General features: G+C 72.3%; 53 protein-coding genes (2 of these 53 only partly in view). 30 read left to right on the top strand and 23 right to left on the bottom strand.

Going from position 1 to position 54816, the window contains the following annotated elements; all coding sequences use genetic code 11:
- Nucleotides 1-902, top strand: the 3' portion of a protein-coding gene (locus ACGFZW_RS28715; protein ID WP_393896144.1) for a complex I subunit 5 family protein. It extends 904 nt beyond the left edge of the window; 902 of the gene's 1806 nt are visible here — the last part of the coding sequence; its start codon lies off the left edge, out of view; the stop codon is at nucleotides 900-902.
- Nucleotides 903-954: 52 nt separating this feature from the next.
- Here the strand turns inward: ACGFZW_RS28715 and ACGFZW_RS28710 are convergent, their stop codons facing one another.
- Nucleotides 955-1608 carry an endonuclease gene (locus tag ACGFZW_RS28710; protein WP_393896143.1) on the bottom strand — a complete coding sequence of 218 codons (654 nt, stop codon included), beginning with the start codon at nucleotides 1606-1608 and terminating at the stop codon, nucleotides 955-957.
- 249 nt (nucleotides 1609-1857) lie between these two features.
- Between ACGFZW_RS28710 and ACGFZW_RS28705 the strand changes: the two genes are divergently transcribed.
- On the top strand, nucleotides 1858-2958 hold the full coding sequence (locus ACGFZW_RS28705; protein WP_393896142.1) for a cation diffusion facilitator family transporter: 1101 nt from the start codon (nucleotides 1858-1860) through the stop codon (nucleotides 2956-2958).
- A 54-nt stretch (nucleotides 2959-3012) separates the two neighbouring features.
- On the opposite strand, the gene ligD is transcribed toward ACGFZW_RS28705, so the two are convergent.
- Nucleotides 3013-3939: a non-homologous end-joining DNA ligase gene (gene ligD, locus ACGFZW_RS28700; RefSeq protein ID WP_393896141.1), complete on the bottom strand. Its 927-nt coding sequence runs from the start codon at nucleotides 3937-3939 to the stop codon at nucleotides 3013-3015.
- A gap of 588 nt (nucleotides 3940-4527) precedes the next feature.
- On the opposite strand from ligD, the gene ACGFZW_RS28695 reads away from it, so the two are divergent.
- From ACGFZW_RS28695 to ACGFZW_RS28670, 6 genes are all read left to right on the top strand, one after another.
- Nucleotides 4528-5196, top strand: a complete 669-nt coding sequence (locus tag ACGFZW_RS28695) for a TetR/AcrR family transcriptional regulator (RefSeq protein ID WP_393896140.1) — start codon at nucleotides 4528-4530, stop codon at nucleotides 5194-5196.
- 395 nt (nucleotides 5197-5591) lie between these two features.
- Entirely contained in the window at nucleotides 5592-6968 is a 1377-nt protein-coding gene (locus ACGFZW_RS28690; protein ID WP_393896139.1) for an MFS transporter, read from the top strand.
- Nucleotides 6969-7051: 83 nt separating this feature from the next.
- Complete coding sequence (gene aroQ, locus ACGFZW_RS28685) at nucleotides 7052-7522, top strand: type II 3-dehydroquinate dehydratase (protein WP_393896138.1); 471 nt, start codon at nucleotides 7052-7054, stop codon at nucleotides 7520-7522.
- 2 nt (nucleotides 7523-7524) lie between these two features.
- Nucleotides 7525-8388 carry a shikimate dehydrogenase gene (locus tag ACGFZW_RS28680; protein WP_393896137.1) on the top strand — a complete coding sequence of 288 codons (864 nt, stop codon included), beginning with the start codon at nucleotides 7525-7527 and terminating at the stop codon, nucleotides 8386-8388.
- An 11-nt stretch (nucleotides 8389-8399) separates the two neighbouring features.
- Nucleotides 8400-10226, top strand: coding sequence for a bifunctional sugar phosphate isomerase/epimerase/4-hydroxyphenylpyruvate dioxygenase family protein (locus ACGFZW_RS28675; protein ID WP_393896136.1), 1827 nt, complete (start codon nucleotides 8400-8402; stop codon nucleotides 10224-10226).
- A 225-nt stretch (nucleotides 10227-10451) separates the two neighbouring features.
- Nucleotides 10452-11495 (top strand): Ku protein, encoded by a 1044-nt coding sequence (locus tag ACGFZW_RS28670; RefSeq protein WP_393896135.1) that lies wholly within the window; start codon nucleotides 10452-10454, stop codon nucleotides 11493-11495.
- Nucleotides 11496-11509: 14 nt separating this feature from the next.
- Here the strand turns inward: ACGFZW_RS28670 and ACGFZW_RS28665 are convergent, their stop codons facing one another.
- The gene (locus ACGFZW_RS28665; protein WP_393896134.1) at nucleotides 11510-12049 is read right to left on the bottom strand and encodes a DUF6328 family protein; all 540 of its coding nucleotides are present in this window, start codon (nucleotides 12047-12049) and stop codon (nucleotides 11510-11512) included.
- 219 nt (nucleotides 12050-12268) lie between these two features.
- On the opposite strand from ACGFZW_RS28665, the gene ACGFZW_RS28660 reads away from it, so the two are divergent.
- The 4 genes from ACGFZW_RS28660 to ACGFZW_RS28645 all read left to right on the top strand — a co-directional run bounded on the left by ACGFZW_RS28660 (nucleotide 12269) and on the right by ACGFZW_RS28645 (nucleotide 14921).
- Nucleotides 12269-12490, top strand: coding sequence for a DUF6458 family protein (locus ACGFZW_RS28660; RefSeq protein WP_393896133.1), 222 nt, complete (start codon nucleotides 12269-12271; stop codon nucleotides 12488-12490).
- Between the two features lie 318 nt (nucleotides 12491-12808).
- Nucleotides 12809-13801: a dihydroxyacetone kinase subunit DhaK gene (gene dhaK / locus ACGFZW_RS28655; RefSeq protein ID WP_393896132.1), complete on the top strand. Its 993-nt coding sequence runs from the start codon at nucleotides 12809-12811 to the stop codon at nucleotides 13799-13801.
- Between the two features lie 86 nt (nucleotides 13802-13887).
- Nucleotides 13888-14496, top strand: coding sequence for a dihydroxyacetone kinase subunit DhaL (gene dhaL / locus ACGFZW_RS28650; protein ID WP_393896131.1), 609 nt, complete (start codon nucleotides 13888-13890; stop codon nucleotides 14494-14496).
- A complete protein-coding gene (locus ACGFZW_RS28645; RefSeq protein WP_393896130.1) occupies nucleotides 14493-14921 on the top strand; it encodes a PTS-dependent dihydroxyacetone kinase phosphotransferase subunit DhaM in 429 nt (142 codons plus the stop codon). Before dhaL ends, ACGFZW_RS28645 begins: the two co-directional genes overlap by 4 nt.
- Before the next feature lie 109 nt (nucleotides 14922-15030).
- On the opposite strand, the gene ACGFZW_RS28640 is transcribed toward ACGFZW_RS28645, so the two are convergent.
- Nucleotides 15031-15852, bottom strand: coding sequence for an SAM-dependent methyltransferase (locus ACGFZW_RS28640; RefSeq protein WP_393896129.1), 822 nt, complete (start codon nucleotides 15850-15852; stop codon nucleotides 15031-15033).
- A 638-nt stretch (nucleotides 15853-16490) separates the two neighbouring features.
- Here ACGFZW_RS28640 and ACGFZW_RS28635 point away from each other — a divergent pair.
- The 3 genes from ACGFZW_RS28635 (at nucleotide 16491) to ACGFZW_RS28625 (ending at nucleotide 19364) form a co-directional block, all read left to right on the top strand.
- Complete coding sequence (locus ACGFZW_RS28635) at nucleotides 16491-17096, top strand: RNA polymerase sigma factor (RefSeq protein WP_393896128.1); 606 nt, start codon at nucleotides 16491-16493, stop codon at nucleotides 17094-17096.
- 2 nt (nucleotides 17097-17098) lie between these two features.
- Nucleotides 17099-17857, top strand: a complete 759-nt coding sequence (locus ACGFZW_RS28630; RefSeq protein WP_393896127.1) for a hypothetical protein — start codon at nucleotides 17099-17101, stop codon at nucleotides 17855-17857.
- Between the two features lie 319 nt (nucleotides 17858-18176).
- Complete coding sequence (locus tag ACGFZW_RS28625; RefSeq protein WP_393896126.1) at nucleotides 18177-19364, top strand: exo-alpha-sialidase; 1188 nt, start codon at nucleotides 18177-18179, stop codon at nucleotides 19362-19364.
- Nucleotides 19365-19425: 61 nt separating this feature from the next.
- On the opposite strand, the gene ACGFZW_RS28620 is transcribed toward ACGFZW_RS28625, so the two are convergent.
- The gene (locus tag ACGFZW_RS28620) at nucleotides 19426-19833 is read right to left on the bottom strand and encodes an STAS domain-containing protein (protein WP_393896125.1); all 408 of its coding nucleotides are present in this window, start codon (nucleotides 19831-19833) and stop codon (nucleotides 19426-19428) included.
- Nucleotides 19834-20222: 389 nt separating this feature from the next.
- On the opposite strand from ACGFZW_RS28620, the gene ACGFZW_RS28615 reads away from it, so the two are divergent.
- The 5 genes from ACGFZW_RS28615 to ACGFZW_RS28595 all read left to right on the top strand — a co-directional run bounded on the left by ACGFZW_RS28615 (nucleotide 20223) and on the right by ACGFZW_RS28595 (nucleotide 25418).
- On the top strand, nucleotides 20223-20984 hold the full coding sequence (locus ACGFZW_RS28615) for a DeoR/GlpR family DNA-binding transcription regulator (protein ID WP_393896124.1): 762 nt from the start codon (nucleotides 20223-20225) through the stop codon (nucleotides 20982-20984).
- Between the two features lie 223 nt (nucleotides 20985-21207).
- Nucleotides 21208-22587 carry an ABC transporter substrate-binding protein gene (locus ACGFZW_RS28610; protein ID WP_393896123.1) on the top strand — a complete coding sequence of 460 codons (1380 nt, stop codon included), beginning with the start codon at nucleotides 21208-21210 and terminating at the stop codon, nucleotides 22585-22587.
- On the top strand, nucleotides 22568-23548 hold the full coding sequence (locus ACGFZW_RS28605; RefSeq protein ID WP_393896122.1) for a carbohydrate ABC transporter permease: 981 nt from the start codon (nucleotides 22568-22570) through the stop codon (nucleotides 23546-23548). Before ACGFZW_RS28610 ends, ACGFZW_RS28605 begins: the two co-directional genes overlap by 20 nt.
- Complete coding sequence (locus ACGFZW_RS28600; protein ID WP_393896121.1) at nucleotides 23545-24429, top strand: carbohydrate ABC transporter permease; 885 nt, start codon at nucleotides 23545-23547, stop codon at nucleotides 24427-24429. Before ACGFZW_RS28605 ends, ACGFZW_RS28600 begins: the two co-directional genes overlap by 4 nt.
- The gene (locus tag ACGFZW_RS28595) at nucleotides 24426-25418 is read left to right on the top strand and encodes a zinc-dependent alcohol dehydrogenase family protein (RefSeq protein WP_393896120.1); all 993 of its coding nucleotides are present in this window, start codon (nucleotides 24426-24428) and stop codon (nucleotides 25416-25418) included. Before ACGFZW_RS28600 ends, ACGFZW_RS28595 begins: the two co-directional genes overlap by 4 nt.
- A 69-nt stretch (nucleotides 25419-25487) precedes the next feature.
- Here ACGFZW_RS28595 and ACGFZW_RS28590 read toward each other — a convergent pair whose 3' ends face one another.
- The 3 genes from ACGFZW_RS28590 to ACGFZW_RS28580 all read right to left on the bottom strand — a co-directional run bounded on the left by ACGFZW_RS28590 (nucleotide 25488) and on the right by ACGFZW_RS28580 (nucleotide 28526).
- Complete coding sequence (locus ACGFZW_RS28590) at nucleotides 25488-25958, bottom strand: NUDIX domain-containing protein (RefSeq protein ID WP_393896119.1); 471 nt, start codon at nucleotides 25956-25958, stop codon at nucleotides 25488-25490.
- Nucleotides 25959-26020: 62 nt separating this feature from the next.
- A complete protein-coding gene (locus ACGFZW_RS28585) occupies nucleotides 26021-27568 on the bottom strand; it encodes an ATP-dependent DNA ligase (protein ID WP_393896118.1) in 1548 nt (515 codons plus the stop codon).
- A gap of 130 nt (nucleotides 27569-27698) precedes the next feature.
- Complete coding sequence (locus ACGFZW_RS28580) at nucleotides 27699-28526, bottom strand: MBL fold metallo-hydrolase (protein WP_393896117.1); 828 nt, start codon at nucleotides 28524-28526, stop codon at nucleotides 27699-27701.
- 409 nt (nucleotides 28527-28935) lie between these two features.
- Between ACGFZW_RS28580 and ACGFZW_RS28575 the strand changes: the two genes are divergently transcribed.
- Together ACGFZW_RS28575 and ACGFZW_RS28570 are read left to right on the top strand one after the other, a co-directional pair.
- A complete protein-coding gene (locus ACGFZW_RS28575) occupies nucleotides 28936-29139 on the top strand; it encodes a cold-shock protein (RefSeq protein ID WP_393896116.1) in 204 nt (67 codons plus the stop codon).
- A gap of 358 nt (nucleotides 29140-29497) precedes the next feature.
- The gene (locus tag ACGFZW_RS28570; RefSeq protein ID WP_393896115.1) at nucleotides 29498-31030 is read left to right on the top strand and encodes a DEAD/DEAH box helicase; all 1533 of its coding nucleotides are present in this window, start codon (nucleotides 29498-29500) and stop codon (nucleotides 31028-31030) included.
- A gap of 77 nt (nucleotides 31031-31107) precedes the next feature.
- Here the strand turns inward: ACGFZW_RS28570 and ACGFZW_RS28565 are convergent, their stop codons facing one another.
- A complete protein-coding gene (locus ACGFZW_RS28565) occupies nucleotides 31108-32769 on the bottom strand; it encodes an amidohydrolase (RefSeq protein ID WP_393896114.1) in 1662 nt (553 codons plus the stop codon).
- A gap of 83 nt (nucleotides 32770-32852) precedes the next feature.
- Entirely contained in the window at nucleotides 32853-34352 is a 1500-nt protein-coding gene (locus tag ACGFZW_RS28560; protein WP_393896113.1) for a purine-cytosine permease family protein, read from the bottom strand.
- A gap of 159 nt (nucleotides 34353-34511) precedes the next feature.
- Here ACGFZW_RS28560 and ACGFZW_RS28555 point away from each other — a divergent pair, with 159 nt between their 5' ends.
- Nucleotides 34512-35120 (top strand): TetR/AcrR family transcriptional regulator, encoded by a 609-nt coding sequence (locus ACGFZW_RS28555; RefSeq protein ID WP_393896112.1) that lies wholly within the window; start codon nucleotides 34512-34514, stop codon nucleotides 35118-35120.
- A gap of 60 nt (nucleotides 35121-35180) precedes the next feature.
- On the opposite strand, the gene ACGFZW_RS28550 is transcribed toward ACGFZW_RS28555, so the two are convergent.
- Together ACGFZW_RS28550 and ACGFZW_RS28545 are read right to left on the bottom strand one after the other, a co-directional pair.
- Nucleotides 35181-36221 (bottom strand): hypothetical protein, encoded by a 1041-nt coding sequence (locus ACGFZW_RS28550; protein ID WP_393896111.1) that lies wholly within the window; start codon nucleotides 36219-36221, stop codon nucleotides 35181-35183.
- A gap of 234 nt (nucleotides 36222-36455) precedes the next feature.
- Nucleotides 36456-37289, bottom strand: a complete 834-nt coding sequence (locus ACGFZW_RS28545; RefSeq protein ID WP_393896110.1) for an alpha/beta fold hydrolase — start codon at nucleotides 37287-37289, stop codon at nucleotides 36456-36458.
- Between the two features lie 65 nt (nucleotides 37290-37354).
- On the opposite strand from ACGFZW_RS28545, the gene ACGFZW_RS28540 reads away from it, so the two are divergent.
- Nucleotides 37355-37954, top strand: a complete 600-nt coding sequence (locus ACGFZW_RS28540; protein WP_393896109.1) for a CGNR zinc finger domain-containing protein — start codon at nucleotides 37355-37357, stop codon at nucleotides 37952-37954.
- Nucleotides 37955-37996: 42 nt separating this feature from the next.
- On the opposite strand, the gene ACGFZW_RS28535 is transcribed toward ACGFZW_RS28540, so the two are convergent.
- Nucleotides 37997-38218 carry a hypothetical protein gene (locus ACGFZW_RS28535; protein ID WP_393896108.1) on the bottom strand — a complete coding sequence of 74 codons (222 nt, stop codon included), beginning with the start codon at nucleotides 38216-38218 and terminating at the stop codon, nucleotides 37997-37999.
- 474 nt (nucleotides 38219-38692) lie between these two features.
- Between ACGFZW_RS28535 and mihF the strand changes: the two genes are divergently transcribed.
- Entirely contained in the window at nucleotides 38693-39052 is a 360-nt protein-coding gene (gene mihF, locus ACGFZW_RS28530) for an integration host factor, actinobacterial type (protein WP_393896107.1), read from the top strand.
- Nucleotides 39053-39246: 194 nt separating this feature from the next.
- Here the strand turns inward: mihF and ACGFZW_RS28525 are convergent, their stop codons facing one another.
- The 3 genes from ACGFZW_RS28525 to dgoD form a co-directional block, all read right to left on the bottom strand.
- Nucleotides 39247-39684, bottom strand: a complete 438-nt coding sequence (locus ACGFZW_RS28525; protein ID WP_393896106.1) for a hypothetical protein — start codon at nucleotides 39682-39684, stop codon at nucleotides 39247-39249.
- Nucleotides 39685-40050: 366 nt separating this feature from the next.
- Nucleotides 40051-41295, bottom strand: coding sequence for a cytochrome P450 (locus ACGFZW_RS28520; RefSeq protein WP_393896105.1), 1245 nt, complete (start codon nucleotides 41293-41295; stop codon nucleotides 40051-40053).
- A gap of 505 nt (nucleotides 41296-41800) precedes the next feature.
- Nucleotides 41801-42946: a galactonate dehydratase gene (gene dgoD, locus ACGFZW_RS28515; RefSeq protein ID WP_393896104.1), complete on the bottom strand. Its 1146-nt coding sequence runs from the start codon at nucleotides 42944-42946 to the stop codon at nucleotides 41801-41803.
- 270 nt (nucleotides 42947-43216) lie between these two features.
- Between dgoD and ACGFZW_RS28510 the strand changes: the two genes are divergently transcribed.
- The gene (locus ACGFZW_RS28510) at nucleotides 43217-44593 is read left to right on the top strand and encodes an MFS transporter (protein WP_393896103.1); all 1377 of its coding nucleotides are present in this window, start codon (nucleotides 43217-43219) and stop codon (nucleotides 44591-44593) included.
- 223 nt (nucleotides 44594-44816) lie between these two features.
- Here the strand turns inward: ACGFZW_RS28510 and ACGFZW_RS28505 are convergent, their stop codons facing one another.
- The 3 genes from ACGFZW_RS28505 to ACGFZW_RS28495 form a co-directional block, all read right to left on the bottom strand.
- Complete coding sequence (locus ACGFZW_RS28505) at nucleotides 44817-45011, bottom strand: CsbD family protein (RefSeq protein ID WP_393896102.1); 195 nt, start codon at nucleotides 45009-45011, stop codon at nucleotides 44817-44819.
- 129 nt (nucleotides 45012-45140) lie between these two features.
- Nucleotides 45141-47321, bottom strand: a complete 2181-nt coding sequence (locus ACGFZW_RS28500) for a helix-turn-helix domain-containing protein (RefSeq protein WP_393896101.1) — start codon at nucleotides 47319-47321, stop codon at nucleotides 45141-45143.
- Nucleotides 47322-47453: 132 nt separating this feature from the next.
- Nucleotides 47454-48248, bottom strand: a complete 795-nt coding sequence (locus tag ACGFZW_RS28495; RefSeq protein ID WP_393896100.1) for a 3-hydroxybutyrate dehydrogenase — start codon at nucleotides 48246-48248, stop codon at nucleotides 47454-47456.
- A 271-nt stretch (nucleotides 48249-48519) separates the two neighbouring features.
- On the opposite strand from ACGFZW_RS28495, the gene ACGFZW_RS28490 reads away from it, so the two are divergent.
- Complete coding sequence (locus ACGFZW_RS28490; RefSeq protein WP_393896099.1) at nucleotides 48520-49119, top strand: hypothetical protein; 600 nt, start codon at nucleotides 48520-48522, stop codon at nucleotides 49117-49119.
- Nucleotides 49120-49133: 14 nt separating this feature from the next.
- Here the strand turns inward: ACGFZW_RS28490 and ACGFZW_RS28485 are convergent, their stop codons facing one another.
- From ACGFZW_RS28485 to ACGFZW_RS28475, 3 genes are all read right to left on the bottom strand, one after another.
- Nucleotides 49134-49619: an NUDIX domain-containing protein gene (locus tag ACGFZW_RS28485; protein ID WP_393896098.1), complete on the bottom strand. Its 486-nt coding sequence runs from the start codon at nucleotides 49617-49619 to the stop codon at nucleotides 49134-49136.
- A 70-nt stretch (nucleotides 49620-49689) separates the two neighbouring features.
- Entirely contained in the window at nucleotides 49690-50307 is a 618-nt protein-coding gene (locus ACGFZW_RS28480) for a hypothetical protein (RefSeq protein ID WP_393896097.1), read from the bottom strand.
- Between the two features lie 94 nt (nucleotides 50308-50401).
- Nucleotides 50402-51217: a glutamate racemase gene (locus ACGFZW_RS28475; protein ID WP_393896096.1), complete on the bottom strand. Its 816-nt coding sequence runs from the start codon at nucleotides 51215-51217 to the stop codon at nucleotides 50402-50404.
- Between the two features lie 193 nt (nucleotides 51218-51410).
- Between ACGFZW_RS28475 and ACGFZW_RS28470 the strand changes: the two genes are divergently transcribed.
- Nucleotides 51411-52562 (top strand): glycosyltransferase, encoded by a 1152-nt coding sequence (locus ACGFZW_RS28470; protein WP_393896241.1) that lies wholly within the window; start codon nucleotides 51411-51413, stop codon nucleotides 52560-52562.
- A gap of 58 nt (nucleotides 52563-52620) precedes the next feature.
- Here the strand turns inward: ACGFZW_RS28470 and ACGFZW_RS28465 are convergent, their stop codons facing one another.
- Nucleotides 52621-54027, bottom strand: a complete 1407-nt coding sequence (locus tag ACGFZW_RS28465; RefSeq protein WP_393896095.1) for a TerD family protein — start codon at nucleotides 54025-54027, stop codon at nucleotides 52621-52623.
- Between the two features lie 247 nt (nucleotides 54028-54274).
- Here ACGFZW_RS28465 and ACGFZW_RS28460 point away from each other — a divergent pair, with 247 nt between their 5' ends.
- Entirely contained in the window at nucleotides 54275-54739 is a 465-nt protein-coding gene (locus tag ACGFZW_RS28460) for a DUF6643 family protein (RefSeq protein ID WP_393896094.1), read from the top strand.
- 47 nt (nucleotides 54740-54786) lie between these two features.
- Nucleotides 54787-54816: the 5' portion of an MOSC domain-containing protein gene (locus tag ACGFZW_RS28455; protein WP_393896093.1), read on the top strand. It continues 795 nt past the right edge of the window; only the first 30 of its 825 coding nucleotides appear in the window; its start codon is at nucleotides 54787-54789; the stop codon falls past the right edge of the window.

The raw sequence follows: 54816 nt of genomic DNA, 5'->3' as shown, positions 1-54816 counted from the left end.
CGCTCGGCGCGGTGATGTGCTGGCTGCAGCGCCACCTCAAACGCCTGCTGGCCTACTCCACCGTCGCGCACACCGGACTGTTCCTCGTCGGGCTCGCGGTCCTCACACCGGAGGGTCTCGGCGGTGTCGCCCTGTACGTACTGGCCCACGCGGGCGTGAAGGCCGCGCTCTTCGCCTGCGTCGGCCTTCTCCTGGACCGGCTGGCGAGCGTCGACGAGCACCAGCTGCACGGCCGGGGCCGCGGATTCCCCGGCGTGGGTGTGCTGTTCGTGCTCGGTGGGCTGGCGCTCGCCGGGCTCCCGCCGTTCGGCACCGCGTTGGGCAAGGCCGTCACCGAGGAGGCGGCGGGCGGCTGGGCGACCGCGCTGTTCGTGCTGGTCTCGGCGGCCACCGGCGGGGCCGTACTGCGCGCCGCGGCACGCGTGTTCCTCGGGCTCGGCCCGCGTCCGGCCGACGCCGCCGAGGAGACGACCGGCACGGCGGAGGAGCCGGAGACCCGCGGCGGACGGCTCTCCCGGATCCCGGACACCATGCTCGCGGTGCCCGCGGTGCTGTTGGCCGGGGCGCTGGCGGTCGGCGTGGTGCCCGCCCTGCTGCCGGCCGTGGGCCGGGCCGCGGACGCGTTCACCGACCACGCCGGCTACGCGGCGTCCGTTCTGCGAGGCGGTGCTGCGGCGCCGGTGGCCACCCCTGCGCCGCACTGGTCGGCGGCGGGGGTCCTGTGGGGGCTGCTGTCCGCCGTCCTGGCCGTGGCGCTCGCCGCGGCGGCGGTGCGAAGGCCGGTACGCCCCGAGCCGGCCGGGTGGACGGGACCGCTGCGACGGCTGCACTCCGGTCATGTGGGCGACTATGTCGCCTGGTTCCTGGCGGGCATCACCTTGGTCGCGGCTCTGGTGGTGTGACGGGCGCGGCCGTGAACGGAGCCCGCGGCCCGAGAGCCCCGCGGGTGTGCCGTCACTCGTCCGACAGCACGTCGTCGACGACCGACCGGTCCAGCGCCGCACGCACCAGCGCAGAGGCGAATGCCGCGGCGTCCTCGTCGGCGACCAGGCGGGACAGCTTCCTGCCGTCCGCCGGGAGGCCCAGCCGCTCCGCTCCCTGCACGGCCTTCGCGTCGAGGTACGGGGTGAGTTCGGGCCAGACCTGCTGCACCTCGCGCAGGAAGATGTCCGCACCCGCGGGGCCGACGCCCGGCACCTCCTGGAGCGCCTGGCGCAGCGCGTCGAGGTCCCCGTCGGCCGCGTCCCGCATGCGCCGCAGGTCACCGCCGTAGCGGTCCTGCAGAAGAGTGGCCCCGTCGCCGAGCTGGGTGGAGGTGCGCTCGTCGTAGCGCCGGTAGCCGCCCTCGCCCAGCGCGTCGACGCGCTGTTGCCACGTCGCCTCGGCCATCCGGCGCGGGGTGCGCATGCCCGCGTCGAACAGGGCACGTGCCGCGGCGACCGCCACCGAGGCGCGGATGCGCGCGCTGAGGAGCGTGGCCAGGACGAGAACCTGATAAAGCGGCTGAGGGGTGTTCCGCACGCGGATACCGGCTTCCTCGGCATAGGTCCGGCCGTGCCGGTCCAGAAGGGCCCGGGCGATTGTCTGCTGCCCGCCTCGCCGGGTCACCGCGCGCCACCGCGCAGCGGGGCGGGGCGGATATGCCCGCAGCCCTTCTCGCCGATCGCCGGAATACCGACCACGGTGACCCTCCATTGTCGTGGCGTGCGCGGAACCATTCCCTCCCAGAGTCCCCGGTTCGCGGACACGGAAACGGGTACTGCTCCTTGCGGCGCACAGGCGGCGCACGGAATGCGGCCGCCGCACGATCCGCAGCGCCCGCGCCGCCCGTACGACCGACCTCCGGGGAGGAACCGCTTGTCCCAGCAGGCCGATACCACCGCCCGCTCCGGCGCCGCATCAGGCGGAGCACAAGGCGAAACGCCCGCGTCCGAGGACTCCAGGACCGCGGTCACCGTCCTCGTCGCGCTGGGCGCCAACCTGGTCATCGCGGTCGCGAAGGCGCTCGGTGGATTCTTCGCCGGCTCCCCCGCGCTGCTTTCCGAGGCCGCGCACTCCGTCGCCGACTCGCTGAACGAGGTTTTTCTGCTCGCCTCGCTCAAGCGAAGCAAACGTGCCCCCGACGCCCGGCATCCGTTCGGCTACGGAAAGGAGCGCTATTTCTGGTCCCTGCTCGCCGCCGTCGGAATTTTCGTCATGGGCGGGTGTTTCTCCTTCTTCCAGGGCATTGAGGCCATTCGCTCGGGCAGTTCGGAAAGCCGGAGCGGGTATATCGCGGGTCTGATCGTGCTCGGCGTCGCGCTGATCGCCGAGGGCTCCTCGCTCGTCCGTGCGCTGGTGCAGGTCCACGGCCAGGCGCGGAGGACCGGCCGGGGCCTGCTCGCCACGATCCGCACGGGCGAGGACCCCGCGCTGCGGACGGTGCTCGCCGAGGACTCCACCGCCTGCTTCGGGGTACTGGTCGCCATGGCCGGCATGGGACTGCACATGGCCACCGGCGAAGTGCGGTACGAGGCATGGGCCTCGCTGATCATCGGCGCGCTGCTGGTGTACGTGGCCTTCCAGCTCGCCAGGGAGTCGCGCGGGCAGCTCATCGGGGAGGCCGCCGACCCGGCGCTGCGGAAGGCGATCCAGGAGTTCCTGGACGAACAGCCGGAGATCGACACGGTGACCATGCTGCTGACGATGCGGATGGGTACGCAGTCGACGCTGGTCGCGGCCCGTATCGATCTCGTCGGCGGGCGCGACAGCGAAGAGGTGGAGGAGGTCCTGGTGCGGGTGAAGCGGCAGTTGCACCAGCGGTGGCCGGTCGCCGACCAGATCTTCCTCGACATCACGGACGCCTCGCCCAGGGACCGTGCGCGGGCCCGGCTGGAGCGGAGGCGTCTGGAGGAGGCGGTGGCGTCCGACGGCGCGGTGGCCCCGGGGCAGGACGGCTCGGAGGACGCCCGACGCTGATCGGCACCGGTACCGGTGCCTCACCGGGGCGCGCGGCGGCCCGTGGCCTGCCCGTCACCGCAGGGCGTCCAGCCGCTTCGCGGCGGGCTTCAGGGAGCGGCCGCGGCTGGTCACGTCCGCCCAGGGATGCGACTGCGCCTGCCGCAACACGCCCTCGACGTCCCGCAACGACCAGCTCCGAGCGGTGAGTTCGGGGTCGTCTAGCTGTTTCCTGCTGATCGGCGTGGCGACCGGGGCGCCCGGCTTCGGCCGCACCGACCAGGGGGCGACGGCCGTCTGCGCGTAGGCGTTGCGCTGCACGTCGAGGTAGAGCCGTCCCTCGCGGGCCTGTTTGCGTACGGCGGTGGTGAGTCGGTCCGGGTATCGTCCGGCGAGCACGTCGGCTGTGTCCTGGGCGAAGGCCCGGACGGTGTCGAAGTCGCTCTTGCCGTCGAGCGGGACGGTGACGTGCAGCCCCTTCGAGCCGGTGGTCATCAAGACGGCCGGCAGCCGGAGTTCGTCGAGCAGCTCCATCAGACGGCGGGCCGCCTCGCGGACGGCTTCGAAGTCGGGGCCCGGCGGGTCGAGGTCGAACACCAGCCGGTCGGGGTGGTCGGGCCGCTCCGCGCGGGAGAGCCAGCGGTGGAGCGTCAGACACGCCTGGTCGGCGAGGAAGAGGAGGGTCGCCTTGTCGTCGCAGACGGTGTGCGTGACCGTGCCGCCCTCCTTCGTGACGGTCTCGCGCCGGATCCAGTCGGGGTAGTGGTCGGGGGTCTCCTTCTGCATGAAGTGCGGACCGTCCAGGCCACCGGGGAGCCGCTCCAGCATCAGGGGGCGCCCCCGCAGGTGCGGCACCATGAACTCCGCCACCTGCTCGTGGTAGCCGACGACGTCGGACTTGGTCAGACCGTCGTCGGGGAAGAGCACCTTGTCCGGGCGGTGGATCTCCACGGTGCGGCGCCCCGCCCGCACCTTTTCGGGGCCTGTGTCCGTATCGCTCATGCGAGCCGGAGTACCCGCTCGGACGGCGCGTACTCCCGGCGGGCGGGTGGCCCGCCGGCTGTCGCACCCGGGCGGGCCGTTTCACACCACCTCCGTACGCGGAAGGCATGGAGCCGCGGCGCCCGGGAACCCGAGGGGCGTAGGCGAAGAACGCCGGAGCGACGTGCGTCCGCGTCACGGGCCGCGGCCGCTGCCGAGTGGTGCCATCGGCGATTGGAGAGAACGCCATGACCGTGCCCCAGCCTCCCGGGCCGCCCGGGCCCACCCATCCGGATCCGGTGCCACCCACCCCGGGCCCGGGTCCCGGTCCGCCGGGCCCCCAGCCGGGCCCCGGTCCCGGCCCTGTGCCCGCCCCGGGGCCCGACCCGGTGCCCCCGCCGGCGCCGCACCCGGAGCCGGACCCCATCCCCCCGCACCCGGCGCCACCGACACCCGGCCCCGAGCCCGGCCCTGCGCCCGACCCGGTCCCGCCGCCGCAGCCCGGCCCCGCCTAGGCCAGGTATACCGAGCGGGGCAGCCGAGGTCTCCGGGCCGACCGGGGGCCTCGGCCATTAGACTGACCGGCACTGATCCAGCCCGAGGAGCCGTATGAGTGCCGTTCGCCCGCCGTCCCGCCCCGCCGGACGGCAGCGTGACGCGGCGCGGACCCGGGCGGAGATCCTGGACGTCGCCACGGAGGAGTTCGCGCGCCTGGGCTACACCGGCGCCCGCATCGACGAGATCGCCGCGCGCATCCACACCACGAAGCGGATGATCTATTACTACTTCGGCGGCAAGGAGCAGCTCTTCAGTGAGGTGCTGGAGCGCGCCTATGCCGTGATCCGGGAGCAGGAGCAGCGGCTCGACGTCGGGCATCTCGACCCGGCGGCCGCGATTCGCCACCTCGCCGAGCTGACCTTCGACCACCATGAGGCGCACCCGGATTTCATCCGGCTGGTGACCATCGAGAACATCCACGAGGCGCAGCATCTGGCCGCCTCGCCGACGCTCGGCGAGGTCAGTTCCCCGGCGATCGAGGTGATCGGCCGCATCCTCGCTGAGGGCCGCGCGCAGGGCGTCTTCACCGCCGACGTGGACGCCGTCGACCTGCACGCGATGATCAGTTCGTTCTGCTTCTTCCGGGTCGCCAACCGGCACACCTTCGGCGCGCTCTTCGGTCGCGATCTGACCGCCAAGGACCGCCGGGACCACTACCGCACGATGCTCGGCGACATGGTGCTCGCCTATCTGACCGGAAGCGCTCCCGCCGAGGGCTGATGCGCCCGTACCACCTCTGGTCCACCGCTCCCCGGCAGCGCCGGGGCGCCCAGGTCGGCACGTCCCCGCTCGCCCGGAACGCCTGCCGTCCGCTCCCCGCGGGTCTCCCCTCACGCGCAGCCGGTCCGCCGCGCGGCGCCGCGGATCCCGGCGCAAAAGTTTCCGCCGGATGTCTTGACAGTGACGGCCGCCGAACAGCACGATCCCTGGAACGTAACTAACTACCTAGTACGTTAACTCGCCGTGACACCCAGCGGCCCGGAGCGCGCCCGACGTCGTCCCCGCACGGTCACCCCCGTCAGCGGCCGTCGCGACCCCTTGCCCGACCTTCCGCCCTCCCCCGCCACCCCGGCGGCTCTCCCCGGAGCCCCGGTGGCCCTCCCACAGGAGCACGCGTGTCCGCTCACCCCCTCGATGACCCGGCACCGTCCGCACCCCCGCACGGCAGGCCCCGCAAGGCCGCCATCGCCGCCTGGATCGGCAGCGCCCTGGAGTACTACGACTTCTTCATCTACGGCAGCGCCGCCGCCCTGGTCTTCCCGCACGTCTTCTTCAGCCCCGACGACCCGGCGACCGCGACCCTGATCTCGCTCGGCACCTTCGGTGTGGCCTACGCGGCCCGGCCGCTGGGCGCGCTGATCCTCGGGCACTACGGCGACCGGCTCGGCCGACGCAAGATCATGGTCTTCACGCTGATGCTGATGGGCTTTTCGACCTTCTTCGTCGGCTGTCTGCCCAGCTACGCCCAGGTCGGGACGGCCGCCCCGGTCCTGCTCGTCCTGATGCGCGTCCTGCAGGGCCTCTCGGCGGCCGGTGAGCAGGCGAGCGCGAACTCGATGACCCTGGAACACGCCCCGGAGAGCAGGCGGGGCTACTACACGAGCTTCACGCTGAACGGGACCCAGGCCGGCCAGATCCTCGCGACCCTGGCCTTCATCCCCGTCGCGGCGCTTCCCGAGGAGCAGCTCTACACCTGGGGCTGGCGCGTCCCGTTCCTGCTGAGCGCGATCGTCGCGGTCGTCGGCTACGTCATCCGCCGGAAGCTGGAGGAGACGCCGACCTTCCTGAAGGCGTCCGCGGATGCGGACGTGGCCAAGCTGCCGCTCGCCCATCTGCTGCGCCACCACTGGGCCGATGTCCTGCGCGTGGTCGCCGCTTCCCTCATCGCCACCGTCAGCACCATCTTCACCGTCTGGGCCCTGGCCTACGCCACCAGCGACAGCGCCGGTCTCGACAAGTCGGCCATGCTGTGGGTCGGGGCGCTCGCCAACGCCGTTGCCCTGCTGGCCATTCCGCTGTGGGCGCGGCTCTCGGACCGGATCGGCCGCAAGCCCGTCTTCCTGACCGGCGCCATCGGCTCGGCCGTGATGATCTTCGTCTACCTGTGGGCGATCTCCACCGGCAGCTACCCGCTCGTGTTCCTCTCCGGCATCCTCTTCTTCGGTGTGGTCTACAGCGCGGCCAACGGCAGCTGGCCGGCGTTCTACGGCGAGATGTTCAGCACCAGGGTCCGGCTTTCCGGTATGGCCATCGGCACCCAGATCGGTTTCGCGGTCGCCGGTTTCGCGGTCTCCCTCGCGGAACAGATCGCCGGCCCGGACGGGAAGAACTGGCTGGGCGTCGCGGGCTTCACCGCCGCCGTCTGCCTGATCAGCGCCGTGGCCGCGCTCACCGGCCGGGAGACGCACCGGGTGCCCACCGCGGAGCTCGGCGCGAGGCCCGCCGAGGTGGAGCCGGAGCGCGTGGCCTCGGTGCCGACCCCCTCGGCCTGACCCCCCTCCCCCCGCGTGGCTTTGCTCGGCGCCGCACTGCGGGCACAATGAACTAACTAGTTCGTACATTCACTGGAGAGAACATGCCGAACCCGGCCGAAGGGGCGCCCGCCGCCCCCGTACTGGTCCTCAACGGGCCCAATCTCAATCTGCTCGGCCTTCGGGAGCCCGGGATCTACGGGCACGACACCCTCGCCGACATCGAGACGCTGTGCCGCACCACCGCCGCCGAGCACGGGCTCCGGGCCGACCTGCGACAGAGCAACCACGAGGGCGAGCTGATCGACGCCGTCCACGAGGCGCGCACCGCGCACCGCGGCATCGTGATCAACCCGGCCGGCTACAGCCACACCTCCGTCGCCCTGCGCGACGCCCTCGCCGCGGCGGACCTGCCCGTAGTCGAGGTGCATCTGTCGAACATTCACCGGCGCGAGGAGTTCCGGCACTTCTCCTACATCTCCGGGGTCGCCGACGCCGTGATCTGCGGGGCGGGCCCGCACGGCTACGCCCTCGCCCTGGCCCACCTGGCCCGCCTGCTGGAAGGAACCCGGTGACCATGCCCGCCTACCTCACCGGCCTGGTCGGATCCGGTATCGGCCCCTCGCTGAGCCCGGCCCTGCACGAGCGCGAGGCCGACCGCCACGGCCTGCGGCTGCTCTACCGCACCCTGGACATCGACGTGCTCGGCGCCGGGCCGGAGTCGGTCGGCGAGATCGTCCGCGCCGCCCGCACCCTCGGCTTCGACGGCCTCAACATCACCCACCCCTGCAAGCAGCTGGTGATCGAGCACCTCGACGAACTCGCCCCGGAGGCGGCGGCGTTGGGCGCCGTCAACACGGTGGTCTTCCGCGACGGGCGGGCGATCGGCCACAACACCGATGTCACCGGCTTCGCGCAGTCCTTCAGCCGCGGCCTGCCCGGCGCGGCCACCGGCCACGTCGTCCAGCTGGGCGCGGGTGGCGCCGGCGCGGCCGTCGCCCACGCGCTGCTCGCCCTCGGCGCGGACCGGCTGACCGTCGCCGACCGGGACCCGGCCCGCGCGGCCGCCCTGGCCGAAGCGCTGAGCGCCAGGTTCGGCGGGGGTCGCGCCACCGCCGGGTCGATGGCGGAGCTGCCCACCGCGCTGGGCGATGCCGACGGCCTGGTGCACGCCACCCCCACCGGCATGGCCGCCCACCCCGGTCTCCCGCTCCCGGCCGCCCTGGTGCACCCGAAGCTCTGGGTCGCGGAGGTCGTCTACCGTCCGCTGGAGACCGAACTTCTGCTTCTTGCAGGTGAGTTGGGATGCCGCACACTCGACGGCGGCGGCATGGCCGTCTTTCAGGCCGCCGACGCCTTCCGGCTGTTCACAGGGCGGGAGCCGCACGCCGAGCGGATGCTCGAAGATCTCGCCGACCTCGTCGCCACTCCCAGTCTGTGAGGACCTCCGCCATGCGCAAGTCCATCGCCACGGTCTCCCTGAGCGGCTCGCTCTCCGAGAAACTGACCGCCGTCGCTGCGGCCGGTTTCGACGGCGTGGAGATCTTCGAGAACGATCTGATCGCGTCGCCCCTCAGCCCGGAGGAGGTCCGTGCCCGCGCGGCCGACCTGGGGCTCGGCATCGATCTGTACCAGCCCTTCCGCGACTTCGAGGCCGTCCCGCAGGACACCCTCGACGCCAACCTGCGGCGCGCTGAGCGGAAGTTCGCGGTGATGGAGCGGCTCGGGGCGGATCTGCTGCTGGTCTGCTCCAGCGTCTCGCCCGCGGCCCTCGACGACGACGCGCTCGCCGCCGCGCAGCTGCGCCGGCTCGCCGAGCGGGCCGAGGCGCACGGCATCCGCATCGCGTACGAGGCGCTCGCCTGGGGCCGGCACGTCAACACCTACGACCATGCCTGGCGCATCGTCCGGGAGGCGGACCACCCGGCGCTCGGCACCTGCCTGGACAGCTTCCACATCCTCTCCCGCGGCTCGGACCCCAAGGGCATCGAGGACATTCCCGGGGAGAAGATCTTCTTCCTCCAGCTCGCGGACGCGCCCCACCTGGCGATGGACGTCCTCCAGTGGAGCCGCCACTACCGCTGCTTCCCCGGCCAGGGCAGCTTCGACCTGGCCGGCCTGGTGGGCCACGCCGTCCGGGCCGGCTACACCGGGCCGCTCTCCCTGGAGGTGTTCAACGACGTCTTCCGGCAGGCCGACGCGAGCCGGACGGCGGTGGACGCGCTGCGCTCGCTGATCAGCCTGGAGGAGTCCGCGCATCTGACCTCGCCCCCGGCGCCCGTGGTCCCGAGCGGCTTCGCCTTCGCCGAGCTGGCCGCCGTGGACACCGAGCCGGTGCGGCTGCTGCTGAGCTCCCTCGGATTCACCCGCACCGGCCGGCACCTGGGCAAGCCGGTGGAGCTGTGGGAGCAGGGCGACGCCCGCATCCTGCTCAACGCCGCCGGGGCCGACCGCAGGGAAGGCCCCGCGCTGGTCGCGCTCGGCCTGGAGACCCCCGAGCCCGCGGCCGCCGTGCGCCGGGCCGAGTCGCTGCTCGCGCCCGTCCTCCCACGGCGCAGGACCGGCGAGGACGTCCCGCTCGACGCGGTGGCCGCCCCGGACGGCACCGAGTTGTTCTTCTGCCGCACCGCGCGGGCCGACCACGCCGACTGGACGGACGACTTCGCGCCGGTCAGCGACCGGCGGCCGGGCCGGGACGCGGCGGACGCACCGACGGACGGCATCACGCACATCGACCATGTCGCGCTGACGCAGCCCTGGCACCACTTCGACGAGGCGTCCCTCTTCTACCGCAGCGTGCTGGGTCTCCAGCCGAAGGAGAGCCTGGATCTGGCCGATCCCTACGGCCTGTTCCGCAGCCGGGCGGTGGCCGGCGCCGACGGCGGTCTGCGGATCGCGCTCAATGTCGCGCCGGGCCCCGGAGACCAGGAGGTCCGTCCACAGCACATCGCCCTGGCCACGGACGACATCGCCGCCACCGCCCGCCGGATCCGCGACCACGGGGCCGGCCTGCTGCCCATCTCCGACAACTACTACGACGACCTCGAAGCCCGCTACGACATGGCCCCCGGCGCCCTGTCCACCCTGCGTGAGCTGGGCATCCTCTACGACCGCGACGAGTACGGCGAGTTCCACCACTGCTACACCGTCACCGTCGGCCGGGTCTTCTTCGAGATCGTCCAGCGCACCGGCGGCTACCGCGGATACGGCGCCCAGAACGCCACCGTCCGCCTCGCCGCCCAGCACACCGCCGAGCACCGCGGCGGTTCGTCCCGCTGACCGTGCCTGAGGACCGAGGCCGTACCGACCCGCCCGGCTCGCCCGAGGGGTCCGTACGGCCTCGGCCGGGATGTGGGCCCGGACGGTCCCGCCTAGCATGGTTTTCAGCCAGGCCGCCGGAGCCGCCCCGGCCACGGTGCGGGTCGCCCCTGTGGTGCCTGCCGCCCCACCGCATCCCCACCGCTCCGCTTCCTCACCGCGCAGTCACCGATGAAGGCGGGCCCCATGCGTCCCACGGCGAAGTTCTCCATCAGCTTCGGCCTGGTCACCATCCCGGTGGCCGCCTACAACGCCACGGACAGCTCCGCCTCGGTCTCCTTCGTGCGCATCCACACGGCGGACGGCGGGCGGGTACGCAACCAGCCGGTGTGCTCGCTGGAGGGCGAGGAGATCACCCCCGACGAGATCGGCCGGGGATACCAGGTCGACAAGGACACCGTCGTACCCCTCAGCGACGAGGATCTGGACGCGCTGCCGCTGCCCACCGCCAAGACGCTGACGATCCTGGCGTTCGTCGCGGGCGGCGACATCGACCCCCTCCAGATGGACAAGGGCTACTACCTGGCGGCCGACGGCGCCGCCGCCGCCAAACCGTATGTGCTGCTCCGTGACGCCATGGAGCGCCACCAACGCGTCGGACTCGGCAAGGTCGCCCTGCACGGCCGGGAGACGCTGGCGATGATCCGCCCGGTCGAGGGCGCCCTGGTGATGCAGGTGCTGCTGTGGCCGCATCAGATCCGGCCGATGGAGGGCGTGCTGCCCGACCGGGAGGTGGAGGTCCCGGCCGACGAGGTGGAGGCCGCCGAGACGCTGATGGACTCCTACGGTGACCTCTCCGAGGAGGATGTGCACGACCACTACCGCGAGGCGCTCGAAGAGATCGTCGCGGCGAAGCTGGCACACCGCGAACCGCACTTCGAGGAGACCGAGGAGAAGCCCGCCGGTCAGGTGATGGACCTGATGGCGGCGCTGCAGGACAGTGTCCGCGCGGCCAAGAAGTCACGTGGCGAGGAGGACACCGAGCACGCCACGGTCACGTCGCTGTCCGGGGCGTCGGGCCGTCCGGCGAAGAAGTCCGCGGCCAGGAAGGCGGACGCGAAGAAGACCACCGGGAGCACGGCGGCCGGCGGTTCCGCCACGAAGAAGTCCGCGGCCCGTGCACCGAAGGCGACCGGCGGCAAGAAGTCGACCAGCACGGCGAAGAAGCCCGCGGCCAAGAAGACCGCGGCGGCGAAGAAGACCACCGGCAGGGGGCGCAGGGCCGGCTGAGCCCGGACCCGCCGTCACCGGTCGTCGCGGCCCTCGGCGTCGGACGCGGCATCATCCGAGCCGCCCGCGGCGTAGCGGTGGCGGGCCCAGACGGGCAGCGCGAACCAGCAGAGCACGAACCATCCGACGAGTCCCCCGACGATCCAGGGGACGGCGCTGTTGTGCATGGCGACGCGCAGGATGAGCAGCAGCGCCGAGGTGACGGTCGCCAGCAGCAGGACCACGCCTACGACGGTCAGCCGTGAAGCGAGGATGACGGTCTGCGGCTTGATACGGCGTCCGGTGACGAGGCGGTGCAGGGTGACCGGTCCGATGAGCGCGCCCGTGGTGGCGGCGCCGAGGAGGACGGTGACCACGTAGATCGTCTTGTCGGTCTGTTCCAGGGTGGCGAACCGGGAGGTGAAGACGACGGTCAGGAGGAAGCCGAACAGGATCTGCACGCCGGTCTGCGTCACCCGTACTTCCTGCAGCAGCTCGTTCCAGCGACGGTCCGCCCGCTGCTCCTCCGTCTCGGGCCGGCCGTGGGTCGGCCGGTGCGGGCTCGGCGCTTCCATGCGGCCTCCAGGTGGCGTCCTGCCCTTATGTTGCGCCCGGTCCTGGACCCGGGCAATACGGCGGACGGCGGTGCCCGGTACGCCCGCGCGGGCGCCGCAGGGGCGCCGATCCGTCCCGCGCCGACGGCCGGGCCGGGTGCCGGGACATGAGGCGCCCACCCGCGGGTACGCGCTGTACCAACAGACCTTTCTGTCCAGCAACTTACGGAGGCGAACACCATGGGAATCGGCGGGTGCATCGGCCTGCTCGCGGTGGGGGCCATTCTCACCTTCGCGGTGGACTGGCACATGGCCGGGATCAACCTCGACCTGGTGGGCCTCATCATGATGATCGTCGGCATCATCGGACTCGCGACCTATGTGAGCATCCTGAAGCGGCGGCGCACCCAGCCGCCGTCTCCCGGCGCTCCCGTGGTCGACGTCGAGGAACACCGGTACTAGAAGCATTGCTCGTAGGGATGGCGCGCAGGGATCGAGCGCGCGGACAGGGCCCGGGCCGATACGCCCGGGCCCTGTCCCCTGCCGCGCCCGGGGGCACCGGCGGAACGATGGGGGTGTGATCGACGCGCGTGTCCCGGCGTGTTGGCAACGGGACGCGTGGCGCAGTCCGTGACCCTGGACGACCTTGGCTCGATACTGGGTCCGGGCCGAGAGATCCCGACGAGCAGGAGCTGGCACGGCATCAGTAGCGCGAGCGGGCCGACCTGTGGGACGCCGCGTCAGGGCCCGCCGCACCGCCAGCCTCACCAGGAGGTACAGATGAAGATGTTGATCAACGTCGCCGAGACGGTCGTGGCCGACGCGCTGCGCGGGATGGCGGCTGCGCACCCGGAGCTCGTGGTGGATGCCGAGAACCGGGTGATCGTGCGGCGGGACGCGCCCGTCGAGGGCAAGGTGGGCCTGATCTCCGGCGGCGGCAGCGGACACGAGCCGCTGCACGGCGGGTTCGTCGGGCCCGGCATGCTGGACGCCGCCTGTCCCGGCGAGGTCTTCACCTCACCCGTGCCCGATCAGATGGTGCGGGCCGCGGCGGCCGTGGACAGCGGCAGCGGCGTGCTGTTCATCGTGAAGAACTACACCGGCGACGTACTCAATTTCCAGATGGCCGCGGAGCTGGCCGAGGACGAGGGCGTGCAGGTCGCCAGCGTCCTGGTCGACGACGACGTGGCGGTGACCGACTCGACCTTCACCGCGGGGCGGCGCGGGACCGGGGCGACGCTCTTCGTCGAGAAGATCGCGGGCGCCGCCGCCGAGGAGGGTGCGCCGCTGGAGCGGGTGGAGGAGCTGGCCCGTCAGGTCGTGAGCGCCTCTCGGAGCTTCGGCGTGGCGCTCAGCGCCTGTGCGACGCCCGCGAAGGGCAGTCCGACGTTCGACCTGCCGCCCGGCGAGCTGGAGTTGGGCGTCGGCATCCACGGCGAACCGGGCCGCGAGCGCCGCGCGATGATGACCTCGCGGGAGATCGCGGACTACGCGGTGGACGCGGTCCTCCAGGATCTGCAGCCCCACCTGCCGGTTCTGGTGCTGATCAACGGCATGGGCGCGACGCCGTTGCTGGAGCTGTACGGCTTCAACGCCGAGGTCCAGCGGGTGCTCGCCGAACGCGAGGTCGCGGTGGCACGTACGCTCGTCGGCAACTATGTGACGTCGCTGGACATGGCGGGCTGCTCGGTGACGCTGTGCCAGGTCGACGGGGAGCTGCTGCGACTGTGGGACGCGCCGGTGCAGACCCCCGGGCTGCGCTGGGGCCGCTGAGCCGGCCCCGCTCGCCCTTCCACGCCACCGCTCGCACAGCAGCAGCGCGGCCTGCCCGCGTGCCTTGTACGAAAGAGGAGTAATCCGTGTCAGAGACAGTCCTGGACGCCGCGTTCTTCATCCGCTGGATGACAGCGACCGCCGCCGCGGTCGACGAGCAGGCCGACCGGCTCACCGAACTCGACTCGGCCATCGGCGACGCCGACCACGGGAGCAACCTTCAGCGCGGTTTCGCCGCCGTCGTCACGGCGCTGGAGGCCGAGCCGCCGGCGACACCGGGCGCGGTCCTGATGACGGCCGGGCGCCGGCTGATCTCGACCGTGGGCGGGGCCTCCGGGCCGCTGTACGGGAGCCTGTTGCGGCGGACCGGCAAGGCTCTCGGCGAGGCGCCCGAGATCAACACGGAGGAGCTGCGGACCGGCCTGGGTGCCGGGGTGGATGCGGTGGCCCAGCTCGGCGGTGCGGCGGCGGGTGACAAGACCATGCTCGACGCGCTGATTCCGGGCGTCGCGGCACTGACGACGTCCTTCGAAGCGGCGGCGGCCGCCGCGGAGGAGGGCGCCGTGGCGACCGTTCCGATGCAGGCGAGGAAGGGCCGGGCGAGCTACCTGGGCGAACGCAGCATCGGGCACCAGGACCCCGGCGCGACGTCCTCGGCCCTGCTCTTCACCACCCTCGCGGAGGTGGCCAAGTGAGCGGGGAGACGGCGCAGGACGGTGCTCCACCGGTCGGCATCGTGCTGGTCTCGCACAGCGGGCCGGTCGCCGAATCCGTCGCGGCGATGGCCACCGGGCTCGCGGGCGGCGGCTCCAAGGCGCCCGTCGCCGCAGCGGGCGGCACTCCGGACGGGGGGCTCGGGACGAGTTCGGAGCTGATCACCGAGGCGGCGCGGAAGGTGGACCGGGGTGCGGGTGTGGTGATCCTGGTCGACCTCGGGAGCGCCGTACTGACCGTCAAGGCTCTGGTCGCCGAGGGGGACGAACTCCCCGACGGAGCACGAATGGTGGACGCGCCCTTCGTGGAGGGTGCGGTGGCAGCGGTGGTGACCGCCTCCTCCGGCGCCGACGTGGCGGCGGTGGCTGCCGCGGCCGAGGAAGCGTACGGCTACCGCAAGGCGTGAGCGGGAGGCATGAGCGGGAAGGGCGAGCGGGAGGGCTGAGGCGGGCGGTACGGCTCCGGCGACGGGGCCGTACCGCCCGTCGTCCGGTACCCGGCCGTTCCGGGGGCCGTCAGGGTTTGCGGGCAATGGCCGCGTAGCACGCCGCCTCGGCGTCCGTGACGTGGGTGGCGTCCTCCGGGCGGTCCGGGCGCCATTGATGGGAGAGGGTGACGCCCGGCTCCAGCAGTTCCCAGCCGTCGAAGAAGCGGCGGAACTCGGCGCGGGAGCGGAACTGCAGAGGTGTTCCGGCGTCCGCGTAGATCTTGATGATCTTGTGCATCGCCGTGGCGTCCATATCGGGGGTCGCATGCGTCATGGCCAGGGTGCTGCCGCTGGGCAGCGCGTCCTTGAGGGTCTCGACGATGGTGTGCGCACGGTCTCGGCCGTCGTCGGTGACGAAGTGCATCAGCGCGTTCAGGCTGAGCGCCACCGGGCGGCGCAGATCGAGGGTGCCGCGCAGCTGGGGTGCCGTGAGGATGCCCGCGGGGTCGGTGACATCCGCCTGGACGTACGCCGTGCGTCCCTCGGGCGTGCTGAGCAGCAGCGCCGCGGCGTGCGCGAGGACGATGGGGTCGTTGTCGGTGTAGACCACGCGGGCGGCGGGGGCGATGCCCTGGGCGATGTCATGGAGGTTGGGCGGGGTGGGGATGCCGGTGCCGATGTCGAGGAACTGCCGCATCCCGGACCGGGCGAGCAGACGCGTGGCGCGGTGCATGAACTCGCGGTTGATGCGCGCGGCGACCAGCGCGGCGGGAAACACCCCGAGCACACTGCCGGCGGCCATCCGGTCGGCCAGGAAGTTGGTCTTGCCCCCGAGGAAGTAGTCGTAGATGCGGGACGAGTGGGCCCGGTCCAGTTGCAGGTCCACCACGGCCTCGTCGTGGTCACTCATCGCGCTCCGCCTCCCCGGTGGCCGGGCTCTCCCGGCGGCCGCTGCCGCCCCGTGCGCCGCGCGCTCCCCGGGAGGCTCCCGAACGCCCCGTTCCGCCGCGGCTGTTGGACCCTGCCCCGTACGCTCCGGATCATGCGGTGGGCGGCCCGGTGCCCCGGCGGCTCCCGAGGGCGCGCCCGGCCGGGAATGCGCCCCGCGCGGCGTATTGGTCGCCCGGCGGGCGCGTACGGCAGGTGTCCGCTTCCGCGCCACGCACCCGTTGCGCAGGTATGACGTGCGACCATGCCCCGGTCACGCGTAGTCATATGAATACGCTGGGCGAGATTTCTTTCCCGGCTGTGCCACAAATGGGCCCAATTTCGGGTTCATTGGAGGAGAGGGCAATCCGCTCTCCCGCTGCCACCGGCCCGGTGCCGGAGCGGCGGCGCACGGCGAACGGAACGAGGACGGCTCGTGGGCACAGACCGGGACCGACTTCTGCCGGCGCACGCGCAGGCGCGCGCCATCACCGCAGACTTAGCCGCACTCCCCCGTCGTTCCGATACGCCCGCCGGCCGGCACAAGGCGATAGCCGGGCGGCCGCGGGTCGCAGGCCGCGCGCACGGGAGCCGTCGCCTCCGCGGTGCCGAGGGGCGCGCATGAACCGCCGCAGCCCGACCGGTGCGCCGCTCCAGGAGCACGACGGGCAGGCACCCGCCCGGCCCGAGCCCTCGCGCCACCATCTCTCGATCACCTTCGAGGCCTTCCATGCGACGCACGCCCGCAAGTGGCTGACCTACGCCTATCTGCACACCGGCAACGAAGCGGCGGCCCGTCAGGTGACCCGCTCCGCCTACCAGCAGCTGGGGCGGCTGTGGCCGCACGCGCTGCGTCAGGCGTCGGTGGAAGCCTTCGCCTGGTCGGTGCTGAAGGAACGCGTCGTGGAGTGGCTCTACGATCACCAGCAGCCCACCGCGCTCACCGAGACCGCCGCCTTCGCCGTCGTCACCCAGGCGCTGCTCCGCGAGTGCCAACAGCAATTCGCCCTCCTGGAAAGCCAGTTGGGCCTGTATGCGGCCATCGCGCGGCTACCGGAGCGGCAGTGCGACGTGATCGTGCTGCGGCACGTCATCGGGTACTGCGACGGGCAGATCGCCGCGCTGCTAGGCGTGGACGAGGTCACCGTCCGCTCCCACGCGAGCCGCGGCAAGCGCAAACTCGCCACGGCGCTCGGCATCGACCAAGGAACCACAAGGGGGAACTGACCATGCCGTACAGCCCGTACAGCCCGCACAGCCGGCACCCCGGACGTCGCGACACCGTCGAGACGCTGCTCAGCGCAGCCGCCGATGTGGCCGGCATCGACGGCCTCGCGGACTTCAGCGACCTCGACGACGCGGGGACGCTCGACGGCCTCGGCTGCCTCGCCAACTCCACCGGCGCGACGAGCGGCTCGCCGGGGACGTCCCGCGCGGACCGTGGGGCGCCCACCTCCTACCCCAGCGCCCGCGACGAGGCCACCCACGAACTGGAGCTGGCCTGCGCCCTGGTCGTCAACGCCGCGGCCGCCGCGGCCAGCCTGGAGCGGCTGGTCGACGACCACCACATCGACCCCGAGGGCGCGCTGGTCTTCGCCTGTCTGCTGCACATCACCGGGCGGGGCGACGCGGCGCACTTCTGGTGGCACTTCGGGGCGGGCGCCGGCAGCCGTACGGCCGCCTACTGCCTGTACCTCGCACACCGCCGCAACGGCGAGTACCGCGACGCCGCGTACTGGCGCGAGCAGGCCGCGCACACGCCGGACGAGCACCGCCCGGCCGCGGCCGCCTTCGACGAGCGGCAGCTGCTGCCCGACGATGCCCGGCACAATCTGCTCGTCCAGTGGCACAGCGGGCTCGCCCCGACCCTGCCGACCACCCTGGAGAGCGTGATCAACCGCCTCGTCGTGGACAGCGATGACGAGGACTTCGGCGAGATCCCCCACCCCTCACCGACCCTCGTCAAGGACCTCGGGCGCGCCCGCTGACGCCCGGGTTCCGGCCGTCCCCCTGGGTGCGCGGACCGGCCGCCCACGGGGGGGCGCTGCCGGGCTCGGGGCCCGCCGGGGGTGTCCGGGACCACGGGCGGCGGCCACAGAGCGCCCCGCACCGCCGGCACGCCATGCCGTGCGACGCCCATCCGGCCGCGCCGGCCGGCCCGCGGACAGGTCATCGCCCATGCCATCACCCGTACCGAACACCCGGATTGCCCCGGTAACACCCCGAGCTTAGATTCGCCGGAAACGCCCTGGGTCCGATCTGCGCCCCCGCCGCCGGTCGCCTGCCGCGCTCCGCCCGGAGGTACCGGTGAAAGCCCCCCGCCCCCTGCCGTCCGCCGCCCTGCTCGCCGTCGCCCTCGTGCTGCCGTCCACCACCCCGGCGATCGGCGCCGAACCACCCCTCACACGGCCACGCCCCGCCACTCCCTCCCCCCTCTACCGGACCACCGACCTGGCGGTCTCCGGCCAGGGGGCCCACACGTACCGCATCCCGGCGCTGACCACGCTGCCCGACGGCACCCTCGTCGCCGCCTACGACCGGCGCAACGACAGCGCCGCCGACCTGCCCGGCGACATCGACGTCATGGTGCGGCGCAGCACCGACCAGGGGCGGACATGGAGCGCCCCGGAGGCGGTCGCCGATTTCGACGGCGGGGCGGGCGCCGGCGACCCCAGCCTGCTCACCGACCGGGAGACCGGCCGCGTCTTCCTCTTCCATGCCTCGGCTCCCCGGGGAGTGGGCTTCCGCTCCCCGGGCGCCGGCAACTCCCACGACAGCACCACCGTGCTGCACACCGACTACCGCTACTCCGACGACGGCGGCCGCACCTGGCGGGCCCGGCGCCTGACCCGGGACCTCAAGGACCCGTCGTGGCTCGGCATGTTCGCCTCGTCCGGCACCGGCATCCAGCTCTCGACCGGACGGCTGCTGCAGCAGTACGCGCTCCGCAAGGCGGACGGCAGCATGTGGGCGGCGAGCGCCTACAGCGACGACCACGGCCGGAGCTGGCGCCTGGGGACCCCCGTCGGGCCGCTGATGGACGAGAACAAGACAGTCGAGCTGGCCGACGGCCGCATCATGCTCAACAGCCGCACCAGCAGCACCCGAAGGCGACTGGTCGCCTTCTCCCACGACGGCGGGCTGACCTACAGCGCGCCGGCCGCGGACGACGCGCTGATCGACCCGGTCAACAACGCGGCACTGCTGCGCTACGCCCCCGACGCGCCGCCGGGCCGTGCGCGGTCGCACTGGCTGCTCTTCAGCAATACCGCGAGCACCACCGCTCGCGAGAACCTCACCGTGCGCGTGTCCTGCGACGACGGTCGCACCTGGCCGGTCGCCCGGGTCGTCTCCCCTGGCCCGGCGGCGTATTCGACGCTGACCCGGCTGCGGGACGGCACCTTCGGCCTGCTCTACGAGTCGGGGCCCTACCGGAAGATCACGTTCGCGCGGTTCGACGGTGCCTGGCTCGGGGTGAACTGCCCGACCGGGTGACGCCCGGACCGGCGGCCGGCCGGGTGAAGGGTGCGGTCACCCCGGCGGGCCGGACGGCAGATCACGCCGACGAGTCCTCGACGGCCGGCGGCCAGGCAGGACGGCTGCTGTCGGGGACCGCGGCCAGGGCGTGGCCGACCGTGGGGAAGCACGAGAAGACACCCAGCGACTGGGTGCCGATCAGCAGCCGCAGCATGCGTACGCCGAGGGACGCCAGCAGCAGCCGGCCCTCCAGCCGCCGACACAGCCACTCCAGGGCCAGCAGGCAGCTCAGCCCCCGCGAGTCACAGAAGCGCAGCGCCGTCAGATCGAGCACCAGAAAGCGGTGCCCCGCCGAGACCACCGCCCGCGCCTCGGCCAGGAACGCCTGTTCGGTGCGGAGGTCCAGCTCTCCGCTCACGCGCAGGACCGCGCACTGCTCCTCCTGCACGATCGCAGTGACCGCCAACGACCGCATTTCCGCACTCATGCCGTCCAGACTAAGCGCACTTTTCCTTCACACGATCGGTCCGGGCCGTCGGCGTACCCGGTCCGCCTCCGTTTTCCGGCTGCTCCGCGCGGGGACCACGCGGTACTCCGAACGGGTGACACCGGCCGTGTGGCAGGCGGGCAGACGGGCGCGCGGAACGCCTCTGGCGGCCGTACGGGCTCCGCGACGGCCGTGGCGCCGGTCCGGCGGGCCACCGGAGCGGTCAGAAACGGGCAAGTTTTTCCCTGCTGCGGGCATGAACAGGCGACTCCACGCTTGCTATAAACCTTCATGCGGGCAGAAACGGGCAGGCCCGTGACCGTACGGAACGTGAACATGGCGTGGACAGGACCGCGGACATGACACGGAGAGGGCGAGGGAGCACGCACATGAGGGCCGAGGAACGTCAGCACCGCATCCTCGTGCTCGCACGGCAGTCGGGCCGGGTCGAGGTCGCCGACGCGGCGGAGGAATTCGCGGTGTCGCGGGAGACCGTGCGGCGCGATCTGAGCGAACTGGAGCGCCGCGGGCTGGTCCGGCGTACCCACGGCGCGGCCTACCCGGTCGAGAGCGCCGGCTTCGAGACCACACTCGCCCGCCGTGAGACCCAGCAGGTGGCGGAGAAGAGGAGGATCGCCGCGGCGGCCGCCCAACTGGTCGGCGAGGCCGAGACGGTCTTCGTCGACGAGGGCTACACCCCCGAGCTGGTGGCCATGCTGCTGCCCACCGACCGTCCACTGACCGTCCTGACCGCCTCGCTGCGGACCGCCTCACTGGTCTCGGCGTCCGATTCCACCACCGTGCTGCTCGCCGGCGGCCGGGTCCGCTCCGGGACGCAGGCGACGGTGGGGTCCTGGGCCCGGGACATGCTGGCGCGGTTCGTGATCGACCTGGCCTTCCTGGGCGCGAACGGCGTCTCCCGCGAGCACGGCCTGACCACCCCCGATCCCGCGGTCGCCGATGTGAAGGCGCAGGCCGTCCGCTCGTCGCGGCGGCGGGTCCTGGTCGGGGTGCACAGCAAGTTCGGCGCGAGCAGTTTCTGCCGGTTCGCCGAGGTCGGCGACTTCGACACGATCGTCACCGACGCCGGCCTCTCCGCGCCGGAGGCCCACCGCTACTCCCTCCTGGGGCCGCAGGTGCTCCGGGTCTGACCGGGCAGGGGCCGCCCGGGACGACCGGCCCCGTGAAGACGCACCACCGCACACCGCCGCAGGCCGCACCCGGCCCGCGGACGGTCCCCCGAGCATGCCCTCAACCGCGCGGCACACCCCGCAGAAGACGCGCGAACGCACCCACCACGGACCGCTCCCCGCTTCCGGCCCCCCGCCGGGAGCGCGACGGATCCACCCCGGATGTCCCAGAAAGGTACGAGCCGTGAGAGCACGATCCCCCGGACGAGGCCGCGCAGGCCGCGTCATATGGCCGACCGCGGCCGCCCTGGTCCTGTCGCTGTCCACCGCCGGCTGCTACCGCGGCGCCGGCGACGCGGGCAACGAAGGCGCCGACACCATCAACGTCCTGATGGTCAACAACCCGCAGATGGCGGACCTGCAGCGGCTGACCGCCGAGCACTTCACCCGGCGGACCGGCATCAAGGTCAACTACACCGTGCTGCCCGAGGACGACCTGCGCGACAAGATGAGCCAGGATTTCTCCAGCCAGGCCGGGCAGTACGACGTCGCCAGTGTCAGCAACTACGAAACCCCGATTTACGCCCGCAACGGCTGGCTCTCCCCGCTCGGCCGGCGCGCCGCGAAGGACCCGGAGTTCGACCAGAAGGACATCCTCGAACCGGTCCGCGCCTCGCTCACCGCCGACGACGGCGAGGTCTACGCGGAGCCGTTCTACGGCGAATCGTCGTTCCTGATGTACCGCAAGGACGTGCTGAAGGCCGAGGGCCTGACCATGCCGGCGCGGCCGACCTGGCACCAGGTCGCCGCACTGGCCGCGAAGCTGGACGGGGCCCGTCCGGGCATGAAGGGGATCTGCCTGCGCGGCCAGCCCGGCTGGGGGCAGCTCGCCGCGCCGCTTTCCACCGTCGTCAACACCTTCGGCGGCACCTGGTTCACCAAGGACTGGCAGGCCCGGCTCGACGGTCCGCGGTTCACCGAGGCCACCCGCTTCTACGTCGACCTGGTACGCAAGCACGGCCAGTCCGGGGCACCGCAGGCCGGCTACACCGAATGCCTCAACGACATGCAGCAGGGCAAGGTCGGCATGTGGTACGACGCGACCGCCGGAGCCGGGTCGCTGGAGAGCGCCGACTCCAAGGTCGCCGGAAAGGTCGGCTACGCGCCGGCACCCGTCGAGCGGACGCGCAGCGCCGGCTGGCTCTACACCTGGGCGTGGGGCGTGCAGAAGGCCAGCACGCATCAGGACGCGGCGTGGCAGTTCATCCGCTGGGCGTCGGGCAAGAAGTACGAGCGGCTGGTGGGCCGGGAACTGGGCTGGTCGAGGGTGCCGGCCGGAAAACGGGCGTCCATCTACCGCGACCCGGACTACCGCGAGGAGTCCGGCGCCTTCGCCGGGGCGACGGAGCGGGCCATCCGCTCGGCCCGGCCCGACGATCCCGGCGTGCAGCAACGCCCCGCTCCCGGCATCCAGTTCGTCGGCATCCCCGAGTTCTCCGATCTGGGCACCAAGGTCTCGCACGAGGTGAGTTCGGCCATCGCAGGCAAGCAGAGCGTGCCGGAGGCCCTGAAGAAGAGCCAGCGGCTGGCGCAGGAGGTGACCGATGCGTACGCAGACCACTGAACCGCCCCGGACCGTCGAGACCGCAGGACCGCCGTCCGGCGGTCCGGCGGCGCGTGCCCGGCGCACGGAGCGGGCGAAGGACTGGGCCCGCCGCGCGCCACTGCTGCCCGCGCTGGTCTTCCTGATCATCGTGACCCAACTGCCGTTCCTGGCCACCGTGGTGATCTCCTTCGTCCGGTGGAACGCGCTGGCCCCCGACAACCGCGGCTTCGCCGCCTTCGACAACTACCGGGCGGTTGTCACCGACCCCGCGATGCGCGAGTCGGTGGTCACGACAGTGGTGCTGACGGTGACCGTGGTGCTGGTGAGTCTGCTGCTGGGGCTGGGCCTCGCACTGCTGCTGGACCGCGGGTTCCGCGGCCGCGGCCTCGTCCGCACCCTGCTCATCACACCGTTCCTGGTGGTTCCCGTCGCCTCCGCGCTGCTGTGGAAGCACGCGCTCTACAACGCCTCGTACGGGCTGCTCAACGGCTCCCTGACGTGGATCTGGGGCCTGTTCGGCAGTGACGATCCGCCGCAGCCGGACTGGATGACCGACTCCCCGCTCGCCGCGGTCGAGGTGTCGCTGATCTGGCAGTGGACGCCGTTCATGATGCTGATCCTGCTGGCCGGGCTGCAGAGCCGGCCGACGGACGCGGTCGAGGCGGCCCGGATGGACGGCGCCTCCACCTTCGACATCTTCCGCTATCTGACCCTGCCGCATCTGCGGCGCTATCTCGAACTGGCCGCCCTGCTGGGCACCGTGTACGTGGTGCAGAACTTCGACGCGGTCTTCACCATCACCTCGGGCGGGCTCGGCACCGCGAACCTGCCGTACACCATCTACCAGACCTTCTACCAGGCCCATGACTACGGACGGGCGTCCGCGCAGGGCGTCGTCGTCGTGCTGTGTTCGCTGCTGGTGGCGACCTTCGCGCTGCGCGCGGTGTCGTCCCTGCTGCGCGAGGAGGCCACCCGATGAGCAGCGCACCCCTGACCTTTCGCCGGCCTGGGCGACCGGCCCCACCGGCCGCGCGGCGCCGCCGGCACACCGGCGGTCTGCTGGGCCTGGTGGCCTGGCTGTGCGGGATCGCCTTCTTCCTGCCCGTCGCCTGGATGGTGCTGACGTCCTTCCACAGCGAGACGGACGCGGCGACCAACCCGCCGAGCGTCGGCGCGGGCCTGAGCCTGCACGGCTACCGGGAGTTCTTCGGCGCGGGCACCGGTATCAGCCCCTGGCCACCGCTGATCAACTCCTTCACCGCCTCGGTCGTCTCCACACTGCTGGTGCTGGCACTGGCCATACCGGCGGCGTACGCGCTGTCGATCAAACCGGTGCGCAAGTGGAGCGATGTGCTGTTCTTCTTCCTCTCCACCAAGATGCTGCCGCTGGTGGCCGGTCTGCTGCCGATCTATCTGGTCGCGCAGAACACCGGGCTGCTCGACAGCATCTGGCTGCTGGTCATCCTCTACACCTCGATGAATCTGCCGATCGCGGTGTGGATGATGCGCTCGTTCCTCGCCGAGGTCCCGGTGGAGATGCTGGAGGCCGCCTCCATCGACGGTGCGGGGCTGACCACCACCCTGACCCGCATCGTCGCGCCGGTGGCCATGCCGGGCATCGCTGCCACCGCCCTGATCTCCTTCATCTTCAGCTGGAACGAGCTGCTGTTCGCCCGGGTACTGACCGGGATCGTGGCGGGTACCTCACCGGTCTTCCTGACCGGATTCGTCACCAGCCAGGGCCTGTTCCTGGCCAAGGTGTGCGCCGCCGCCACCGTCATCTCCCTCCCGGTGCTCATCGCCGGGTTCGCCGCCCAGGACAAGCTCGTCCAGGGCCTTTCGCTTGGAGCCGTGAAATGAAAGCCGCAGTGATCAGCGCACCCGGCAAGGTCGAGGTCACCACCGTGGAGGACCCCACCCCCGGGCCCGGGGACGTCGTCGTCGCCGTCGCCGCCTGCGGGCTGTGCGGCACCGATCTGCACATCCTCCAGGGCGAGTTCGCGCCCACGCTGCCGGTGGTGCCGGGGCACGAGTTCGCCGGCACGGTCGTCGCGACCGGCAGTGGGGTCACCGGGCTCGCCGAGGGCGACCGGGTCGCGGTCGATCCCTCGCTGTACTGCTTCGCGTGCCACTACTGCCGCATCGGCCGCAACAACCTCTGCGAGCGGTGGGCCGCGATCGGGGTGACCACCGCGGGCGGCGCCGCCGAGTTCGCGGTCGCACCCGCCGCGAACTGCGTGAAGCTGCCCGACCACATCCGCACCGAGGACGCGGCGCTGATCGAGCCGCTCTCCTGCGCGGTGCGCGGCTACGACATCCTGCGCTCCCAGCAGCTGGGCACCCAGGTCCTGATCTACGGGTCCGGCACGATGGGCCTGATGATGCTCGAACTGGCCAAGCGCACCGGGGCCGCGGGCGTCGACGTCGTCGACATCAACCCCGAGCGCCTGGCCACCGCCCGCACGCTGGGCTGCAGCAACGCGGCGGGATCGGCGGACGAGCTGGACCGGCCGCGGGGCTGGGACGTGGTCATCGACGCCACCGGCAACGAGCGCGCCATCCAGGACGCGCTGGGGCGGGTCGGCAAGGGCGGCACCTTCCTGCAGTTCGGCGTGGCCGACTACGCCGCCCGCGCGGTCATCGAGCCGTACCGCATCTACAACCAGGAGATCACCATCACCGGGTCGATGGCGGTGCTGCACAGCTACGAACGCGCCGCCGAGCTCTTCGCGGCCGGCGCGCTGGATCCGGAGATCTTCATCAGCGACCGCCTTCCGCTGGACGGATACGCGGAGGCGCTCGACCGGTTCAAGGCGGGACAGGGCAGGAAGATCCAGATCCAGCCGTAAGCGGTGGGGGGCACCGGCGCCGTCCTCGGGCCCGGCCGACACCACAGCCGGCCCGGACGGCGCCCGCCCTCACCGGTCCGCGAGGTGCGCGGCCAGCCGTTCCAGGAAGACCCGCTGGCCGGCCACCATCCGCTCCCGGGCGCGGTCCGGGGAGAACCACGCCACCCGGTCGATCTCCGGGAAGCTGCGCTGTTCCCCGGAGCCTCTTGGCCACTCCATGGTGAAGGTGCCGGGCACGACGCGGTCCGGGTCGAGGTCGCTCTCGACGGCCCACACCGTGACGACCTTGCCGCCGGACTGCCGGGTGTCGCCCAGCGGGACGTACGGGCCGTCCGGGGGCGGCAGCCCGAGCTCTTCCTCGAACTCCCGCCTGGCCGCCGCCCGCGGCTCCTCCGGCGGGAGGTACTCGCCCTTGGGCACGGACCAGGCACCCGCGTCCCGCCGCGCCCAGAGCGGGCCGCCCATATGGCCCAGGAGCACTTCGACCTCGCCGCCGTCACCGCGGAACAGCAGCAGTCCGGCACTTCGCTTTCCCGCCATGGCCCCAGTCTGCCCGGCCCGCCCGTTCCCGGCCGGGAACCGCCGGGAAGTCTCCGGTGGGCCTACGCCGCCCCGTCGGCATGCGCGGCGAGCACGGTCTCCACCGTGTCCGCCTCGGCCGCCGTCTTGTCCTCCCGGTAGCGCAGCACCCTGGCGAAGCGCAGGGTCACCCCCGCCGGATAGCGCGAGGACGTCTGGAGGCCGTCGTAGGCGATCTCCACGACGAGTTCCGGCCGCACGGTCACGACATGGCCGCTCTCCTCCACGGCCAGTTCCTGCAGCCGCCCGGTCTGCCAGGCGAGGGTCGCGTCGGTCAGGCCCTTGAAGGTCTTGCCGAGCATCACGAACCCGCCGTCCGGGGCCCGCGCGCCGAGATGGAGGTTGGACAGCTTTCCGGTACGCCGGCCGTGTCCCCATTCCGCTGCGAGAATGACCAGGTCCAGCGTGTGCACCGGCTTCACCTTCAGCCAGGAGGCACCCCTGCGGCCCGCGCTGTACGGGGCGTCCAGGCCCTTGACGACGACACCCTCGTGCCCGCGCCGCAGGGTCCTGCTCCAGAACTCCTCCGCCGCGGCACGTTCGGTACCGTCCGCCGGGTCCCGGACCACCGTGCGGCGCACCCGCAGATGCTCGGGCACCAGTGCGGCCAGCTCCGTGTGCCGCTCGGCGGCGGTCAGGTCGAGCAGGTCACGGTCGTCGAGGGAGAGCACGTCGAAGAACACCGGGGACAGGGGCAGCGCGGCCTGCGCGGCGGCGACGTCGACCCGTGAGCCGAAGCGGCCCGCGACGCGCTGGAAGGGCACCGGGCGGCCGTCGGCGTCCAGGGCGATCACCTCGCCGTCCAGGATGAAGCGGCCCACCGGGAGGTCCCGGGCGACGGCGGTGACCTCCGGCAGCCGGTCGGTGACCTCGTCCAGGGTGCGGGTGTAGATCCGCACGTCCGCACCGTCCCGGTGCACCTGCACCCGGATGCCGTCGAGCTTCTCCTCCACGGCGCACGCCCCCAGCTTGTCCACCGCCTCCCCCACGCTCCCGGCGCTGTGCGCCAGCATCGGCCCGACCGGACGCCCGACGGTGAGCCGGAACTCCGCCAGCGCCCCCGGCCCCTCGGCCAGCAGCGCCCGCGCGACGTCCTGCAGTGAGCCCGCCAGCATCACGGCGCGCCGCACGTCCGCCGCGGGCGCGTCCGTCGCGGCGGCGAGCCCCTCGACGGCCAGGGCGTCGAGGGCGCCCTGGCGTACCTCGCCGGTCAGCAGCCCGACCAGGAAGCGCTGCTCCTCCTCGGTCGCCACCCCCATCAGCTCCTGGACCAGCCGCCGGCGCTCGGCCTGCGCTCCCGTGCCCGAAACCTCCGCCAGCGCGTCGAGCGCCGCATCGACGTCGTGCACCGTCAGGGTGGGGGTCGACGCGGCCGCCACGGGCTCGCGCAGGACACTCCACCCGATCCCGATCCGTCCCTGCGGCAGCCGCCCGGCGAGGTAGGGGATGACCACCGGTACGTCCTCCGGGGCGGCGTCCCGGAAGAGCCCGGCCAGCAGCGCGGTCTTCCGCGACCGCGCCGAGGTCCCCGCGACGTCCTTCGACACCCGTGCAAGCTCGGCCAGCAACATACGGTCATCCTGCCCCCGCGGTGCCGTCCTCGCCCCCTGCGCGGGACGGCTCCGACGCGTCCATGGGGGCGGACTTCCGGTGCGTTCGAACCCCTCGTGCTCCCCCCACTCACGGCCGTGAGCCCACGGGCTACGTCACGGTGGGCTGGACGGTCGGTGCCGCCGGCTCGAAGCCGGCCAGCATCTGCTCCAGGCCGCGCTGGTCCGGGCCGACGAACGGGTCGGCATCCGGCGCGTCGGCGAGCATGTCGAGGAACTCCTTTCCGCGCCCCGTGGAGGGCGGCAGGTGGGTGCTGAGGATGCGCACGGGATTCATCGCGCGCAGCGGTCCGGCCGAGGCGAGGAACGCCGCGGGGTCGGTCATGTGCACCCAGGGACTGTCGACCGTCGCCCACAGGAGCTGAGCGTCCCGGAGGTCGTCAGCCGGGACGTTCGCCACGTCGTCACAGGTGGCGAGGTCGGAGCTGGGCATGGGCGCCCCGAAGCAGTCGGAGCTGAAGCAGGTGTGCGAAGCGGTGTCGAAGAAGCCCACGGTCGCCGGATTGTCGAACAGCGGCGGTCGGAAACCGACCAGCGTCCGGTCACCCACATCGAGGCTCTGCCCGGGGTTGAGCAGGTGGACCCGGTCCATCGGCAGCGGGCGCTCGGTCGACATGATCCCCGCGCCCAGGAAGGTGGTCACCACCCTCGCCTCGGGGGCGGCGGCGAGAAGCTCGAAGAGGGCTCCGGTGTGGTCCCGGTCCGGATGGGTCAGCCAGATCCACCGCACGTCGCCGACGTCGACCGCGGAAGCGAGCGCGTCCATGAAGCCCCGCTCGGGCAAACTGAGCCCGGTGTCGACGACGACGGGCTCCGCGGCGTGCAGCACGAACGCGTTCACCGTCAGAAAGCCGATTCCGGGTATGGGCAGGTGATCGTTGAGGACGGTGACGTCCCGTCCCAGCCGGTGGATGAACATGCCAGGCCTCCTCGCCCCCCGACGGCTGCCACGGACCGGTTGTTCGCTCGGCGCCACTCCCCGGGGCCGAGTCTTCTCCGCGTCCACCCCGGGATACAAGGCCCTACCGGTACATACCTGCGGATACCGGCATTTACATGTACGCGCCCGCTACCTGGACGGCGCCGGCGTGACCTGGCAGTACCGTGACGCCCGCCACCAGCACCTTCGCCACTTCTGCCCGCACGTCGTCAAGATCCGTGCTACGTTCATATCAGTTGCAGTTTTGGTACCCATGACTTTGTGTGCGCCTGACGGGCAGTGACCCGCGGGCGCATTTTTTGTTGCCGGTCATCTCCGGATGGGCTCATCAGCGACTGAGGACCCACACCAGGTGGGTCCTGGCACTCCCTATCGAAAGAGATTTCACATGGCGACTGGCACCGTGAAGTGGTTCAACGCGGAAAAGGGCTTCGGCTTCATCGAGCAGGACGGTGGCGGCGCCGACGTCTTCGCCCACTACTCGAACATCCAGGCCCAGGGCTTCCGCGAGCTTCAGGAAGGCCAGAAGGTCAGCTTCGACGTCACGCAGGGCCAGAAGGGCCCCCAGGCGGAGAACATCGTCCCGGTCTGACCAGGACAGCAGTACCACCGGGTCCCGCACCTCACCGGTGCGGGACCCTCCCGTCGGACCGACGGCCCGGCGGGGCACCCTTCAGGGCGCCCCGTACGACGGCCTCGCAGCACCCGGCAGCGGACAATGACGTTCCGCTTCACCGACCGGCAGCGCAGCACCGCGACTGTCCGGTCCCCGGTCCGGCTCTTCGACCGCCGCATTCCCGGCGGCCGCCGACCGTTTTTCGAGGCTCCGGAAACGAGGACTTCACCGTCCCGCTCCGGTCTCCACTCTTCCGGCTCGTTCTTGCGATTCTCCGTGCGGCTTCCGTCCGCCGGGTCTCCCTCGATACGCGCCGCATCGAGGAAGGTTCCGCATGAACCCCAGCACCCGCTCCAATGACCGCTCCGCCCGCTCCGGCGGCTCCCGCTCCGGCGGCTCCGGCGGCTCCCGTTCCGGTGGCTACGCCGGCCGCTCCGGCGGCAACGGCTCCGGTGGCTCCGGCGGCCGATTCCGCTCGCAGGGCCCGCGCCGTCCCAAGGCGGCCGCGCCCCAGGGCGAGTTCGCGCTGCCCGTCACCGTCACCCCGCCGCTGCCCGCCGTCGAGACGTTCGCCGAGCTGGACATGCCGGCGCCCCTGCTGTCGACCCTGGCACGGCTCGGTGTGACCGAGCCGTTCCCGATCCAGGGGGCGACGCTGCCCAACTCCCTCGCAGGCCGCGACGTGCTGGGCCGCGGACGCACCGGATCGGGCAAGACCCTCGCCTTCGGACTCGCCCTGCTGGCCCGCACCGCCGGCCAGCGCGCCGAGCCCCGCCGGCCGCTCGCACTCGTCCTGGTGCCCACCCGCGAACTGGCCCAGCAGGTCACCGACGCCCTCACCCCGTACGCCCAGGCCCTCCACCTGCGGATGGCCACGGTCGTGGGCGGCATGTCCATCGGTCGCCAGGCCGGCGCGCTGCGTGGCGGCGTCGAGGTCGTCGTGGCCACACCGGGCCGCCTCAAGGACCTCATCGAGCGCCGCGACTGCCACCTGGACGAGGTGAAGATCACCGTCCTGGACGAGGCCGACCAGATGGCCGACATGGGCTTCATGCCCCAGGTCACCGAGCTGCTCAACCAGGTCCGCGAGGACGGCCAGCGGATGCTGTTCTCCGCCACCCTCGACCGCAACGTCGACAAGCTCGTCCGGCGCTTCCTCAACGACCCCGTCGTGCACTCCGTCGACCCCTCCGCCGGCGCGGTCACCACGATGGAGCACCACATCCTGCACGTCCAGGGCGCGGACAAGCACGCCACCACGGTCGAGATCGCGGCCCGCGACGGCCGGGTGATCATGTTCCTGGACACCAAGCACGCCGTGGACCGCCTCACCAAGGACCTGCTCGCCAGCGGTGTCCGTGCCTCCGCGCTGCACGGCGGCAAGTCCCAGCCGCAGCGCAACCGCACCCTGACGCAGTTCAAGACCGGCCACGTGAACGTGCTGGTGGCCACCAACGTCGCGGCCCGTGGCATCCACGTCGACAACCTCGACCTCGTCGTCAACGTCGACCCGCCCACCGACCACAAGGACTACCTGCACCGCGGTGGCCGCACCGCGCGCGCCGGCGAGTCCGGCAGCGTCGTCACCCTCGTCCTGCCCAACCAGCGCCGCGAGATGACGCGCCTGATGACGACCGCCGGCATCACCCCGCAGACCACCCAGGTCCGCTCCGGCGACGCCGAACTCAACCGCATCACCGGCGCCCAGGCCCCCTCCGGCATCCCCGTCATCATCACCGCCCCGGTCACCGAGCGCCCCAAGCGCAGCGCCTCCTCCTCGCGAGGCCGGCGCAGCCGCCCCGCACAGGCCCGCCGCGCGGGCGGCGGGGACCGTTCGGCGCCGCGCAGGAACGCCGCCACTTCCTGAGCCCCCGGCATGATCGGCCCCCGAGGCCGGCGCGTGACGCGCCGGCCTCGGGGGCTGCTGCATGTGCGGGGGCCCTGTCAGGCCTTGTGTACGGTCTCGCCGCCCACGACGACCCGTTCGACGACGGTGCCCGGTATCTCTTCGGGTGCGCCCCGCAGAATGTCGCGGGAGAGCACCACGAAGTCGGCGACCTTGCCGACCGTCAGTGAACCGCGCTCCTCCTCCAGGAAGTTGGCGTACGCGGAGCCCATCGTGTAGGCGTGCACGGCGGTCTCGACGTCGACGGTCTCTTCCGGCTGCCAGGCCGCGCCCCCGTCGAGAGAGCGCCGGGTGACCGCCGTGTAGATGCCCACCATGGGGTCCATCTCGGCCACGTTCCAGTCGCTGGAGAAGGCGAGCACCGCTCCGGCGTCGTGCAGGCTGCGCATCGGCCAGGCCTTGTGCCAGCGGTCGGGACCGACGTTCTCCGCCCAGTCCTGGCCGGGTCCCGCGATCTCCGGGGCGCAGTGCCGGGGCTGCATGCAGGCCACCACGCCCAGCTCGGCGAAGCGTGGGGTGTCATCAGGGTCCAGGCACTCCACGTGCACCACCTGGTGGCGGGCGTCGCGCGGGCCGTTGCGCGTGCGGGCCTGCTCGACGGCGTCGAGGACGGTGCGGATACCCCGGTCGCCGGTGGCGTGCACGAAGCACTGGAAGCCGCGGGCGTCGAGTGCGGTGAGCAGCTCACCGAAGTCGGCCGCGGGGTAGAACGTCTCCCCGCGGTGGTGGCGGCAGCCCGCGTAGGGCTCCAGCAGTGCGGCGGTGCGCGGTTCCACGACGTCGTCGATGTAGAGCTTGAGCGGCCCGACCCGCAGCCGGTCGTCGTCGTAGCGCCGGGCGGCCGCCGCGAAGTCGTCGAGATCGGCGTCGGTGGTGCCGCGCGGGTGGAAGAGCGCCGCGACGATCCGGGACCTGAGCCGGCCCTCGGCGCGGGCACGGTCGAAGAGCGCGAGGTCATCGAGGGAGTTCTGCGGTTCGACGACGGTGGTGATGCCGAAGCGGATGGCGTCGTCGAGGCTCTTGGCGAGGCGCCCGTACTGGCGGTCGGTCGAGGCCCACGGCACGCCGAGCGCCCGCAGGGCGCGGTGGCCGTCCCGGGAGAGGCCCTTGACCGCGAAGTCCTTGACGAAGCCGGTGGGTTCGCCGATCGCCGGATCGGTCTCGGCCTCGCCGAACGGCAGACTCGTGTGGTCCCGGTCGATGCCCAGGCGGCGCAGGGCCGCGGTGTTGAGCCAGGCGGTGTGCACGTCGTAGCTCAGGACGAAGGCGGGGGTGTCGCCGGTGGCCGGGTCCAGGTCCGCGGCGGTGGGCATGCGGCCGCCGGGGATCGCCGAGTAGTCGAACGCCTCGCCCTCGATCCACTCGGCGTCGGGGTGGGCGGCGTGCCAGCTGCGAAGGCGCTGGTGGATCGTGTCGAGGCTGCGGGCGCCCGCGAGTTGGACGCAGGCGTCGTCGGACCCGAGCCGGACGTGGTTGTGGGCGTCGACGAAGCCGGGCAGCACCAGCCGGCCGCCCGCGTCGATCACCTCCGTGTCCGGCCCGGTCCAGCGCGCCGCGTCGGCGTCGGAGCCCAGCCAGACGAGGCGTCCTTCGCGTACGGCGAGGGCCTGCGCCTCGGGGAGGGCGGGGTCGACGGTGTGGATCCGGGCGTGGGTGAGGACCAGCTCTGCGGGGCCTGCGGGTGGTGCGGTGCGGGGCATGCGGGGTGAACTCCTGCGCTGGTACGGGGGAAGCGGTGGGACGTGGGAAGCGGTGGTGCGGGCAAGTGTCTGCAGGCCGCGGGTCATACCGCTTCTGTCGGCGGTGAGGCGACGGGGGCGGACTCCCTGCGGGCGAGAAGCATGTGGACGAGCCCGGCGACGACCGCGCCGAGCAGGGTGAGGTCCGCGCCGCCGAGCGGTGCGACCAGCGGGCCGGTCCACAGCTCGGAGTCGCAGGTCAGGGCGGCGAACACCATGCCGGAGAGCAGTGCCGTCACCCCCGCGGGGCGGAAGCCGCCGCGGTACCAGTACCTCCCTTCGCGCCCGAGATGCAGGGCGCGGGTGTCGTAACGGCAGCGGCGCAGCAGCATGTCGGCGAGGAAGACGCCGCCCCAGGGGGCGAAGACGATGATCAGCAGGGAGAGGAAGGACAGCAGCGATGCGGTGAAATCGGCGAGGAAGAGGGCGCCGAGCGAGCCGAGGGCGGTGACCACCGCGCTGATCACGATGGCCTTTGCCCGGGTCCACGGGATGCCGAGGACCTGGAGGTTCAGGCTGGAGGAGTAGAGCGTGATGATCGAGTTGGTGACCGACCCGCCCAGGACCAGGGCGAGGAAGACCGGCTGGAACCCGCTCGGCAGCAGCTGCTCGGTGCCGGCGACCGCGTCGGTCATGTCGGTACGCGTCGCGGCGGCCACCCCGATGACGCCGAGCGCCACGGAGGAGACGAACCCGCCCAGCGCGCCGCTCCAGGTGATGGCGCGCAGCGATGTCGTCCGCGGCAGGTAGCGGGTGTAGTCGGCGGGCATCGGCAGGTACGAGAACGGGCCTGCGAGCATCACGACGAACGCCAGGCTCCAGCCGGCCGCCCCGGGTCCTGCCCCGGGCGCTGCGGTCTCGGCTCCGGGGACGACGAAGGCCAGGAGCGCGGCGAAGCCCGCGGCGAGGACGTACGCCATCCAGCGCTCGGCGAACTGGACGGTCGCATGGCCCCACATCGCCACCGCGAAGGTGAGGGCGAGGGTGATCAGCAGCGCGAGCGCGCGGATGAGATCGCCGCCGCGCAGGCCCAGGTCCGCGAAGAACGCTTCGAGGGCGAGGGTGCCGACCACCGTGTTGACGATGGTGTAGCCGATGCTGACCACCCAGTTGAGCAGGCCTGCCGGCCAGTTGCCGCGCACGCCGAAGGCGGCGCGGGAGATCACCAGGGTCGCGGTTCCGGTGCGGATGCCGCTCAGGCCCGCGGCGCTGATGGCGAAGAACGCCAGACCTCCGATGACGACGACCGCGGTCGCCTGCCAGAAGGACAGGCCGAAGGCGACGGCGAGGGCGCCGTTGATCACGTAGGTGAAGGTGAGGTTGGAGCCGAACCAGAGCCAGAAGAGGTCCTTGGCACCGCCGTGCCGCTCGTCGTCGGGGATCGGGTCGATGCCGTGCCGCTCGACCCGGAAGACCTCGTCGCCGGCCGGGGCCTGAGGTTCGGTCGCCGCGGTGGAGGCCGCCCGGCCCGTGTGCTCCGGGTCCGTGCCGGTGCCGGTGCCGGTGCTACCGAATCTGCCGGATTCCGGCTGCTGCTGTGCCATCCGCTTCCCGCCCTTCCGTCCTGCCCAGAGATCTTGAATGACGTTCTAAGTTTTAGAACGGCATTCAAGATGTGCGACGGCTCCCCCACCCGTCAAGACCTCTGCGCGAATCCGCGGATAGGGTCGGGACCACGCACGGTGAGAGCGGAGGCGGCACGGGTGGCAGGGGCGGTACGACGGCGCGACGGGCACATCACCCAGGAGCGGATCCTGGAAGGCGCCATGGCGGCCATCGCGGAGAAGGGCCTGGCCGCGCTCACCATGTCCGCGCTCGCCGAGCGGCTGGGCACCAGCGGCGGCCACATCCTGTACTACTTCGGCAGCAAGGACCTGCTCCTGCTGGAGGCCCTGCGCTGGAGCGAGGCCGCTCTCACCGGCGAGCGGCGGGACCTGCTGACCCGCCGGCTCGCCGCGGAGCGCAAACTCGATCTGTTCCTGCAGCTCTACCTGCCGCGCGGGCCTCGCGACGCGCGCTGGATGCTCTGGATCGAGCTGTGGGCACGCACACCGTCGAACGAGTCGCTGCACCAGGCACAGGAGGAGATGGACCAGGGCTGGCAGGACGACCTGGAGAATCTGCTCGCGAAGGGCGTGGACCGGGGCAGGTTCGCGCCGATGGACGTACCGGCGCGCGCGGGCGAACTCCTGGCACTGCTGGACGGGTTGAGCACCCGGGTGGTCCTGGGCCAGCGGGGCACCGACCGCCGGCAGGCCCTGACCGTTGCCCGCTCGGCGGCGGAACGGCTGATCGCGCGGAGAGAGGACTGACGGCCGGCCCACCCCGGTTCAGCCAATCACCCGTCCGTCCCGCGCCCCCCACTCGCCCGGTCACTCGTACATCACGTACTCCGGCTGCGGCTTGAGCGCCAGGACCTCCTTGGGCGTCATCAGGCGGCTGCTCTCGGCGTCCTCGTCGTAGAAGAGCTTGAAGCCGGTGTGCAGGCCGTCGGGCATATCGCTGACGAGCTGCCGCCAGGTGCCGCGCTTGAGCCCCGGCGAGCCGATGCCGTCCGCGCTCTTGATCAGCGCGACGCCGGGCTGCGGTCGCAGGGCGGATTCCTCGCGCACCACGGACTTGGCGACCTGGTGGAAGACGAGGGGCTTCTGCGGCAGGTCGTGCTCGCGGACCAGGTCGGACAGGTAGCGGGCGACCTCGGTCAGCTCATGGCCGCTGGTGTGGCCGTAGGTGTCGCCCGGCACCTCGCCAGGGCCCATCTCCCATTCCGGGTCGAGCGCGACCCCGACGTCGGGATGGACCAGCCACTCGCGCAACGCCTTGACCTCGTCGAGCATCGCCGCACGGCCCGGCTGGATGTTCAGCAGCAGCAGACCGCGGTGCTCGCGGGCCAGCTTGTGAAAGCGGCGAACGGTCGCGGCGGGCGTCCGCGAGCGGTAGGTGTCGTCCGGGCCCGCCGCGGAATTCGCCACCACCGCGAGGAGTTCGAAGACGGGCAGCGGCTCACGCCCCGCGGCGTAGGAGCCTGCCACCTTCTCGATCTCGGCGGCCCGTTTGTCGGGGTCACCGGTGCCGAGCCGGCCGAGGGCCGCCGCGCCGGGCAGGCCGCAGAACCCCACGAGTCGGTAGTGAGGAAACAACTCCCGTCCACCACGCGGTAGTTCGGGGCGCCGCTTCGTCGGGCGCACCGACGGACTGCCGCTCGCCGACGGGGCGTGACTCCGCCCTTCGGGCGGCGACGCACCGGGGGCCGGGTCGGCGCGCGCGGACGGCTTGGCGCATCCGGCGAACAGCCCGAGGCCCGCCGCCGCCGTGACCGCGAGCACGCTCCGACGTCGCGCCCCGGCCGGCACCGCCGTACGGCCACCACGCCCGTCGCCCCTACCGGTCAGCCCTCGCACCTCGTCAGCCACGTCGCCTCCGTCCGTTGCCTTCCCTGCTGCTCCCATCCCCCGTCCCCTGCGCTTCTCCCGGTCACACGGACCAAAACCCCGTGCGGCACGCATACCGCCGCGATCAAGCCAGGCACGTGCGACCTCGGCGAGGAGCTGACGGCTCCTCGGAGCGGGACCCTTGCGGTGAGTACGCCGGGGAAGGATCGTCCGGCGGCGCACCGGACCCCACGGTCGGATGCCGAACGACGCGACCTAGGAGAAGAAGCGCAGCAGGGCGTCCGCGGTGTCGTGCGGGTTGTCTTCAGCGACGAAATGGCCGGCTCCAGGGACTGTCGCCCGGTGCGCCCCGGGGATCGCGACGGCGAGCTGATCGCCGGTGGTCGGGGCGAGCCACAGATCCTGTTCACCCCACACCACCAACGTCGGAGCGGTGATCGTGTCCAGGAGGTCCACGACTTCGCGGGTGTCCTCGAAGCTGACGGCTGCCACCTGATCGATCCAACGCTGCTGCCCGGCTGCTCCGGCCCAGGGGGAGAGGTAGGCGTTCGCGACGTCGGTGGACATCGGATGGTGCGTGGCGGTGCGAAAGCGTGCGGCGATGAGGTCGCCGAAGATGTCGGAGGGCATGGTGCGGTACACGTCCGCGTGCCGTTGCTGGTGTTCGGTGAACGGCGTGTTCCAGGGGCCGAGGACCGCTGCGTCCAGCAACGCGATCCGATGGACCGGCAGTTGCTCGACCAGATGGGCTCGCAGCACGATCCCCCCGCCGATGTCATGTCCCACCAGGCTCGGCGAATCGAGGCCCCAGTGTTCGGTGAGCTCGACCAGCGTGCGAGCCTGCCGCGCGATCGAGGGCTCGACGCCCGGATCAGGCCGGGAATCACCGAAGCCGAGCAGGTCCCAGACGTGGACGGTGTACTCGCGGGCCAGCAGCGGGACGACCTCGCGCCACAGGTAGGACCAGGCGGGAGTGCCGTGGACAAGAACCACGGGCGGCCCTTCCCCGAAGACGCCCGCGGCGACCTCACCACCTGACACACGGACCCGGTCGGCCAACCTCCACGCGGACTTCGCGTGCGCCGTCATGGCAACCACTCCCAAGCTAAGGGGTAAACTTAACTTTCTCCGATTACCGTAGCATGGAGTAAGGCTTGAATATCGATTTCTCCGATTACGCACGAGGTGCGGGGGTGGCCACCGACCTGGTCAACACCTCGCCCGCGGTCCGCAGTTCGGGCGAGGTCCTCGCCACCCCGGACGCCCTGGCCCAGTTCCTCACCGAGCGCAACATCCGCCCGGACGCGATGGCGCACGGCCGTCGGCTCACCGAAGAGGACCTCGGCCACGTGCGCATCCTCCGCCAGGAAGTCCGCACCATCCTGGAGGCCGCCACCGAGGAAGCGGTCGTCGACGCCGCCACGGCGCTGGTCGCCCGGGCGGGCATCGGCCCGACCCTGCACCGGGACACCCACGGCCGGTGGCAGTGGTACCTCGCGACCTCCTCGAACGCCTCACTGGCCGACGAGCTGGGCGTCCTCATGGGCACGGGGCTGCTCGGCGCCCTGCGGACCCTGAGCCACGACCGGTTCCGGCACTGCACCGCCCCGGCGTGCAACGGGATGTTCGTCGACACCAGCAAGGCCGGACGACGCCGCTACTGCATGCCCGACCTCTGCGGGAACCGCCGAAACGTCGCCAACTACCGCGCCCGCAAGCTGACAGACGCAGAAGGCGCCCCGCCGGACTCCTGACAGCCTGCCCCGGGCTTCCCGGGGCAGGAAGCCCCTTCCGGCCTAGGACGCAACCGCCGCCAGGACCACGAAGATCAGGAGGATCACCAGGGTCTCCCAGCGCATGGCCCTGCGCAGCAGGGACAGTTGGTCCGTGCCGGAGGGCCCGCCACGCCGCAGAGGGCTGCCGGAGGACGCCCCGCTGTCGCTGTCACCACTGCCGTTGTCACCGCTGTCGCTCACGTCGTGGTCCCGCCCTCTCGCCTTCGGTACGTGTCCCCCCACCCAACACTCCTCCCCGCGGGGCGCCCCGTCCGCCCCGGCGCATGCCCGAATGGCCCCCGGCGATGACCGCTTCCCGACCGAACTGGGCGTCGAACGGACCCCCTTCACCCGGTCGTCGCGATCCGACAGGCCCGTGACCGGCCCGGACACGAGGGCGTGCACGACAGCGGAGATCTCCGGGCCGCCCGTGCACCGCGTTCGGATGACCGAAGCCGCTCCGGTCGATCTTCGCTCTCGCCCCGCTGTGCCATTCTCGTGCCCGGCCGTCCCAACTCCCCCGACGGAACGGCCCGGTGCGCCCTGCTCACCGCCCCGTGGCCGCAGGCGGGGCGCGCCGTCGGTCGGTGCGTCCACCGGCCGAACGGGCGCGGCAGCTCGGGCAGCGCCGGACGGACCCGAAGTGCGGAACCACGCGGCGAAACCCCGCACGGCGCGGGGCAGGCGCCGGACCGACACGATGAAGGAACCCCACACATGGCCGCTCCTCCTCCCCCGTTGACCCCCGCACAGCGCGCCAGGTCCCTGCAGAGGGCGGCGGAGGTCCGCCGCGAGCGGAGCCGGATGCTGGCCGACCTGACAGCCGGCCGTATCACCCTGCGGGACGTCCTGGAGCGCAGGGACGAAATGGTCGGAAGGACGCTGGTGCGGCGGCTGGTGGAATGCCGGCCCGGCGTCGGCAAGGTCCGGGCCGCGCGCTACCTCGAGGAGCTCGGCATTGCCGGGAGTCGCCGCGTGAGAGGGCTGGGGCCCCGCCAGCGCGCCCGGCTGCTGGAGCTGTTCCCGCCCACCGGCCCGGAACCCACGGCGCCGGGCACGCCGAAACCCGCGCCCTGAGGGACGCGGTGGGTGTGACACTCGCCCTGAGCCCCCGGGCGTGAGGACACTCTCAGCCGTAGGCGCAGCTCGCCCCCGCCGCACCGCCGCAGGTCACCGTGCGGCGGCTCGTTGCACCCGCATCGGGGAGGGAGGCCGTCCGGCCTCCCTCCCCGATCTCTCCGGTGGTACCCGAAGGCGGCGCAGGTCGTGGCCTATCGGGCCCGCGTCTCTCTGCTTCCGGTGCACAGCGCCCAGATGATGAAGGCGTTCACGGCGATGAGCGCCACGGCCCAGAACGGGTAGTACGGAGCCCAGAGGAAGTTCGCGATCATTCCCAGCCCCGCGAGGGTGACGCCGACGACCCGGGCCCAGAACGCCCCGGTGAAGAGTGCGATGCCGGCCAGCGCGATCACGATGCCGAGAATGAGGTGCACCCAGCCCCAGCCCGTCACGTTGAACGCGAAGGTGTAGTCATTCGTCGCGACGAAGACATTGTCCTTGGCTATGGCGGAGACGCCCTCCAGGATCGCCATGGCCCCACCGAAGATCATCAGGGTGCCGGCGAAGGCGGTCCAGCCGGAAATCGCGGTACTCGAGGAACGGCGGGCGGCACCTGTGTGCCCGTGCCCGGTTCCGACATGAGTGACCATGTCTAGCTCCTTCGATGCGGATGCCGCGTCACTGACCTGCGCGCTTTCGTCAGCAACCTTGGACTCACTGTGACACCGCCGCGCACCGCCGTCCTTGGGTCGTTCGGCCCTGGGAACGGTCCGTATGGCACCTGGGGCGGGCACCGCGCGTCGATCCGGGGTCCGGCACCCGCCCGATACGTGCGTACCGACGTTTCCGCTGTTCAGCGCGATGTGCGGGGCTGCAGTACCGCGTTGTCGTCCGTGGCGGCAGCAGCTCCGTGGTGCGCCCGGGGGCACGTCGCCTTACGGCAGTCCCGGCGGGAGGGGTGTCGCACGTGTCCGTACGGCACCCCTCCCGGTCGGGATCCCTGGAGGGGTGGGCAGTCAGCCCTGGTCAGCGGTGCCCGGCGCGGAGGCGGGTGTGAGCCGCAGCGTCAGGTCCTGGGGCCCGCGGGTGAAGACGCCGGCCTCCGCCGGCGCGGTGCCGCCCGCGAAGTCCATGCCGGGGAAGGCGTCGAGCAGCTGGTTGACGCCGACCTCCACCTCGGTCCTGGCGAGCAGCGCGCCGACGCAGAAGTGCCGGCCGAGGGCGAAGGCAAGGTGGTCGGCGGCAGCACTGAAGGCGTTGGCCGCGGTGAGGTCGGTGCGGAAGATGTCGAACTCATCGGGCCTGGCGTAGCGCCGTTCGTCGCGGTTGGCGGCGCCGATGAGGCAGGTGACGGTGGAGCCTGCCGGGACGGTCCCGCCGCTGACGGTGACGTCCGCCGCGGGCTGCCGCATGATCATCTGCACCGGCGGGCTGTACCGCAGCGTCTCGGCGAAGGCCACCGGTACCAGCGTGCGGTCGGCCCGTACCGCGGCGAACTGATCGGGATGGCTCAGCAGGTTGCGGAAGGTGCCGGCGATGGCCTTGTCCGTGGTCTCGCCGCCGGCGGCGAGCAGCAGGCTGACGAACGAGGTGATGTCCTGGTCGCTCATGCGGGTGCCGTCGATCTCGGCGGTGCACAGCACGGACAGCAGGTCGTCCCCGGGCGCGGCCCGCCGCTCGCGCAGGACCGGGCGCAGATACGCGGCCAGCTCCTCTCCGGCGCGCCGGCCGGCGGCCGCGACGGCGGGGTCCTGCGCGAGGTTCGCCAGGAACCCGACGACCGCCACGTACCAGCCGTGGAAGCGGTCGTGGTCGGCCCGGTCGAGGCCCAGCATGTCGACGATGACGTTGACCGGGAAGCGGGTGGCGAACTGCGCGACGAGATCGGCCTCCTCGGCGCCCCGGAACGCATCGATCAGCTCGCGCGCGTTGCGCTCGATCACCGGCAGGAACCGCTCCTGCAGCTCCCGGCCCCGGAAGGCCGGCGCCACCAGGGCACGGCGAACGGAGTGTTCGCGCCCGCTCATCTGCGGGAGGGTGCGGCCACCGTGCGCCGGTTCGAGCTGCCAGGCGTAGTTGTCGGTGGTGAACACCGGTTCACGGAAAGCGCGTTGGACGTCCTCGTAGCGGGAGAGGAGATAGCTGTCGGTGCCCTTGTCGTGTAAGAGCGGGTAGTGCTCCCGCAGTACGCGGTACGCCGGGTAGGGGTCCGCCGCGAACTCCGCGGAGAGGATGTCTGGCGGCTGCGGAAGAGTGGTCACGGCATGTCCTTCTTCCCTGAGCGGATTCCCTGTGCGGAGCCCCGGGCCCCCTCGGGAACCGTCGGGAAGCGTCTCGGGGTCCGGTCGGGAGCTGTTCGTGAGCGGGATTCCGATCGCGCGGGCGGAGGTGGGTGTCGGGAGAGGGCCCGCCGGCCAACGGGGCTGCCGCACGGCTTGTCGGCCGTCGGCAGCTGATGGCTGACGCCTGCTTCGGGCAAGTGCCGCCTGACGATGCACCTCGAAGTTAGGGCATGGGCAGGGACTGGTCCAGAGCGCCTGCAACCCGCCGATGCCGGCCCGGTTCTGCCGCCCCGCGGGCTCGTTCCAGGGCCCGCGCAGCGGTCTCCCCCGGGCCGGAAAAGCCGGTGGGATCCGCGGCGGCCGTCACGCCGGCCACCAACGGGGGACAGAGGCCGGAGCGCCGGTCTGCGAATCGGATCGCCGCAGGCTCGGCTCCGGTGTCCCCTGCCGCTCTCGACGTGGGCCACCCGTCCGCGCGCACGGCCTACCACTCGGCCAGGGAGCCGTCGTCCCGCCGCCACACGGGGTTCCGCCAGCGGTGGCCGGTCCGCGCCGCCTTCTCCACGGCCTTCTCGTCGATCTCGATGCCCAGTCCGGGGCCGGTCGGCAGTGCCACATGCCCGTCCTCGTACCGGAAGACCGACCGATCGGCGAGGTAGTCGAGCAGATCGGACCCCTTGTTGTAGTGGATGCCCAGGCTCTGCTCCTGGATCAGGAGGTTCGGCGTCGCGAAGCCCACCTGGAGTGAGGCGGCGAGCGCGATCGGTCCCAGCGGGCAGTGCGGCGCGAGCGCGACGTCGTAGGCCTCGGCCATGGCGGCGATGCGCCGCACCTCGGAGATGCCCCCCGCGTGGGACAGGTCCGGCTGTGCGACGGCGATGCCCTGCTGGAGCACCCGCTTGAAGTCCCAGCGGGAGTAGAGCCGTTCACCGGTCGCGATCGGGATGCTGGTGCAGCGCACGATCTCGCCGAGGTGGTCGCTCATCTCCGGGACGAGCGGTTCCTCGACGAAGAACGGAAGATACGGCTCCAGCAGCGGAAGGACCCGGCGGGCCATGGCACCGCTGAGCCTGCCGTGGAAGTCCACCGCGATGTCGAAGCGGTCCCCGACCGCCTCGCGGACGTGTTGTACCCGCTCCACGATGCCGCGGACGGCCTCCGGGGTGTCGATCGGGCGCAGCTGCGCCGAGGCATTCATCTTGATCGCCGTGAACCCCTGCTCCTTGCGGTCGAGGGCCGCTTCGGCGACGTCGTCCGGACGGTCTCCGCCGATCCAGCTGTAGACGCGTGCCCGGTCGCGGACGTTGCCGCCCAGCAGCTGCCACACGGGCACGCCCAGGGCCTTGCCGGCGATGTCCCACAGCGCCTGGTCGATGCCCGCGACGGCGCTGGAGAGCACGGGGCCGCCGCGGTAGAACCCGCCCTTGGTGAGCACCTGCCAGTGATCCTCGATGCGCATCGGGTCCTTGCCGACGAGATGGTCGGCAAGCTCGTCCACCGCAGCGGCGACGGTGTGCGCCCTCCCTTCGACCACGGGCTCGCCCCAGCCGGTGATCCCCTCGTCGGTGTCGACGCGCAGGAAGCACCAGCGGGGGGCGACCAGGTAGGTGCGCAGGGATGTGATCTTCACTCGGACTCCTTCTTCACGGGCCGGCCGTCCACGGCAGGGTTCGCTGCGGTGATGTATGTGGCGTCGTCCGAGGCCGGAAACGCGACGCGGACCGCATTTCCCGGAGGGGGAAGGATCCAGGGGCCCGACTGCCGGCCGCTCATGGCGATCGCGCGCACACCTGCCCGCCGAAGTGTGGTGTCCCACCACATGTGCCGGTGACCAGCGCATTCCTACGGTGTGGCGACACGTGTACCGTCCCCGACCCGACCCGCACCGGAAGTGGTGACCATGGCTGCCTCGGCATCCGCTCCCCCAGCCCCCGCCTCGCTCAAGCGCATCGTCGCCGCGAGCCTCATCGGCACGACCGTCGAGTGGTACGACTTCTTCCTCTACGGATCCGCCGCCGCACTCGTCTTCAACAAGCTGTTCTTTCCCGGGTCCGATCCGCTGGTCGGCACGCTGCTCTCCTTCCTGACGTATGCGGTCGGCTTCGCCGCGCGGCCCATCGGCGCCCTGGTCTTCGGACACTTCGGCGACCGGCTCGGCCGCAAGAAGCTGCTGGTACTGAGCCTGCTGATGATGGGCGGCGCGACCTTCGCGATCGGGCTGCTGCCGACGCATTCCACGATCGGCTCGGCGGCGCCGGTGCTGCTGACGGTGCTGCGGCTGGTGCAGGGGTTCGCGCTGGGCGGCGAGTGGGGCGGCGCGGTGCTGCTGGTGTCCGAGCACGGCGATGCCCGGCGGCGCGGCTTCTGGGCCTCCTGGCCGCAGACCGGCGCCCCCGCCGGCCAGTTGCTGGCCACCGGCGTGCTGTCGGCGCTGACGGCGCTGCTGTCGGACGGGCAGTTCCTCTCCTGGGGCTGGCGGGTGCCGTTCCTGCTCTCCGGCGTGCTGGTGATCGTCGGGCTGTGGATCCGGCTTTCGGTCGATGAATCACCGGTGTTCCGGGCGGCGTTGGCGAGTGCGGCGGCCCGTCGGGCGGAGGGCGGCCCGGTGGAGAAGATGCCCCTGGTCGCGGTCCTGAAGCACCACTGGCGCGATGTGCTGATCGCGATGGGCGCCCGGATGGCGGAGAACATCTCGTACTACGTCATCACGGCCTTCGTGCTGGTCTACGCGACCTCACACACCGGTCTTTCCCAACAGACCGCCCTGAACGCCGTGTTGATCGCCTCCGCCCTGCACTTCGCGGTCATTCCCGCCTGGGGCGCCCTGTCGGACCGCGTCGGGCGACGCCCCGTGTATCTGCTGGGCGCGGCCGGGGTCGCGGTGTGGGCGTTCCCGTTCTTCGCGCTCGTGGACTCCGCCGACTTCGGGCTGCTGCTGCTCGCGGTGAGCGTGGGGCTGGTCTTCCACGGCGCGATGTACGCGCCGCAGGCGGCGTTCTTCGCGGAGATGTTCGCGACCCGGATGCGGTACTCGGGTGCGTCGATCGGCGCCCAGTTCTCCTCGGTCGCGGCCGGCGCGCCCGCCCCGCTCATCGCGACGGCGCTGCTCGCCGACTTCGACAGCCCGACGCCGATCGCCCTGTACGTCATCGCCGCGGCGGTGCTCACACTGCTCGCGGTGGGGGTGGCGAAGGAGACCCGCAGCCGGGATCTCGGGGCGGTCGAGGCCGGCGGGGCGGGCGACGCGGCCGGGGTGGTGAAGACCGTCGCGAAGTGACGGCGGCCTTCGGGAGCCCGTCGTGAGGTGACGGCGGCCTTCACAAGCACGTCATGAGGTGGCGGTCTCCAGGAGTCGCGCGCCACCGGCAACGACGAGACAGCGCCGCGTATCCCGGCAGGCCCGTACGGGCGGGCCGGGATACGCGGCGTTCGTGCGGCGGGGCGCCACGGTCCCGGCCGGGCTCCGCGCGAGCGGGCGGCGGGGCCTGGCGCCCCTGGGGTCAGGAGTCGTCGCGGTCCTTCAGCGAGTCCTTCATCCCGGCGGCCTTCTCCTTCGGGTTGGACATCGCGTCCTTGGCCTTGGCCTTGGCCTGGTCGGCGCGGCCCTCGGTCGCCATCCGGTCGTTGCCGGTCATCTTGCCGGCGGCCTCCTTGGCCTTGCCCTTCATCTTCTTCATGCCGCTGTCTTCACCCATGACGAACTCCTTTGTTCGGTGGGAAGGAGTGGGAAGTTCCGGCACCACGCTGCCGCAGGTCGGTGCGGTTCGCACCTGGAGGGGGCCATCGGTACGCACCCGCGGCGCGCCGTACGCCGGATGGCGCCCTCACCCCTCCGGATGCCGCGCGACGGCGGACGAGAGCTGGTGGAGCCGCAGGGCCAGTTGGATCTCCAGCGCACGGGCGGGCGACTGCCAGTCGGGGCCGAGGAGACGGCCTATCCGCTCCAGGCGCTGGGCGACGGTGTTCACATGGACGTGCAAGGCGTCCTTGGTGCGGGCCGGGCTCATTCCGCCGGCGAAGTACGCGCCCAGGGTGCGCAGCAGGTCCGTGCCACGGCGTTCGTCGTAGTCCGCCACCTCGCCGAGAGTGCGGTGCACGAAGCCGTCCACGTCGCGGGTGTCGGCGAGCAGCAGGCCGAGGAACCCGAAGTCGGCGGCGGCCGCACCCTCGCCGTCCCGGCCCAGCACGCGCAGCGCCTCCCGGCAGCGCCTGGCTTCCGCGTACGCGTCCGCGACCGCCGCGGGCCTGGCCGCCGGGGCCGGGACGGGCTCCGACGCGCCGACCGAGACGGGGACGTGCAGGGCGGCGCCGAGCCGCCCGGCGACCTCGCGGGCGGCCCGCGCCGGATCGCCGTCGTCTCCCAGCGGCAGCAGCAGCACGGCGCCGCCGTCCCGTACGGCGGCGAGCCCGTGGCGGGTGGCGGCGAGATGCGAGGCCGCCGACCACAGCCGCTGCCGGTCGGCACCGCCGGGGTGGGCCACCGCTTCGTATCCGTACGGCTCGGCGGACGGGTCGGCGGCGAGCGGCGCTCCGGCCGGGGCGTCGGCCGGTGCCTCGCCCGTCTCGTGCGGGCGGATTCCGTGCGGTGTGCGCGGCGGTGGGCAGGAGCGGCCGGAAGTGGCCGTTCCTGGTGCTGCGCCCAGGGGCGCAGGGGCGGGTGAGCCCGGCCGGCTTCCGTCCTGTGACGTGGTTTCGTAACTCTCGATGCGCGCCGCGAGGACGACGTGCGGCGCGTCGAGGTTCGCGCCCACCCTGGCGGCGCGCTCGCGCAGCAGGCGCGGGTCGCGGTCGGGCGCGTCGAGGAGATCGTCCAGCAGTTCGCCCCTGACCCGCTGCTCGGCCTCGCCCGCACTCCGCCGGGCGAGCAGCAGCAGGGACGTCACCATCGCGGCGCGCTCCAGGGTCCGCTGGTCGACGGGGTCCAGTTCCGGGTGCCCGCGCAGGACGAGGGCGCCGAGGACCTCGCCACCGGCCCACACCGCCGCGACCCAGTCGGCGCCGTCCCGCACGGCGTGGCCGTCGGCGCGGGAGCGGTCCAGCGCCTCACCGGGCGCGCGCTCGGGGTCGGTGAACTCCACCTCGCCGCGGAGTACCTCGGCGACCGCGGCAGCCACGTCCTGCACTCCGCCGCCGCGCAGCACCAGCTCGGTCAGCCGGTCGTGGATGTCGGAGGCCCGCTCGATGACCGCGCTGCGGTCGCGGATGATCGCGGTCGCGTCCTCCAGTTCGGTGAGCGTCTTGCGGGTCTCGGCGAGCAGGTTGGCGGTATCGATGGCGACGGCGGCGTGGGCCGCGTGGGCGGCGAGCAGGGCGATCTGGCCGCGCTCGAAGACCCGTTCGCGCCGGTCGGCGGCGAACAGCACACCGATGACACCGCTGCCGAGCATCAGCGGTACGCCGAGGATCGCCACCAGTCCCTCGTCCTGGACACCCGAGTCGATGGGTCCGGTGTGCCGGAAGCGTTCATCGTGGAAATAGCTGTCGGTGACGTACGGGCGGGCGGTCTGCGCGACCAGCCCGCCGAGCCCCTCGCCCATGCCGAGCCGCAGCTGCTGGAACCGGGCGGAGACGGAGCCGTCGGTGACACGCATGTAGGTGTCGCCCGCCGCGGGGTCGTTGAGCGTCAGATAGGCGACCTCGGTGCCCAGGAGGGAGCGGGCCCGGCGCACGATCGCCCGCAGCACCGCGTCGAGGTCGCGCAGCCCCGCGAGGTCATGGGCGGTCGCGTAGAGCGCGGACAGCTCCGCCTCACGCCTGCGACGGCCCTCCATCTCGGTCCGCACCCGCAGCGCCAGCAGTTTGGCCCGCTCCAGGGCGGCGAGCCGCTCGGTGGTCGCCCCCTCGGCGCGGGCACGCAGCACCGCGCGCTCGTACTCCTCCGCCGAGGCGCCGGTGGCCAGCAGGCCGAGGAAGGGCGTCTCTGCGGGGTCGTCCGGGGCGGCCGGGACCTCGACGGGGCGCCCGGACGGGGGACCGGGCTCGGGAATCGGCTGTTCGGTGGACATGGTCACAGGGATACCTCCGGTCCATCGTGGCGCGCCAGCCTCCGCCGCCCCTTCCGTTCAGCAGGTGCGTCGCGACCCGCCCCTGTCCGGACGCCTCCCGATCCGTGCAGGCCCGCCGCGGGAGGGCGTGCCTCAGTGCGCGGCCCAGCCGCCGTCCAGCAGCAGCGAGGTACCCGTGACGAAGGACGCCTGCGGGGTGCAGAGATAGGCGACGGCCTCGGCGACCTCGGCCGGTTCGACCAGCCGCTTGAGGGCCGAGTCGGCGAGCAGGATGTCGGACAGTACGCGCTCCTCGGGGATGCCGTGCGCGGCGGCCTGGTCGGCGATCTGCCGCTCGACCAGGGGTGTACGGACATAGCCGGGGTTGACGCAGTTGGAGGTCACGCCGTGCGGGGCGCCTTCCAGCGCGGCGGTCTTGGAGAGGCCCTCCAGGCCGTGCTTGGCGGCGACGTACGCGGACTTGAAGGGCGAGGCGCGGATGCCGTGCACGGACGAGATGTTGACGATCCGGCCCCAGCCGCGCTCGTACATGTGCGGCAGCGCTCCGCGCAGCAGCCGGAAGGGCGCCTCCAGCATGACGGTCAGCACCTCGTGGAAGACCTCGGGCGGGAACTCCTCGATCGGGCGGACGAGCTGGATCCCCGCGTTGTTGACCAGCAGATCGCTGCCCGCGGCCGCCCGCTCTGCGGCGTCAAGATCGGCGAGGTCCAGCGGGTGGGCCTCGATGCTGCCGGGGCTGCCGGCGGGGAGGGCGTCCGCGAGGCCGGCGAGCCCCGCAACGTCGCGGTCCACGGCCCGTACGGTGGCGCCGGCCGCCGCCAGCCGCAGGGCGCAGGCGCGCCCGATGCCACTGGCGGCGCCGGTGACGAGGGCGGTGAGGCCGTCGAGGTCGAGGGATACCTGGCCTGAGGTGCCGATCACGGTCATGACCGCACCCTAGGCAGCCGCCTCCGCCACACCGATGTGCCACCGCCCCATACTTCGTGAGCCGGGTGTGGCGTGCGCGCACCCCTGTCGTGGACGGTGGGGCGTCGGCCGGTGTCCGCACACCCTGTGTCCTGCCGCCGCATCTTCTCGACGCCACTCGTGTCGCTCGGTCACCCGATCGGCCGTCCCGGATCGCCGAGCACCCCGCGGCCTCCTAGCGTCAGACGACGCAGCGCGCCGCCTGCGACCGCCGCCACGAGGGAGTTCGATCATGCGTAGGCTCATCGCCGTGCCGACCGTACTGCTCGCCCTCGCCGCCGCCGGATGCGGGGCCGGTGACGACGCGGACGCCACGACCTCCGCCACGACGTCGTCGGGCACGGGCGCCGGGCCCGACGAGGGCGACCCCCCGGACCCGGGTGACTCGCCGGCTCCCGACTCGTCCCCCGTTCCCGGGCAGCCGGTCAGCTGCGGGGAGATCCCCGACGCGCTGGGCAAGGCGCGCAATGTCGCCCTGTTCGCTGACCCCGGTGCCGGCGGCACGGTGGGCTGCGAGGAGGCCCACGACGTGATGGCCGAGTTCTTTCTGCGGGCGCCGCAGGCAGGCGGTGGCAGCGAGGGGACGCTGGCGGTGCGGGGTTGGTTCTGCCAGTACGAGAGCGGCCCCACCGGCACCTGGGTCACCAGTTGCCGCAAGGACACCCTGGAGATGCACACGGAGGAGCCGTCCGGCCAGACGCCGGCGCCCGACCCGACGGAGGAACCCGGGGAACCCGGGGAACCCGGGGAGAGCCCGGAGGAGTCCCAGCTGCCGCCGATCCCGGAGGACCCCGGCGATCCACTGGACGAGCCGTCGAACGAGGAGCTGTAGCCGGCGAGCGTGTCCTACGCGTCCGCTTCCGACATGCCCCGGAACCACGTCGGCCCGGCCTCCACCGCCCGCTTGATGCGGATCAGCGCGTAGTCCTCCAAGGCAGGCAGGGCGTCCAGGTCGAACCAGCCCACTTCCAGCGACTCGTCGTCGTTGACCACGGCCTCGCCGCCGGTCGCGCGGCAGCGCAGGGTGACGTCCATGAACTGGCAGACGTCCCCGTTGGGGTAACGAGTCGGCGGCATGGTCTCCACGAGGACGACCCGCTCGGGGACGACCCGTACCGCGGTCTCCTCGTACACCTCGCGCACCGCGGTCTCGGCGGGCTGCTCCCCGGGCTCGGGGATGCCGCCGATCACCGACCAGCCGCCGGTGTCCACCCGCTTGCCCAGCAGAACCCGGCCCTCGTCGTCGAAGACGACCGCGCTGACCCCGGGCAGCCACAGGAGCTGACGGCCGACGGACGTGCGGAGGTCACGGATGAATTCGGGTGTCGCCATGCGTTGAACCCTAAAGGAAAGCGTCCCCGTTTCCGCTGCGCGCGTGGGGTGGCAGGGCCCGCTCCGACGCTCAGGCGCCCGCCGGAGTGCCGTTGCGCCGCACGCTCAGCCTGCCGCGGATGTAGCGGACGGCGGCCTCGGCGTTGTCGACGGTGACGGTGAAGGTGCGGCCGTCGTGGAGTTGGAGCACCAGGGCCTCACCACGCCGGACGACGACGGCCGTGCCCTGCTCGGGGCGCCAGCGGTAGCCCCAGCCGCCCCAGTGCCGCGGGGTGACCTGTGGGGCGTAGTCGGCTCCGACGACGTCGTCGAGCGGGATGCGGCGCCGCGGTACCCCTATATGGCCGCAGCGAACTTCCAGGGCGTCCTCGTCGACGCGTACCGCTACATGGACGAAGGCGATCGTGCCGAAGAGCACCAGCAGACCGGCCGCGACGCAGCCGACCACGGACATCACCAGGGGCGCGAGGCCCGACGTCCAGGAGCTGTCGACGGCGAGTTCGACGCCGAGGGCCATGCAGGCCGCGCCCACACCGGCGAGCAGCCACTGCACACGGTTGGTGGCGCCGCCGTGCCAGACCTCGGGAAGTTCCGCGTGGGCGCCGCCTCCGCCGGGGGGCAGGCCGTCGCCTACGGTGCTGTCGTCCTGATCGGGGGCTGCTGCCCCCTCCGGGGGGTGGTCCCTCATGGAACGCAGCGTACGCGTCTTTGCACAGCACGGCACCGTGGTGCGGCGTGCCCGCGCGGCCCGAGATCCCGGGGCGCGGACATCATGGCTGACGTCAGCCGCGGAGGACCGTCGCGGCCTCGCCAGGACCGGCCTCGGCGCTCTCCGCCAGCAGCCGCCCCTCCGCGTAGGCGAGCGCCGCGGCGGGCATCCCGCCCGGGCGGCCGCTGAGGAGCACGCTCACGCTGCCGGTCGGAGCGGCCGCGGGCGCGGGCTCGGCCCCGATGCGGCGCAGGGCCTGGGCGGCGACGGCCTCCGCGGAACCGTGCAGGACGAGGGCGGGGGCGCCGGGCTGTTGCAGGGCGGCCCTGATGCGCTCGGCGACCAGCTCGTAGTGGGTGCAGCCCAGGACGACGGCCTTGACGTCCCGCGGGGTGAGGTGTGCGGCGGCGGCGATGGCGGCGTCGATCGCCCTGCCGTCCGCCTCCTCCACGGCGTCGGCGAGTCCGGGACAGGGCACGCCCGTGACGTCCACGCCGTGGGCGAACCGCTCCACGAGGTCCCGCTGGTAGGGGCTGCCGGTGGTGGCCGGGGTGGCCCAGATGGCGACCGGGCCGCCACCGGCCGCCGCGGGCTTGATGGCCGGCACGGTGCCGATGACCGGCACGACGGGCTCCAGCTCGGCGCGGAGCACCGGCAGGGCGTGCACGGAGGCGGTGTTGCAGGCGACGATCAGGGCGTCGGGGTGGTGTGTGGCGGCTGCGCGGGCGACCGCAAGCGCACGCGCCGCGACATCGTCGGAGGTGCGCGGGCCCCAGGGCAGGCCGTCGGGGTCGGAGGAGAGGACCAGATCGGCGTCCGGCCGCAGTCGCCGCACGGCGGCGGCCGCCGCGAGCAGCCCGGTCCCGGAGTCCATGAGCGCGATCTTCACGCGGACACTTTACTCAGGACGGCGCCCGACTTGTCATACCGGCCCCGTCCGCGGTCCCCGGGGCGGCCGCTGTGTGCGGCGGCCGGAACACCCGCGGGGCACCTCCCACGGACGCGTGCCGCCCGGTCCGGGACACCCCGTCGATGACCGCCGCGCGGCGGTTCCGGTGCGGCAGACTGCGGCCGTGGGAGCGATGGAGTGGATCGGTGCGGGGTCACTGCTGGCCTGGGCGTGGCTGCTGCTGGGACAGGGCTTCTTCTGGCGAACGGACCAGCGGCTTCCGGCGCGCCGGGACCCGGCGCGCTGGCCTTCGGTCGCGGTGGTGGTGCCCGCGCGGGACGAGGCCGAGGTGCTGCCGGACAGCCTGCCGTCGCTGCTGGCACAGAAGTACCCGGGACGGGCCGAGGTGTTCCTGGTCGACGACGGCAGTACCGACGGGACGGGCACGGTGGCCCGCGCGCTGGCGGCGGAGCGGGGCGGGCTCGCGCTGACCGTCTGCTCCCCCGGTGAGCCGGAGCCGGGCTGGACGGGCAAGCTGTGGGCCGTACGGCACGGCATCGCGCAGGCGCGGGAGCGGCTCGCGCCGGAGTATCTGCTGCTGACCGACGCGGACATCGCCCACGAACCGGACAGCTTGCGGGAGTTGGTGGCTGCGGCGCGGTCGGCGGACCTGGATCTGGTCTCGCAGATGGCCCGGCTGCGGGTCGTGACGTTCTGGGAGCGTCTGATCGTGCCGGCCTTCGTGTACTTCTTCGGGCAGCTCTACCCCTTCCGCTGGGTCAACCGCCCGGGGGCACGGACCGCGGCGGCCGCGGGCGGCTGTGTGCTGCTGCGGCGGGAGGCGGCGGAGCGGGCGGGCATCCCGGAGACGATCCGGCATGCGGTGATCGACGATGTGACGCTGGCCCGCGCGGTCCAGCGCTCCGGGGGCACGATCTGGCTGGGCCTCGCGGACCGGGTGACGAGCGTGCGACCGTATCCCCGGCTGGCCGAGCTGTGGCGGATGGTCGCGCGCAGCGCCTACGCCCAGCTGTTGCACCAGCCGCTGCTGCTGGTGGGGACCGTCGCGGGCCTCGCGCTGGTCTATCTCGCGCCGCCCGCGGTGCTGCTGGCCGGAGCGGCCGCCGGTGAGGCCACGGCCGCGGCACTGGGCGGCGCGGCATGGCTCGTGATGTGCGGGACGTATCTGCCGATGCTGCGCTACTACCGGCAGCCGCCGTGGACCGCGCTGCTGCTGCCGTTCACCGCGGTGCTCTATCTGCTGATGACCATGGACTCGGCCGTGCAGCACTATCGGGGACGCGGGGCGGCGTGGAAGGGCCGGACGTACGGAGCGCCGTCCTGACCGCGCCTCCCGGGAGGCGCGGCCGCGATGTCCGCCTGCGGGCCGCGCGACGGCGGCGTCACTTGCGGGCCGGTGACCAGTCCAGGCCCCACCCGTAGGCCTGGTCGACGGTGCGCTGCGGGCTGATGCCGGGCTGGGGCACGAGGAACCGGGACTCGCGCTGGACGACGAGTTCGCTGCCGGTGTGCGTGATCAGAGCCAGGGCGCAGACGTTGGAGGGGACCGTGCAGGTGTCGAGGGCGAAGTCGACGGGGGCGCCGTGCTGCGGCTGGAGAGTGACGGTCGCGTCCAGCCCCTCGAAGCTGCGGGCACCGGCGTAGACGGTGACGAAGATCAGGATGCGCTTGATGCGGGCCTGGTGGTCGAGGTTGATGGTGAGGTTCTCGCCCGCCTGGACGGCGCCGGTGCGGTCGTCGCCGTCCAGCTGGATGAACGGCGGGGCGTGCAGCGAGCCGAAGTTGTTGCCGATCGGGTGCACCACGCCGGCGCTGCCGTCGGTGAGTTCGTACAGCGCGCACAGGTCGAGGTCGAGCCGGCCGGACTGGGGCAGCAGCGCGCCGCGGGCGCCCATCGCCTCCATCGCCTTGCGGCCGAGCTTCTTGCCGAGGCTCTTGGCGGCCTTGCCGCCGCTCCAGTTGAGGTTCACCCGCATCGCGCCGGAGGTACCGCCCTGCTTCGTCAACGAGACGGCCGGGGCATCCTTCGTGAGGGTGACTTTTGTCAGACGAACGGGAGTGGGAGCGGGGGGCGGCACCGGCTGACCGGGCGGCGGGGGAATTGACGCCGCGGGTTGACCGGTCGGCAACGGTGCCACGGCGGGCACGGGCGGAGGCGCCATCGGCTGCGCGGGAGGTGCAGGCGCGGACGGCGGGGCGGACGGCACCTGCCCGGACGGCGCGGCGCTCGGCGGGCCGGCAGCGGGGGCCCGGTTCGCGGCCGGCTCCTCCTCGACGCTGATGCCGAAGTCGGTGGCGAGGCCGGCGAGCCCGGTGTCGTAGCCCTGTCCGACGGCGCGGAACTTCCAGGCGCCCTGCCGCCGGTAGAGCTCGCCGAGCACGAAGGCCGTCTCGGCGGTGGCGTCCTGGCTGTCGAAGCGGGCGATCTCGGAGCCGCTCGCCGCGTCCAGCACCCGGATGTACAGCCCGGGGACCCTTCCGAAGGTGCCGCCGTCGCAGGAGGCGGCGAGCACGACCTTCTCGACACCGCCCTCGACGGCTGCCAGGTCGACGGCGAGGCTGTCGGTCATCACGCCGCCGGCCGGCTGCTTGCCTTCGTGGCGGACGGCGCCTGAGGCGTGCACGGCCTGGTTGTAGAACACGAAGTCCCTGTCGTCGCGAACCTTTCCCGACACCAGGAGCAGCGCGGAGGCGTCCACATCCGGAATCCCCGGAGCGGCCTGCCAGCCCAGTTCCACCCGGACCGCCGGGGCCGGAACCGGAACGTTGCTGCCCTTGAGCATCGACATCGCTGCGCCCTCTCTGTCGTTCGCGGTGCCCCGTCGGTGGTGGCACCTCCAACCTACTGGGCCGACGCCCCTGCGAGTGCCCCGCGTTCACCTGCGGGAAGCGGATCCTTTACAGGATTCCTACGGTCGATCGCGACCGTTTTTCCCAAGTTCGCTCACATTGAGGAACCTGGGCCACTCGCAGCCCGTAAAACAACCCTCTTTTCAGGCTCCCCAATCGGCACATCGTGGGCTTAACTTAAGAGGCATGACCTCCCCCCGCTCTACCTACGGCGGCGGCTACTACGCTTCGCCCTCCTTCCCGGACACTCCGATCTACGACAGCCTCGTCGCGGAACGCGGTACCCCTCAGATCGCCCCGATCCGGGTATCTCCCTCCCCTTACGACACCGGCTCGTCCTACCTGCCCGCCCTTCCGTCGGCGCTGCCCGCGCTGCCCGCCGCTCCCTCGTATCCCTCGGCGGGCCAGGGCTATCAAGGCAACGGGCAGCAGGCGGCCCCGCTGCAGCAGGCTCCCGCGCCCTATATCCCGCAGCAGGCCGGCAACCGCGGCTACCAGTCCCAGCAGCCCCAGCAGTACCCCCAGCGCCCGGCCGGCACGGGCTACGAGGCGATGCGCCCGGCCGCTCCGGTCGCGCCGCGTCCCGCCGCCCCCCGCCCGGCCGCGCCGTACGACGATCCGTACGGCCGCCAGTATCCACGGGGGTACTGAACCGGCCGGTCGGCCAACTGTCCGAGGCGACTGGCAGGATGGATTCCATGCCGACGCCAGCGCTGCAATCGATCCAT

The organism is Streptomyces sp. NPDC048248 (genome assembly GCF_043201875.1).
In the GTDB taxonomy this organism is placed as follows: Bacteria; Actinomycetota; Actinomycetes; order Streptomycetales; family Streptomycetaceae; genus Streptomyces.
The sequence above is the reverse complement of the archived record's forward strand: the minus strand, read 5'-3'. Positions and strand labels throughout refer to the sequence as shown.

What these genes read in the sequence shown, in the direction of transcription:
- ligD (WP_393896141.1), bottom strand. Translation starts at nt 3,939, where the DNA reads ATGAGCGATACGGACACAGGCCCCGAAAAGGTGCGGGCGGGGCGCCGC.
- ACGFZW_RS28695 (WP_393896140.1), top strand. Translation starts at nt 4,528, where the DNA reads ATGAGTGCCGTTCGCCCGCCGTCCCGCCCCGCCGGACGGCAGCGTGAC.
- ACGFZW_RS28490 (WP_393896099.1), top strand. Translation starts at nt 48,520, where the DNA reads ATGCGTAGGCTCATCGCCGTGCCGACCGTACTGCTCGCCCTCGCCGCC.
- ACGFZW_RS28570 (WP_393896115.1), top strand. Translation starts at nt 29,498, where the DNA reads ATGAACCCCAGCACCCGCTCCAATGACCGCTCCGCCCGCTCCGGCGGC.
- dhaK (WP_393896132.1), top strand. Translation starts at nt 12,809, where the DNA reads ATGAAGATGTTGATCAACGTCGCCGAGACGGTCGTGGCCGACGCGCTG.
- ACGFZW_RS28460 (WP_393896094.1), top strand. Translation starts at nt 54,275, where the DNA reads ATGACCTCCCCCCGCTCTACCTACGGCGGCGGCTACTACGCTTCGCCC.
- ACGFZW_RS28680 (WP_393896137.1), top strand. Translation starts at nt 7,525, where the DNA reads ATGCCCGCCTACCTCACCGGCCTGGTCGGATCCGGTATCGGCCCCTCG.
- ACGFZW_RS28500 (WP_393896101.1), bottom strand. Translation starts at nt 47,321, where the DNA reads ATGTCCACCGAACAGCCGATTCCCGAGCCCGGTCCCCCGTCCGGGCGC.
- ACGFZW_RS28620 (WP_393896125.1), bottom strand. Translation starts at nt 19,833, where the DNA reads ATGAGTGCGGAAATGCGGTCGTTGGCGGTCACTGCGATCGTGCAGGAG.
- ACGFZW_RS28470 (WP_393896241.1), top strand. Translation starts at nt 51,411, where the DNA reads ATGGAGTGGATCGGTGCGGGGTCACTGCTGGCCTGGGCGTGGCTGCTG.
- ACGFZW_RS28675 (WP_393896136.1), top strand. Translation starts at nt 8,400, where the DNA reads ATGCGCAAGTCCATCGCCACGGTCTCCCTGAGCGGCTCGCTCTCCGAG.
- ACGFZW_RS28495 (WP_393896100.1), bottom strand. Translation starts at nt 48,248, where the DNA reads ATGACCGTGATCGGCACCTCAGGCCAGGTATCCCTCGACCTCGACGGC.
- ACGFZW_RS28640 (WP_393896129.1), bottom strand. Translation starts at nt 15,852, where the DNA reads ATGAGTGACCACGACGAGGCCGTGGTGGACCTGCAACTGGACCGGGCC.
- ACGFZW_RS28665 (WP_393896134.1), bottom strand. Translation starts at nt 12,049, where the DNA reads ATGGAAGCGCCGAGCCCGCACCGGCCGACCCACGGCCGGCCCGAGACG.
- ACGFZW_RS28560 (WP_393896113.1), bottom strand. Translation starts at nt 34,352, where the DNA reads ATGGCACAGCAGCAGCCGGAATCCGGCAGATTCGGTAGCACCGGCACC.
- ACGFZW_RS28525 (WP_393896106.1), bottom strand. Translation starts at nt 39,684, where the DNA reads ATGGTCACTCATGTCGGAACCGGGCACGGGCACACAGGTGCCGCCCGC.
- ACGFZW_RS28480 (WP_393896097.1), bottom strand. Translation starts at nt 50,307, where the DNA reads ATGAGGGACCACCCCCCGGAGGGGGCAGCAGCCCCCGATCAGGACGAC.
- ACGFZW_RS28545 (WP_393896110.1), bottom strand. Translation starts at nt 37,289, where the DNA reads ATGACGGCGCACGCGAAGTCCGCGTGGAGGTTGGCCGACCGGGTCCGT.
- ACGFZW_RS28575 (WP_393896116.1), top strand. Translation starts at nt 28,936, where the DNA reads ATGGCGACTGGCACCGTGAAGTGGTTCAACGCGGAAAAGGGCTTCGGC.
- ACGFZW_RS28615 (WP_393896124.1), top strand. Translation starts at nt 20,223, where the DNA reads ATGAGGGCCGAGGAACGTCAGCACCGCATCCTCGTGCTCGCACGGCAG.
- ACGFZW_RS28600 (WP_393896121.1), top strand. Translation starts at nt 23,545, where the DNA reads ATGAGCAGCGCACCCCTGACCTTTCGCCGGCCTGGGCGACCGGCCCCA.
- ACGFZW_RS28585 (WP_393896118.1), bottom strand. Translation starts at nt 27,568, where the DNA reads ATGTTGCTGGCCGAGCTTGCACGGGTGTCGAAGGACGTCGCGGGGACC.
- ACGFZW_RS28660 (WP_393896133.1), top strand. Translation starts at nt 12,269, where the DNA reads ATGGGAATCGGCGGGTGCATCGGCCTGCTCGCGGTGGGGGCCATTCTC.
- ACGFZW_RS28565 (WP_393896114.1), bottom strand. Translation starts at nt 32,769, where the DNA reads ATGCCCCGCACCGCACCACCCGCAGGCCCCGCAGAGCTGGTCCTCACC.
- ACGFZW_RS28580 (WP_393896117.1), bottom strand. Translation starts at nt 28,526, where the DNA reads ATGTTCATCCACCGGCTGGGACGGGACGTCACCGTCCTCAACGATCAC.
- ACGFZW_RS28630 (WP_393896127.1), top strand. Translation starts at nt 17,099, where the DNA reads ATGCCGTACAGCCCGTACAGCCCGCACAGCCGGCACCCCGGACGTCGC.
- ACGFZW_RS28465 (WP_393896095.1), bottom strand. Translation starts at nt 54,027, where the DNA reads ATGTCGATGCTCAAGGGCAGCAACGTTCCGGTTCCGGCCCCGGCGGTC.
- ACGFZW_RS28635 (WP_393896128.1), top strand. Translation starts at nt 16,491, where the DNA reads ATGAACCGCCGCAGCCCGACCGGTGCGCCGCTCCAGGAGCACGACGGG.
- ACGFZW_RS28505 (WP_393896102.1), bottom strand. Translation starts at nt 45,011, where the DNA reads ATGGGTGAAGACAGCGGCATGAAGAAGATGAAGGGCAAGGCCAAGGAG.
- aroQ (WP_393896138.1), top strand. Translation starts at nt 7,052, where the DNA reads ATGCCGAACCCGGCCGAAGGGGCGCCCGCCGCCCCCGTACTGGTCCTC.
- ACGFZW_RS28595 (WP_393896120.1), top strand. Translation starts at nt 24,426, where the DNA reads ATGAAAGCCGCAGTGATCAGCGCACCCGGCAAGGTCGAGGTCACCACC.
- mihF (WP_393896107.1), top strand. Translation starts at nt 38,693, where the DNA reads ATGGCCGCTCCTCCTCCCCCGTTGACCCCCGCACAGCGCGCCAGGTCC.
- ACGFZW_RS28590 (WP_393896119.1), bottom strand. Translation starts at nt 25,958, where the DNA reads ATGGCGGGAAAGCGAAGTGCCGGACTGCTGCTGTTCCGCGGTGACGGC.
- ACGFZW_RS28510 (WP_393896103.1), top strand. Translation starts at nt 43,217, where the DNA reads ATGGCTGCCTCGGCATCCGCTCCCCCAGCCCCCGCCTCGCTCAAGCGC.
- ACGFZW_RS28670 (WP_393896135.1), top strand. Translation starts at nt 10,452, where the DNA reads ATGCGTCCCACGGCGAAGTTCTCCATCAGCTTCGGCCTGGTCACCATC.
- ACGFZW_RS28485 (WP_393896098.1), bottom strand. Translation starts at nt 49,619, where the DNA reads ATGGCGACACCCGAATTCATCCGTGACCTCCGCACGTCCGTCGGCCGT.
- ACGFZW_RS28605 (WP_393896122.1), top strand. Translation starts at nt 22,568, where the DNA reads ATGCGTACGCAGACCACTGAACCGCCCCGGACCGTCGAGACCGCAGGA.